Genomic DNA, 57671 nt, shown 5'->3' with positions numbered 1-57671 from the left:
GCTCAAGCTGCGCAACCGCCAGCAGCGCCTGAGCTACCAGGTGTACGAGGACAACGGCTGGCTCGATGATGCGTTTTCCGAAACCCTGATGCTGCTGCTCGAGGCCTGGAGCGAGGGGCCCGGCAATTTCGCCACCCAGTTGCCCACGGCGCACTACTTCGACGAGGTCGCCTTCTTCAACCACGCCATCAGCGACCAGCCACTGAACTACACCCGCCTGGTGCAGTTCTGCGGCTATGCGATGTTCCTGCGCCGCCATGGCAGCAGCCAACCGCAGGCATTTGGCGAGTGGATGCGACTGGTGGTCAACCTGTCGGTCAATGCCAGCTACGACGGGCCGGACGATGTAAAGCGCAGCGTCAGCGGGCTCGGCGAAATGCTGGAGCAGGCGCTGGACATCCTCGCGCACTTTGCCAGCGTCGACAGGCCCGTCGGCGGCTTTCGCGGTACCCAGGTGCGCGAGGAAATCACCAAGGCGAAACTGATCGTCGCCGACAGCCAATGGCGGCCGCTGCTCGAACACGCCGAGCAGCACGGCTACTTCCAGGGCCAGATCGATTTTCTGCTCGACCACAGCAGCGCCGCCTGGGCGCTGCAAAGCCACGCGCACGCCACCTGGCAGGAACACTTTGCCAGCAGCCTTGCGCTGGCCGAGCAGATGTTCGACGACCACGGGCTACGCGCAATCGACGACTTCCTCTGGGAGCGCGCGCTGTTGAGCGAGGGTGATTACCTGCTCAAACGCGGCTACAACCATTCGTTCCTTGGCGACGGTCTCACGGGCCCTGGCACCTGGAAACGCCTGCTGGCCAATGAAGACGGCATGCGCGTGACGCTGTTCTGCCTCTGGAACCGACTGGACGAAACCCGGCCGCTGCCGGCCCAGTTGCAACGCATCATCGACCAGGCCCGGGTGCGGGAGCCGTGGCGCCAGGTGCTGATCCAGACCCCCTCGGCCCTCGGGTACTGCGCGTTGCGCCAACTGCGCTTCGAACGCGACCAGGTGTACCTGCTGGCCAGGGAACGCATGAGTGGCAGCCATGCCGAGCTGTTCAGCTTCGCCCTGCATCAACGGCTGCAAACCCCGCAGCGGCTGGCGCAACTGGCACCGCTGTCGGTCGAAGGCTACGTGCCGGTTTCCGGCAGTGCCGACGAACCCTACTTCTACCTGCTGCACAGGCACAGCCCGCAGGTGCACACCCATCTCTATGTCACCTCCACGCCGCATGGCTTCCTGCTGCAGATCGATGTCGATGAACTGCTCGGGCGCGACGCCCTGGCCCATGCCCTGCAGCAGGACTTCGACTTTGTCGTCGAGGCCGGCTACCTGCAGAGCCACTGCCCCCGCGACACGGTCGAACAGCGGCTGGTCGCGCTGGCCGGCGTGTTGGCGGCCTGAGGCACGCGGACTGCCCGCCGCCCTCCAAGTGGTCGGTTGATGCCCGCGCCCTGCCCCTATGCTTGGGCAGGTCGCGAGGCATGCAGCCTTGCCATCAACGAGGACCATCAGCGATGACCAGCAGTACCGCATCACTCGCCATCCGCCCCATCCAGCCCACCGACTTCGAGGCCTGGCTGCCGCTCTGGCTGGCCTATCAGGACTTCTACCAGGTCGACCTGGGCGAAGCCGTCAACGCCACCACCTTCAAGCGCTTTCTGGACCCCGACGAGCCCGTGTTCGCCGCAGTGGCCGAGTACGACGGCGAGCTGGTCGGCATGGTCACCTGGGTCATCCACCGCTCCACCTGGTCGACCACCCACTACTGCTACCTCGAAGACCTCTACGTCGCCCCGCAGATGCGCGGCCAGGGTACCGGCGAGCACCTGATCGCCTGGGTCAAGGCCGCCGCCGACCAGCAGCAGTGCACACGCCTGTACTGGCACACCCACCAGACCAACCATCGCGCCCAGCAGCTGTACAACCGCGTGGCCGTCAACCCCGGCACGATCCTCTACCAGATCGCGCTGTAACCTTCCCCCGCTCAAGGGCAGGCATGGACAGCCGGGCCCTGGCAGGTCAGCATGCCGGCCTGCCCTTCTTCACTGCACAGACGTCATGGCCCACAGTTTTCAACTCGACACCCTGAAGATCCGCCTGGCCGCCGCCGAGCTGGCCCCGCTGGAGCTGCGCGTGCGGGTACAGCGCGCCCTGCGCGAACTCATTCTTGCCGGCGAACTGCCGCCGGGTTGCCGCCTGCCCGCCACCCGCACCCTGGCCAGTTCCTTGGGACTGTCTCGCGACACCGTGGAGATGGCCTATGTGCAACTGCAGCTGGAGGGCTGCATCTGCCGCCGCCCAGGCTCGGGCAGCTATGTGGCCGAGCACCTGGGGCCGCGTCTGCTGGGTGCACGCCCCCCGCGCACCGGCGCGCCGCAGCACGCGCCTGCCACCGTCGGCCTCAGCGCCCGTGGCGCGGCGATCCTGGCCAGCGGCGGGGTCAGCGACCAGCAGCAGGTCAAGGCCTTCGCCACCGGCCTGCCCGAGACGCGCAACTTCCCCCTCGACACCTGGGACCGCCTGCAACGCCAGGCCCAGAAGGACTACCGCGCCCAGGTGCTGCTGCATGGCGACCCGCTGGGTGCCGCGCCGCTGCGCCAGGCCATCGCCCGCTACCTGAACCTGGAACGCGGCGCCAGGGTGCACGCCGACCAGGTGCTGGTGCTGAGCAGCGCGCGCCAGGCGCTGTACCTGTGCGCGCAGGTGCTGGCCGACCCCGGCGGGCCGATCCTGCTCGAAGACCCGGGTTACTTTGGCGCGCGCAAGGCCTTCGAGATGGCCCAGCTGCAGGTGGTGCCCGTGGCCGTGGATGAGCACGGCCTGCGCACCGACCTGCTGCGTGCCGACCGCAGCGGCGCCAACACCGTCTACGTCACCCCGTCGCACCAGTACCCCACCGGCGTCACCCTGGCCCTGGAACGGCGCCTGGACCTGATTGCCTGGGCCGCCGAGCGCAACGGCTGGATCATCGAGGACGACTACGACAGCCAGTTCCACTACGACGGCCTGCCCACCGCCTGCGTGCAGGGCCTGGACAGCGCGCAGCGCACGATCTACCTGGGCACCTTCGCCAAGTCGCTGTACCCCGGCCTGCGCATGGGTTTCATGGTGCTGCCGCCGGCCCTGGTCGCGCCCATGAGCCACGCGCGCAGCATGCTCGACGGGCACACCCCGCAACTGGCCCAGTTGACCCTGGCGCGGTTTATCGAAGACGGCCATTTCGCCGCGCACATTCGCGCCATGCGCACGCTGTATGCCGTGCGCCGCGAGGCCATGGCCGAGGCCCTGCACCAGCACCTGGGCGGCATCGCCAGCGCGCAGCTGCCACCGGGCGGCCTGCAGATGCTGTGCCGCCTGGAGCACGGCTGGAGCGAGGCCGAGACGATCCGCCAGGCCGCGCGGGCGGGCATCCACCTGCCCGGCCTCAGCCGCCTGTACGCCACGCCGCCGGCACAGGGCGGCTGGCTGCTGGGCTTCGCAGCGCTCACCCCGCACCAGATCGGCAGTGCCGTGGCACGCCTGGCCAAGGCCCTGCGCCCCGGCGTGCGCAGCGGTCTGGCGCAGGCCAGCGAGGTGGACTGATCGGGCCACCCCTGGCGCGGATACGCTCGGCACCCCAGCCCATCCCGCAAGGACCTGCCCATGAACCGAACCGCTTCGCGCCTGCACCCGCGTGACCTCGTCTCACCCACCCTGGCCGCCCTGATCAGCGTCATGGTCAACTATGGCGGCACCTTCGTGCTGGTGTTCCAGGCCGCGCAACTGGGCAACCTGACCGCCGCGCAAACCGCCTCGTGGGTGTGGTCGGTGAGCATCGGCGTGGGCCTGACCGGGGCCTGGCTGAGCTGGCGCTACCGCGCGCCGATCATCACCGCCTGGTCCACCCCGGGCGTGGCGTTCCTGGCCACGGTCATGCCGTTCACACCCTATGGCGAGGTGATCGGCGCCTATGTACTGTGCGCCATCGGCTTCATCCTGCTGGGGCTGTCGGGGGTGTTCGAGCGGCTGGTGCGCTGGATACCGGCCGGCATCGCCGCCGGGCTGCTGGCAGGCATCCTGCTGCAGTTCGGGGTCAACGCCTTCGGCGGGGCCAGCGCCGACCCGCTGCTGGTGATCGTGCTGGTGCTCACCTACGCCGTGCTGCGCCGCTTCACCTCGCGCTTTGCCGTGGTCGGGGTGCTGGTGGCGGGCCTGGCCATGCTGCTGGCCCAGCAGCGCCTGGACCTGCACGGCGTGCACCTGAGCATGGCGCTGCCGGTATTCGAAACCCCGCAGTTCAGCCTTGGCGCGCTGTTCGGCGTGGCGCTGCCGCTGTTCGTCATCACCCTCACCGGGCAGTACATGCCGGGCATGCTGGTGCTGCGCAACGACGGCTACACCACCAGCGCCAACCCGATCATTACGGTCACCGGGCTGGGGTCGCTGCTGATGGCGCCGTTTGGCGCCCATGCGTTCAACGTGGCCGCCATCACCGCGGCCATCTGCACCGGCAAGGACGCGCACCCCGACCCGGCCAGGCGCTACCTCGCCGGCATCGCCTGCGGGGTGTTCTACGTCACCGTGGGGGTTTTCGGCGTGACCCTGGCCAGCCTGTTCATGGTGCTGCCGCGCACCTTCGTCACCACCCTCGCCGGGCTGGCCCTGCTGGGCGCCATCGGTGGCAGCCTGGCCAGCGCGATGGGCGATGCGCGTACTCGCGAGACCGCGCTGATCACCTTTCTGGCCACCGCCGCCAATGTCACCCTGCTGGGTATCGGCGGCGCGTTCTGGGGGTTGCTGACCGGCCTGCTGGTGCATGCGCTGATGCACGCCGGCCGCCCGCTCAGCCCAGCCGTGGCGAGTGCGCCAGCAAGCCCTGGGTGTACGCCGCCTGGGGGTGGTCCAGCACATCCTGCGCCGGCCCCTGCTCGACAATCCGCCCTTCCCTGACCACCACCACGCGGTCGGCGATGGCGCGCACCACGCCCAGGTCGTGGGTGACGAACAGCAGGGTCATGCCCTCGCCCTGCAACTGCTTGAGCAGCGCCAGGATCGCCGCCTGCACCGACACGTCCAGGGCCGAGGTCACCTCGTCGCAGATCAGCACCGAAGGCTCGCACACCAGCGCGCGGGCAATCGCCACGCGCTGGCGCTCGCCACCCGACAGATGATGCGGGTACTTGTGCGCCGCATCCGGGGGCAGCGCGACCCGTGCCAGCGCCGCGTCGATACGCGCCCGGCAGGCCGCACCCTTGAGGCCGAAGAAGTGCTCCAGGGGCGCTTGCAGGCACTGCGCCACGGTCTGGCGCGGGTTCAGGGCGCGGTACGGGTTCTGGAAGATGTACTGGATACGGTGGCGCGTGGCCGCGGGCCGCTGGCGCGCCAGCAGGCTCAGCGGCTGCCCGTCGAAGGTCAGCTCGGCCTGGGCGGTATCGCCCAGCCCCGCCAAGGTGCGCGCCAGGCTGGTCTTGCCCGAGCCCGACTCGCCCACCACCGCCAGGCATTCGCCCTTGTACAGGTCCAGCGACAGGTCGAACAGCACCTGGCGGTCGTAGCTCAGGTTGAGGTCGCGCAGGCTCAGCAGCGGCGTGTCAGCGCAGCTGAGCACCGTTGCCGGCACCACCGCCGGCGCGGCCACGGCGGTCAGTTGCGGGTGCAGGCAGGCGACCTGCTGCGCGCTGTCCAGCGCATTCAGCGACGGCTCCAGCGAGGTGCAGGCAGCGCTGCGGCGCGCGCACCGCGGGGCGAAGGCGCAGCCTTGCGGGCGCTGGCCGGGCGCCGGGGCATGGCCGGCAATCGCCTGCAACGGGCGCTGGCGGGCCACGTCCGGAATCGCCGCCAGCAGGCCCAGGGTGTACGGGTGCGCGGGCCGCGCGAACAGGCGTTCGCGCTGCGCCACCTCGACGATGCGCCCGGCGTACATCACCATCACGCGGTCGACCAGGTCCTTGATCACGGCCAGGTCGTGGGACACGTACACCGCTGCCACCCCCTGCTCCTTGCACAGCCTGCGCAGCGTTTGCAGGATGTGCGCCTGGGTGCCGACGTCGAGGGCGGTGGTGGGTTCGTCGAGCACGATCAGGCGCGGGCGCAGCACGAAGGCCAGGGCCAGCATCACCCGTTGCTGCTGACCGCCGGACAGTTGATGGGGGAAGCGCCTGAGAAACTCGCGATCGCCGGGCAGGCCGACGTCCACCAGGGTCTGCTGCAGGCGGTCGGCCTGGGCCGCGCGGGCAAGCAGGGGCTCGTGGGCCAGCAGGGTTTCGCGCAGCAGGTTGCCGATGCGCAGCGCCGGGTTGAGGGCCATGGCCGGGTCTTGCGCAACATAGCCGATCAGCCCGCCGCGGGCACGGCGCAGGGCATCGCCCTTGAGTTCGAGCAGCGAGGCGCCGGCAATGTCGATGCGCCCGCCGGCAATCTGCGCACCGCGCCGGGCATGGGCCAGCAGCGCGGTGGCCAGGGTGGTCTTGCCCGAGCCGGACTCGCCGACAAGGCCGAGGATTTCACCGGGGGCCAGGCTGAAGTGGATGTGGTCGATGATATCGGCGCCGCTGGCGAGTTCGACCCGCAGGTTCTCGACCCGCAACGCTTCGCCGGCAACGCCGGCTCCTACAGACGGTGCAAAACCTGTAGGCGCCGGCGTTGCCGGCGAAGAGGCCATCAAGGCATGCGCATTCATTTGCGTTCTCCCGCACTGTGCCGGGCAATGCCCTCGGCCAGAATGTTGGTGCCGTAGGCGAACACCCCGATCAGCAGCGCCGGTGCCAGCACCGCCCACGGCTGCACCAGCAGCCCGGCCTGGTTCTCGTTGATCATCAGCCCCCAGTCCGCCGCCGGCGGCGCCACGCCGTAACCCAGAAAGCTCAGGCCCGACAACATGCCCACGCCCCAGGTCAGCATGTTGCCAAAGTGCACCAGCAGCGGCGTGAGCACGTTGGGCAGGATCTCGCGAAGCAGAATCCGCGTGCGCGAAAAGCCCATCATCTGCGCCGCCTCCACGAACTCCTGGCTGGCCACCGCCACCGCACTGCCGCGCGCCAGGCGGATCACGCCGGGGGTAAAGGCAATTGCCACGGTCATCACGATCAGCCACGGCGCGCGGCCCAGCATCGACACGATCAGCAGCACCAGGATCAGGTCCGGAAACGCCAGCCACACATCTGCCAGCCAGGTGATGGCCTGGTCCAGGCGCTGGCGCGACAACCCGGCCAGCAGCCCCAGCGCCGTGCCCAGCACCAGCGCAATGGCAGCGGCCGCCAGCGACATCCACAGGATCGACACACCGCCACCGAGCAGCCGCGACACCACGTCGTGGCCCAGAAAATCATGCCCCAACGGCGCCTCGCCGCTGGGCGGCCCGTACACCCCGCCAACCATGTCGGTGGGCGCATGCGGCGCCAGCCACGGGCCCAGCAGCGCCAGCAGCACGATGGCCAGGGTCACCAGCCCACCCCGACGAATTTGCGGCTCACGCCAGACACTTGCACTGAACATGCTCTCTTCCTCTCAAGGGGCCTTGGCTGCCGGGCGTCGCCACCAACTCTGGATGCCGCGACGGTTGCGCTGGATCAGCGTGGCCCGCCGCGCGGTGCGCAGCCTGGGGGTCAGCAGCACGGTGAGCAGGTCGGCCAGCAGGTTGATCGCCACCACGCCCAGGGTGATCACCAGCACCACGCCCTGGATCAGCGGCAGGTCGCGCATCTGGATCGCGGTGTTGAGCTGGGTGCCGATGCCGGGGTAGCTGAAGATCACCTCGGCCAGCAGCGCGCCGCCGATCAGGGTGCGCAAGGTCAGGGCCACGCCCTGCACTGCCGGCACCAGCGCGTTGGGCAAGGTGTGGCGCCACACGATGCGCCATTCGGGCACCCCGCGCAGGCGCGCCGCACTCACGTAGTCGGATTCCAGCGCCTCGATCATCGAGGCGCGTACCAGCCGCGCCAGGTAAGGCAGCGACGACAGGCTCAGGGCCAGGATCGGCAGCAGCAGAAACTCCAGCTGCTGCCACAGGTGCTTGTCCGGGTCGAGGATCGACACCGCCGGCAGCAGGCTGAACTGCGGCATGGAAAACAGCAGCACCAGCCCGATGGCCAGCAGAAAACCCGGGGTGGCCTTGAGAAAGATCAGCGCCGACAGCGCCCAGCGGTCCAGGCGGCTGTCACGCCGCAGCGCCAGGCTCACGCCGATGCTCAACGCCAGCGGCACCACCACCAGCAGCACGCCGCCCAGCAGCGCCAGGGTATTGCCAAAGCGCGCGAGAATGATGCCGGCCACCGGTTGGTTCGAATCCAGCGAGATGCCCAGGTCACCGTGCAGCACCTGCCCCAGCCAGCTCAGGTACTGCAGCAGGATCGGCCGGTTCAGGCCCAGTTGCTCGCGCAGGGTCTGGATGCTCTCCAGCGGCGCGTCGGGGCCCAGGATCACGCGTGCAGGGTCCGAGGGCAGCGCCTGGGTGGCGATGAACACCACCAGGCTGATGACCCAGGCGGTGAGCAGGCCATAGCCCAGGCGCCCGATGAACCAGGGCAGCCAGGCCGGCAGTCGATGAGAGGTTGCGCACGGTTCAGGCATGGTTCAACCACAGGCTGTCAAAGCGCCAGGAGGCGAAGGTGGTCTGTTCGCCGTGCAGGCCGCCGACCTTGTTCGAGGCGGCGTCCAGCACGTCGGTGAAGCCCCAGATCAGCAGGCCGCCGCGCTGGTGCTGAATGGCCTGCGCCTCGTGTACCAGTTGCTTGCGCTGCGCCAGATCCGGCTGGCCGAGGGCCTGGGTGAACAGCGCACTGAAGCGCTCGTCACGGAAGTTGCTGCGGTTGTAGATCGCCAGCGGTGCATCGTTGTGCAGGCCGGTGGCCAGAAAGCCGCGGGCCGGTGTCGAGCCGGGCGACATCAGCCACTGCTCCTTCTGCGGGCCGTTGAATACCGAGGCGTCCACCGGCGTGACCTTGACCTGGACCCCGGCCTTCTTCGCCTGCTGGGCGAACACCAGGGCAGCGTTGATTTCGTTGGCGGTGGTGGTCAGCTCTATGCGCAGGTCGGTCTGCCCGGCCTGGCGCAGCAGCGAACGGGCCTGGTCCAGATCGAAGGGGCGCTGGGCGATGGCATGGTTGTAGGTGGGGTCGGTTGGCGAATACAGATCGTTGGCGATGCGCCCGAAACCGTTGAGGCCACGGCCCACCAGCTCCTGGCGGTCGGCCAGCAGGCGGAAGGCCTGGCGCACCCGCTCGTCCTGGAACGGCGCCTTGGCGGTGTTGAGGTTGAAGCCACTGAACGAGGTGGTGGGCGACACCACCAGTTGCAGGCGCGGGTCGGCCTTGAGCAAGGCACTGTGCTCGGCCTGCACGCCGCTGGCGATGTCGATCTGCCCGGCACGCAGGGCGGCTACGCGCGATACCTGGTCCTTGAATTCGATGATCTCCAGCTCGTCGGCATATGGCTGGTTGGGCTTGTAGTAGTTTTCGAAACGGCTGAACAGCGCACGCTGGCCCGGCACGAAACGTTTGAGCCGGTACGGGCCGGCGCCCACCGGGTTGCTGACCGGGTCGTAGTCGGTGGGCACGATGCCGCCGAAGGCAATCAGGGTCTCGTCCAGCGGGAAGAAGCTGCGGCCCTGCTTGAAGCGGATCTCGATGGTGCGCTCGTCGAGCTTGCGCAGCGCCTGGCGGTCGATGGCGCCCACCAGCCCGGCAAATGGCGAGGCAAGTTTCGGGTCGGTCAGGCGCAGGATCGAGAACAGCATGTCGTCGGCGCCGATGCTCTTGCCGTGGTGGAACTCCAGCCCCGGCTTGATGCGAATGGTCCAGGCGCTGGCATCGGCATTGGGCTCGGCAAATTCGGCCAGGCCCAGGCGCGTGCTGACGTCGTCGTTCCATTCCCAGAACTTGCTGTACAGCGCCCAGCCGCGAATGATCCCGCCACCGGAAGGCTTGTGTGCATCCAGGTTGCCGGCCTGGTCGCCGTCGATGATGCCGACGCGCAGGCGCCCGCCGTGCACCGGGGTGCCCGGGCGTGCGCTGGCCGCCGCGCTGCTGGCAGGCCCGCCGGCATCGCAGCCGCCCAGCAGGCTGGAGCCCAGCAGCAGGCCGCCGCCGACGGCCAGGCTGTTGCCGAGGAAGATCCGGCGCGAGAATTCATGAGGCATGGGCAGCTCCTTAGGCCGTCTCGGCAGCGGTGCGCGCACCCAGGCGCGGGATCTCGAACCCGTGGTCCAGTTCCAGCAGCGGGAACAGCAGGTCGGCCACCCGGTGCGCTTCATCGATCAGCGGAAAGCCCGAGAGAATGAACGCCGAGGTGCCCTGCTGCTGGTACTCGCGAATGCGCTCGGCCACCTGCTCGGCACTGCCCACCAGGTAGGTGCCGGACGACGGGCCGAGTATGTCGAAGCCGAACAGGCTGGGGCCGGTCCACACGTTGGGGTAGATCTCAAGCTCGCGCACAGTGGGCAGGCGCCCGTCGCGGATGCTCTGCACGTTGCGCTGCACCTGCGGGTTGTCGCTGTGGAAGGTGTCCAGGGTCTGGCCCGGCGGCAGGCGGCGCTCGATGGCGGCGCGGGCGGTGGCCAGGGAGGTCTGTTGCAGCAGATTCTCGGCATGCGCCCAGGCTTGGGCCTCGGTCTCGCGCACGATGACCTGCAGGCGCGTGCCGTAGGTCAGTTCGCGGCCGATCTTCGCCGCTTCGGCGGCCACGCGGCGGAACTTGTCGCCCAGCCTGGGCGGGGTGTCGGCAAAGCTCAGGTACACGTCCAGCAGTTGCACCGAATGCGCCACGCCCACGTCCGAGGTGCCGGCGCCCCACAGGGGTACCGCCAGGCGCTGCGGCGGGTGCCAGCCGCCCAGCGGATGGCGCGCCGCCGCAGCCGGGCGTGGCGCGAGCTGCACGTACTGGCCGTCGAAACCGGCGGTGTCGCCGGCATAGATGCGCTGGAAAGCGCGCCAGTATTCCAGGCTGAACTGGTAGCGCTCATCGTGCGGGTAATGCACACCCAGGGTGGCCAGGCCCGCGTCGCTGCCATTGACCACGTTGAACAGCAGGCGGCCGTTGGAGAACTCGTCGAAGGTCAGCGCCCACTTGGCCAGCACCGCCGGCGACAGCTCGCCCGGGTGCTGCGCCACCAGAAAGCGCAGGCGCTCGGTGGCATCGATCAATGCCGCCGACACCGCCAGGCTCTCGTTGGGGCTTGAACCCAGCAGGGCGCCGTAGAACCCCAGGCGGTCACTGGCCACCGCCAGTTGCCTGAGGTGGGCGAAATCGGTTTTCCAGCGCCCCTGGGGCTCCCACGGGTAGGGGCCGTCGGGGCTGGTGAGGTACCACAGGATCTTGATGGCCATGGCAGGTTCCTCAGGCGCGTGGGCGGTCGATGGCCGGGACCAGGCCCAGCGCGTGGGCGCGGTCGATCAGCTTGCTCATGTTCCATTGCTGGGTGAGCACGCCGGGGCCGTAGGGGCGCGAGCCGCCGATGGACTCGGCCAGCAGTTGCAGTTGCGCGCCCTCCTCCAGCAGCAGGATGAATTCGGCGGTGGCGCGCAGGCCCTGGCGCCCCCACACGGTCGCACCGCCGTTGGCTTCGAGAATCGCCGGGGTGTAGGGGTTCTCGGCCAGGCGCTCGAGAATGAAGTCGACCTCGTCCTGGCGCCGGTCGATGTACACCGGCAGCTCGCGGGCCAGCTGGTAGCGCTGCACCGGCACGTAGTGGAACGGCAGGCTGCGCTGGGTCTGCGCCCAGGCGCCCAGGTACGGGGTGTGCACGTGGGACACCGTGGTGATGCCGGCGTCTTCGCGAAACAGCCGGGTGTAGCGGCCCAGCCCGCCCTTGCCCTGGCCATGCACCAGGTTGCCGGCAAAGTCGCTGACCGTGGCCTGCAGCGGCTTGCGGTAGTCCCACGGGCCTGGGTAGTTGACCGACACCAGCAGCTCGCGGCCCGGTACGCGCTCGATGAAGCCCACGGTGCCGGCGGCGGTGATGGTGTTGGTTTCGCGGAACACGGTGAAGGCCTGTTCGGCCTCGTGCAGCACCTGCTCGATGAAGGCCTTGAGGTCGGCGTCGATCAGGTGCTCGGTGGTCAGTACGGTCATGGCGGACTCCTTGGGTCAGGCGCGGGCGCGCCGGGCCAGCAGTTGATGGGCAGCTTGCAGTGGACGCGGGTCGACCCAGTCGGCGAGGTTGAAATCGGCTTCGAGAAAGCCATGCAGGTTGAGGAAGGTCTTCTGGATGTCCAGGTAGCCCAGGCGCTGGGCCGAGAGGTCCGGGGCCAGGGTGGTGTGGAAGTCGCCACGGTAGGCTTCGTCCACGCCCTGGGCGCCGGCGCGGGTCTCGTCCTGCAGGATGCGCAGCAGTGCCTCGCGGTTGTGGCTGGCCCAGTCGGCGGCGCGCAGGGTCTGCGCGAGGAAGCGCACCACCAGCTCGAAGTGGTTGTCCAGCAGGCTCTGGTGCACGGTGATCGGCCGTGGCGTGCCGTTGTTGATGCGGTAACGCGGGTCGCTGATCTGGTCCAGGTCGATGCCCACCACCAGGCCCAGGCGGCGCGCTGCATCGGCAGCGGCGGCGCCCTTGACGTACACCGCGTCGACCTCGCCACGGGCCAGGTAGTCCAGCCCCGACCACAGGCGCTGCAGGCCCTGCTCGGGGGTGGGGGCGTCGTCCTGGTTGTGCAGCGCCACTTCCACCAGTTCGACATCGTCGAAGCTCAGGCCGGCCAGGCTCAGCGCGCCCTTGTAGCCATGCAGGCTCATGGCGCGGGCGATGCTGCCCGGGCGGTTGTCGCCCCAGGCCGGCAGCGCCAGGCGCTTGCCCTTGAGGTCCCGGGCGCTGCGGATGCCGGAGTCGGGGCGCACCAGGACGGTCTGCCATTCCTCGATCCAGGTCAGGCCGATCAGGCGGCTGGGCGAACCGGCGGCGCGGGCGGCCAGGGCCGGCACGTTGCCGCCCTCGCGAAACAGCCCGGGCAACTGGTGATCGTAGTGGTGATGGCCGAGCTGGCGGGCCTCCTGCAGGGTCTCCACCGGCAGGCCGTCGGCGGCGAATTCCTCCCCCAGCCAGCCCAGGGTGTAGGCAATGCCGGAGGCGGTCGGCACCGGGCAGCGGGTGAACCAGATCTGTTCGAGGGCCGGTGCGGCAGGCAACGGCAAGGTAGCGGCGATTGACATGGGCATGTTCCATCAAGCGAAGGTAGCCATGCCATTGCAGCGCCCGTGCCAACTCACCAACTCATTGTTTTTGTTGGCTTTTTAAAGACCTGTTGAACACCGGGTGCTGGCCTGGCAGCAGTGTTGCAGCTGCCCTGCTGCTGCCAGAGCAACAATCGGCGCCCCGCTGCTGCCCCAGCAGCACCCCGCCGCCCGTACCTGGCCGCAGCCCTTGTGGCACAAGGCTTTGCGGCGTGTGGCACAGAACCTGCTCAAGGGCCTGAAACCTGTTCATTCAAGGAAGCCCCAGCATGAGTACCCCGCCCCGCCGCCTGGAAAGCGCCGCCCAGGCCATCGCCGCCGCCCATGAAATCGCCGGCCAGATCGCCGAGCTGGCCCGCGACCGGCACAACAACCGCCAGTTGCCGCGTCGCCAGGCCCAGCTGCTGTCCGACAGCGGCCTGACCGCCATCGGCGTGCCCGCGCAGTTCGGCGGGCTGGGCGCTTCGGTACAGACCATCGTCGAGACCGTGCGCATCGTGTCCGCCGCCGACGGCGGTGTCGGGCAACTGCTGCAGATTCACAACGTGATGCTGCGCGGTGTGCTCAGCGGCTACCCGGATGAAGTGCGCGAGCGCCTGATCGCCGACCTGCTCGCCGGCAAGCGCCTGGGCAACGCCCTGGCCGAGGTCGGCGGCAAGAACAAGTTCGCCCTCAAGACTCGCATCGAGCGCCGCGAAGACGGCAAGCTGGTGCTCAACGGCAGCAAGTTCTACTCCACCGGCTCGTACCTGGCCGAATGGATCTCGCTGACCGCCGCCAGCGACGACGGCGGCGCCGGGGTGCTGCTGCACCGCGACACGCCGGGCCTGACCCTGCTCGACGACTGGGACGCCTTCGGCCAGAACAACTCGGTGAGCGGCACGGTGCAGTTCGACAACATCGAGCTGGACGAGCGCTATGTGCTGCGCCGCCAGGGCCCGATGAAGCGCACCGGGCTGACCTTCCCGCAGATACTGCACGCGGCCATCGACACCGGCATCGCCGCCGGCGCCCTGCAGGCCGGCATCGACTACCTCAACCAGCACGCGCGCCCGTGGGTGGAGAGCGAGGTGGAGCGCGCCAGCGAAGAGCCGCACATCATCCGCCAGGTCGGTGAATACGCCGTGGCCCTGCGCGCCGCCGAATCGCTGCTGCGCGATGCCGCACGGACCTTCGATGCGCACGAGCTGGCCCCCGACGACAAGGCCCTGCAGGACGAGCTGATTCTCTCGGTAGCCACCGCGCGGGCGCACTCGGATGCCGCCTCGCTGAAGATCTCCAGCGACATCTTCTCGCTGCTGGGGGCCAGCGCTTCGCTGAGCAAATGGAACCTGGACCGCTTCTGGCGCAATGCGCGGGTGCACACCACCCACGACCCGATCCGCTGGCGCCTGCACCACGTGGGCAACTACTACCTCAACGGCATCGACCCGGGCGAATACACCGCCATTCTCGCCGCCAGGCAGAGCGCGGGCGCCAGCCGCTGAACACCGGGCGCGGGGCCTGCCCTGCGCCTGCTTTCCCCTTTGTCTCGAGTTTTCCATGAGCCCTCGACACCCGCTGCTGCGCAGCCTGGCGATCTACCGCGAAATGCCCTGGCGTTTCGCCCTGGTCGCCGGGCTGTTCGTTTTCATCAACCTGGGGCTGGTCTGGCAGCAATGGCTGATCGGCCATGCGCTGAACGACGTGAGTGCCGGCGCCGCCGTGGTGCGCCTGGCCGATGGCAGCCTGGATGCACGCCTGGCCTGGCACTGGTTCTGGCTGATAGGCGCGGTGGCGCTGGGCCGCGCGGTGTTGCAGTACGCCGCGGCCATCGGCTCGCTGGTGCTCGGCCAGGCGCTGCTCACGCGCCTGCGCGAGCGCCTGCTGGCCCAGGTGCAGGCCCTGCACCTGGGCTACCACTGGCAGCACGGCATGGGCGAGATGGTCACCCGCACCACCCGCGATGCGGACAAGGTGCGCGATGCCCTGATCAGCTTCTGGCGCCAACTGGTGGAAACCCCGTTGGTGGTGCTGGCCACCGTCGGCCTGCTGACCTGGTACGACCCGTGGCTGGCCCTGGGGCCGCTGCTGCTGACCGTGCTCGGGCTGGGCATCTTCGTGCACCAGACCGAGCGCCTGGTGGCACTGGACCGTGCCGTGGGCGCCGCCTACGACCGGGTCAACCAGGACCTGGCCGAAGGCATCGGCGCGGTACGGGTGATCAAGTCGTTCGGCCTGCAGGCCCAGCGCATCCAGGGCTTTGCCGCGCAGGTGCAGGTGTTTGCCGGGCATGCACGCCAGGCGCTGGCCTACGCCAGCTCGCGCATACCGCTGCCGCAGGCGGTGGTGGCGCTGGGGCATGTGTGGATCCTGGTGGTCGGTGCGCAGCTGGTGGCCCAGGGGCGCATCGGCATCGGCGAGCTGGTGACCTCGCTGCTGATCGCCACCACCCTGGTGTTTCGCATCGAAGGCATCGGCCGGGTGATGCAGACCTTCGCCGACGCGCGCGCCTCGGCCGAGCGTATCTGGCAGTTGCTCGATGCGCCGGTACACATCGTCAGCGGTCAGCAGTCGCTGCCCCCGGGGCCGCTGGGCCTGAAGCTGGAGGCTGTCGGCGTGGCAGCGCCCGGCGGTGGGCAGGCGGTGCTCAGCCAGTGCTCGTTGCAGATAGAACCCGGCGAGGTGGTCGCGCTGGTGGGCGCCACGGGCACCGGCAAGAGCCTGCTGGCCAGCCTGCTGCCGCGCCTGACCGAGGCCGACCAGGGCCGCGTGCTGCTGGGCAGCGCTGCACGGGGCTGGCACGACGTGCGCACCCTGGCGCTGGATGAACTGCGCCGGCGCGTGCATGTGCTGCCCCAGGAGAGCTTTCTGTTCGCCGACAGCCTGGCTGCCAACCTGCGCCTGGGTGCGCCCACGGCCAGCGACGCGCAACTGCTCGATGCACTGCGCCAGGCCAGCGCCGAGGACGTGCTGGCGCGCCTGCCCCAGGGCCTAGACACGCCGCTGGGCGACCGTGGCGTGACCCTCTCGGGCGGCCAGCGCCAGCGCCTGTGCCTGGCCCGCGCCCTGCTGGCGGCCCCCGACATCCTGTGCCTGGACGACGCCACCAGCGCGCTGGACGCGATCAGTGAACAGCGTGTGCTCGACACCCTGCGCCAGCGCCGCAGCGATGGGCATGCACCGACCCTGCTGCTGATCGCCAGCAAGCTGAGCACCGTGCAACTGGCCGACCGCGTGCTGCTGCTGAGCAGTACCGGCATTGCCGACAGCGGCAGCCATGCGCAGCTGCTGCAACGCAACCCGACCTACCGTGAACTGCTGGGGATCGAGCATGGCTAAGCCGCAAGCGGGCACTGCCCTGAGCGATATCGAGATAGAAGAATTGCTGGCAAGAAAGGCCCTGGACCGCAGCATGTTCCGGCGCCTGCTGCCGCTGCTGCGCCCGGTGCGCCGGCAGATCGGCTGGGTGATCGGCCTGGAGCTGGTGCTGGTGTTCACCGTGTTTCTGCGCCCGTGGTTCGTGCGCGAGCTGCTCGATCACGGGCTGATCCATGACGGCAACGCCTGGCTGCTGGACCCGCCGCTGGTGCTGTGGCTGGGCGCGGGCCTGGCGGCAAGCTGGCTGGGGCGCTTCGTGCTGGCGGGGCTGTCGCAGTACATCGCCGGCAGCGCCGCGATCAGCGTGCTCAACGACCTGCGCGTGCGGGTGTTTGCGCACGTGCAGGCGCTGAGCGTGGGCTACTTCGACCGCACCCGCGCCGGGCGCATCATTTCGCGGGCCGACCGCGACGTGGACGCGCTTGAGCCGCTGCTGATCCAGGGCCCGCCCGAGCTGCTCGGCGCCCTGCTGCGCTGCAGCCTGGCGGCGGTGATGCTGTGGCTGATCGAGCCGCTGTTCTTCTTCAGCCTGATCGGCAGCGTGCCGTTGCTGCTGCTCGCCACCTGGGGCTTCAAGCGTATCGCCCAGCGCAACTGGGCGAAGGTCGCGGAAAACCGCAGCCGCTTCACCGCCCACCTGGTGGAGAGCGTCAGCGGCGTGCGCCTGCTGCAGCAGACCGGCCGGCAGCAGGCCAACCTGCAGCGTTACCAGGGCCTGCTGGACGACTTCAACCGCGCGCTGATTCTGGGCAGCCTGCGCTCGGGCTGGTTCGCGCCGTTCACCGCGCTGCTGGCCGCGATGGGCATGGCGGTGCTGGTGCTGGTGGGTGGCTACGGGCTGGCCGAGGGTTCGGTGACGGTAGGCCAGGTGGGTGAAAGCCTGTTCTACGTGATGCTGTTTCTGGGGCCGTTGCAGGAGCTGACCGACCTGTTCGAGCGCTATGCCACCGGTTCGGCTTCGGCGCAGCGGATCTTTCTGCTGCTGGACACCGCGCCGCAGATTCTCGACCCGCAGGTGCCCGTGGCGTTGCCCAGGGCGCGTGGCGAGGTGCGCTTCGAGCAGGTGCGCTTTGCCTATGAGCGTCAGGCGCCAACGCCGGTGATCGACGGGCTGGACCTGCACATACGGGCCGGCGAGGTGCTGGCATTGGTCGGGCCGTCGGGGCATGGCAAGAGCACGCTGGTGCAGTTGCTCACGCGCTTCTATGACGTGGACGGCGGCGCGGTGAAGCTCGATGGCATCGATGTTCGCCAGTTGAGCCAGCAGCAGTTGCGCCGGCACGTGGGTGTGGTGCTGCAGGACAACGTGCTGTTTGCCGGCAGCATCCTCGACAACCTGCGCCTGGCAGCACCGGGGGCGGACGATGCGACGCTGATCGCGGCGGCCCGCGAGCTGGGCGCCGATGAAGTGCTGGAGCGCCTGCCGCACCAGTACGCGACCCAGGTGGGGGCGCTGGGCGCGCACCTGAGCCATGGGCAGCGTCAGTTGGTGTGCCTGGTGCGGGCGTACCTGGCAGACCCCGCGGTGCTGGTGCTGGACGAAGCCACCTCGGCGGTGGACGTGCATACCGAGCGACGCATCCAGCGGGCGTTGCGTCGGCTGTGCGAGGGGCGCACGGCGATCATCATCGCGCATCGGCTGGCGACCATTCGCGAGGCGGACCGCATCGTGGTGATCGGCCAGGGCCGCCTGGTGGAGCAAGGGCCGCATGCGCAGTTGCTGGCCAGGGGTGGGGCGTATGCGGCGCTGCATCGCAGCTATGCGCGGGCCGGTTAGGGCCAATCGCGGGTCAAGCCCGCTCCCACAGGGGGGCATTGCTCTGGTGCTGCAACCGCCGCACCCACTGCTGCTGCACTGCTGCCCTGGCAGCAGTGCAGCCGCCCACCCCCCGCAAAACCGGGCCCGCACCGCGTGGCATGACGGTTGCACCACCTCTGGCACATTCACCGAGGAACAGCCATGAGCACCGAATTCTTCTGGCGCCTGCCCCTGGGCACCGACGGGCCGCAATTGAGCACCGAGCGGCACAACCGTGGCAGCTTCAGCCACCAGCACGGCCATATCGCACCCGGCCGGCTGGCAGACGGCCGCCCCGACGGCTTCACCTATATCGACTACATCGCCCAGGTGGCCAAGGCCGCCGAACTGGCCGGCTTCGAAGGCGCCCTGCTGCCCACCGGCCCCGAACCCTGGATCGTGGCTGCCGCACTGGCCCGCGAAACCCGCCGCCTGCGCTTTCTGATCGCCTTCCAGGCCGCCTGGACCCTGCCCGCCTACGCCGCACAGCAGGCCGCCATCCTGCAGCACCTGAGCCACGACCGCCTGGACTGGAACATCATCACCGGCGGCAACCCCGCCAGCCAGCGCGCCCAGGGCGACTTTCTCGACCACGACCAGCGCTACCGGCGCACCGGCGAATTTCTCGACATCATCGACGGCCTGTGGCGCAACGAGCACTTCAGCTACCAGGGCGAGGTCTATCAACTGGACAACGGCGCCCTGCCCGAGCACCTGGCCCATGTGCGCAAGCCGGGGGTGTACTTCTCCGGCTTCTCCGACCCGGCCCTGGACGTGGCTGCACGCCACGCCGACGTGTACCTGAACTGGGCCGAGCCGATCGAGCAGCTCAGGCCGCACATCGAGCGCGTGCGCGAGCTGGCCGACAGGCAGGGCCGCACGGTGCGCTTCGGCCTGCGCGTGGACCTGTTCGCCCGCGAAACCGAAGAGGCCGCCTGGCGCGACCTGCGCCGCCAGTTCGACAAGCTCGACGGCAGGCCCAGCGCCCTCTCCAGCACCTTCAGCACTGCCAGCGACTCGGTCGGCGGCGCCCGCCAGAGCGCCTATCACCAGAACATCCAGCGCTTCGACGACCTGATTCTGGGGCCAAACCTGTGGGCCGGTTTCGCCAAGGCCAAGCCCGGCCCCACCGTGGGCCTGGTGGGCAGCCACCAGAACATCGCCGAACGCCTGGCCGAGTACCGCGACGCCGGCTTCTCGACCTTCATCCTGGCCGGCAACCCGCACCTGGAAGAAGCCCTGCGCATCGGCCAGGAAGTGCTGCCGCTGGTGCAACAACAACCCATCAAGGACCCGATGCCCCTATGACCACCCCTCTCGATACCCTCTGGTACACCCACAGCCCGGTGCCGACCGGCCTTGGCATCGCCGTGCAGACCGGGCGCCTGGCCGAGGCGTTCCAGCCGCTGGGCACCTCGATCCAGTCGCTGCGCGAGTCCAGCGAGCGCGAAGTGCGCGAAGCCCACTACGACCATCACCTGCCCAACTCGGTGCGCCACGGCGGCAACATTCCGGCGATCTGGGCCTACGCCAGCGGCGTGCAGACCCGCGTGCTGGGGCTGAGCTGGGCCGATGAGGTGCAGTTGATCCTGACCACCGAGGACAGCGGCGTGAAAAGCGTGCGCGACCTCAAGAACCGCCGCTTCGGCCTGCCCAAGTGGGCCAACGTGCAGATCGACTTCACCCGCGCCCAGGCCCTGCGCGGGCTGGAAAACGCGCTCAGGCTCGAAGGCCTGGACGTGGCCGATGTGGAGCTGGTGGACTACCCCTACGGCGGCACCCACAGCGACGAGCAGGTCACCCATGTGCATGGCGCCACGGTGACCCTGGGCATGAACCGGGTGAGCCGGCGCAACAACGAACTGATCGGGCTGCTGCGCGGCGACATCGACGCGATTTTCCTCAAGGGGGCCTCGGCCTTGCAACTGGCCCACGAGTTCGGCCTGCGGGTGGTGATCGACACCGGCTCGCACCCCGACCCGCTGATCCGTTCCAACAACGGCACGCCGCGCACCCTGACTGTTGACCTGAACCTGCTGCAACAGCATTTCGGCGCGTGCACGCGCATCGTCGACGTGGTGCTGCGTACCGAGCAGTGGGCCTGGGCCAACCCCGATGAAACCCGGCGCTACCTGGCGCGCGAGCTCAACACCAGCGAGTACTGGGTGGCGGCGGCGTATGGCGAGGACGCGCACCGGCGCCTGCGCACCACGCTGGACAGTCGCTCGATCGAGGCGCTGCAGGATTTCACCGATTTTCTGCATCGGTGGCATTTCATTGCGCGGCGCTTCGATGTGCGCGACTGGATCGATTTCAGTGTGCTGGAGGCGGTGATCGGGTCGACGTCGCGGGTGGCCACCTGATTGCTGGGGCTGCTTTGCAGCCCATCGCGGGTCAAGCCCGCTCCCACAGGACTCGCACGGTCCGTGTGGGAGCGGGCTTGACCCGCGATGCAAGGCGCCGCCTTGCCAACCGGTTGCTGCTGCAGCAGCAGGCATTCCACAGCCCCCTGCTGCACCACTAGCAACCCACCCCGAAACACCCGATAAACCCCATGTAAATCAACAGCTTGCAAACATGGCACAAACCCTGCTCTAGCCCCGTATCAGCCACACTCGGGGAGCCACACCATGCATCAGCTTCATCCACTGGCCAGGGGCATCGGCCTGGGCCTGCTGCTCGCAGGCACCAGCACCGCCCACGCCGACGACAGCACCACGCCGGCACTCAAGACCGTCACCGTCACCGCACAACACCGCGAAGAAACCCTGCAGGAAGTGCCGGTGGCGGTCAGCGCGGTCCAGGGCACCAGTATCACCGCCGACGGCGTGCGCGCCATGGGCGACATCACCACCTTCATCCCCAACGCCTCGGCCAAGAACCCCGATGGCGATGGCCGCCCGCGCTGGTACATCCGCGGCCTGGGCACCGGCGACACCGGCGCCGCCACGGTCTACCCGGTGGGCATCTATGCCGACGACGTCTACCTCAACGCCCCCGTCGCCGGCGGCGGCCCGCTGTTCGACCTGGAGCGCATCGAGGTGCTGCGCGGCCCTCAGGGCACCCTGTACGGCAAGAACACCACGGCGGGGGCAGTCAACGTGATCTCGAAAAAGCCCACCTTCGACACCGACGGCTTCGGCACCATCGGCTTTGGCAGCAAGAACGAACGCATCCTCAACGGCGCCCTGGGCGGCACCCTGGTGGACGAACGCCTGGCCGGCCGGGTGTCGCTGTATTCCGAGGAGCGCGACGGCTTCACCCACAACCTGACCAACGACCAGACCTATGGCGACGTCAACAAGAAGGCCGTACGCGTACAGTTTCTGGCCAGGCTCAACCCGGACCTGGAGGCGCTGTGGAAGCTCCACGGGCGCCAGTTCAAGGGCGATGGCAGCAGCGGTTCGCTGCCGCTGGGCACCTATTACAACGTCGGCTACCAGCGCCCCCAGGGGCGGCGCATCGAGCTGAACGTGGACGAGCACTCCAAACTCGACCACGACGGCACCTCGCTGACCCTGAACTGGGACATCGGCGACTACCGGCTGACCTCCATCACCGCCTACGACTCTATCCGCCAGCAGTCGCTGACCGACGCCGACTACACCCCCTACGAGGTCAACGGCGCGAGCGACACCGACAACCGCTACGACCAGTACTCGCAGGAATTTCGCCTGGCCTCCCCGCAGCAGGAAACCCTGCGCTGGATGCTCGGCACCCATTACTTTCACGAAACCCTCGACAGCACCGACCGGCGTTTCGTGACCCCGGGCCCGACGCCCAACGGCAGCGGCTCCAACCAGATCGGCGGGGTCGACCTGAGCAGCCTCGACTACACCCACAAGACCGACAGCTACGCGCTGTTCGGCAACCTGGCCTATGACCTGAGCGACAACTTCACCGTGACCGGCGGGCTGCGCTGGACCACCGAGAAAAAGAGCATCGACCTGGACCTGGCCCAGCTCACCCGCACCAGCGCCAACGGCCCGCTGGTGCCGCTGGGCGCTGCGGGCGCCAACGGCAACCGCGACGAGAGCAAGCGCTGGGACGCCTGGACCTACGATGTGACGCCCGAGTACCGCATCAACGACAACCTGCGGGTGTTCTTTCGCTATGCCCACGGCTTTCGCTCCGGCGGCTTCAACACCGGCCTGTCGAGCAACCTGGCGCAGCTGACCACGGTCGACCCGGAACAGCTCGATGCCTACGAGCTGGGCCTGAAATCGGAGTGGTTCGACCACCGCCTGACGGTCAACGCCAACCTGTTCTACTACGACTACCAGGACATCCAGGTCAACCTGCTGACGGTCAACAGCGGCGTGCTCACCACCGCGCTCACCAACGGTGCCAAGGGCAAGGTCAAGGGCGCGGAGCTGGAGATCGAGGGCCAGCCCACCGACTACCTGCACCTGCGCGCGGCGGTGTCGTTCCTGGACACCGAGTACACCGACTTCAAGAACGTCAACCCCACCACCGGCGAAGTGACCGCCGACTACAGCGGCAACAGCTTCGTGCGCTCGCCGCGCAACGTGGTGTCGCTGGGCGCCGACTACACCATCCCGCTGGCGATCGGCGGCAAGCTGGTGGCCGGCGCCGACGTGAGTTTTCGCGACAAGGAGTACTTTCTGGCCAACCGCCAGAGCAGCGCCGAGCCGACCCTCAGCCAGCCCCACTACACCCTGGCCAACAGCCGCCTGACCTGGTTCAGCGCGGATGAAAAGCTCAGCGTGACCGGCTTCGTCAACAACCTCACCGACCGCCGCTACCAGGTGCACGGCCGGCCCAACGGCCCCCAGGGCCAGTACGTGCTGACCTACGGCGACCCGCGCACGGTCGGCGTCAGCGTCACCAGCCGATTCTGATCGAACGCGCCGGCGGCAGGCTGCCGGCGCACTTCAACTGCCTTGCAAGGAGTACACCCCATGTTGCGTCCCACCCCCTTGGCCGGCGCCATCGCGCTGGTCATCGGCAGCGTTGCCGTGCCCGAATGCTCTGCCCAGGCCGCACCCGGCGCGGATGACAAGCTCGATACCGTGGTCGTGGTCGGCACCCGCCGCAGCGACGTCACCGCGCTGCAAAGCGCAGCCCCGGTGGATGTGCTGAGCGCCGAAAAGCTGCAGGACACCGGCGCCAGCGACCTGTCCGGCGCACTGACCGCCCTGTCGCCCTCGTTCAGCTTCCCGCAGTCGCCCCAGGGCGCGTTCGCCGGCTCCATCGCCCAGGGCGCCTCGCTGCGCGGCCTGGCGTCGGACCAGGTGCTGGTGCTGGTCAACGGCAAGCGCCGCCATACCAGCGCCAACGTGACCCGCCAGGGCCTGGCCAACGGGCGTGGCGCAGCGGCCGTGGACCTGAGCCTGATCCCGCTCAGCGCGGTGTCGCGGGTGGAGATCCTGCGCGACGGCGCCGCCGCCCAGTACGGCTCGGACGCCATCGCCGGGGTGATCAACATCGTGCTCAAGGAGAACGACGACGGCGGCAACGTGGGCTATCGCTTCGGCGGCTACGACAAGGGCGACGGCCTGCAGCGCAAGCTCAGCGGCTGGAAGGGCCTGGCCCTGCCCAACGATGGCTTCCTGACCCTGAGCTTCGATGCCGGCAGCCAGGACCCGGCCAGCGACACCAACCCCGACAACCGGATCTTCTACCCCGGCAGCACCAGCACCGATACCCCGCGCGAGCAGAACAACCGCTACCGCACCTGGCGCTGGGGCTCGGGCAATGTCTCGGACCAGTACAACCTGGTGGCCAACAGCGAAATCGGCCTGGGCGAAGGGCTGACCGCCTATGGCTTTGCCACCTATGCGCACAAGAACACCGACGCCGACGGCTTCTTCGACCCGCCCACCACCCTGGCCCGCAACTACGGCAGCGATGCGCTGCGCCGCTACCCGGACGGGCGCCTGCCGGTCACCCGCTACAACCTCCAAGACTATGCCATGACCGGCGGCCTGCGCTGGGAGGACGAAACCCTGGGCACGTTCGACCTGGCTGCCAACTACGGCAACGACACGTTGAAGTCCACCGACCGCAACGCCATCAACCCCAGCTGGGGCACGGCCAGCCCGTCGAGCATCTACACCGGCGAGCGCGAGAACCAACAGACCAACCTGACCCTGGACTGGGTGCGCGACTTCCCCACCGACCTGCTGGCCAGGCCGCTGACCCTGTCGGCGGGCCTGGCCTGGCGCAAGGAGAACTACCACCTGGGCGCCGGCGAGGCGGCCGGCTGGCAGAACGGGCCGCTGTTCGGCAGCCTGGACCCGGTCAGCGGGCGGCCGATCCCCGGTTACTACTCGGGCATCACCAACGTCGATGCCGCGTCGCTGGAGCGCAAGGTGTTCGGCGCCTATGTCGACCTCGAAGGGCAGCTCACCGACAAGTTCCAGGCCGGCGTGGCGCTGCGCTCGGAGCATTACTCGGACTTTGGCGACACCACCAACGGCAAGCTGTCGCTGCGCTACGACTTCACCCCGCAGATCGCCGCACGCGGCAGCCTCAGCACCGGCTACCGCGCCCCTTCGCTGGTGCAGAGCGGGCTGTCCTCGTTCAGCGTGCAGGTGGTGGAGCAGCCACCTGGCAGCGGCAACTGGGTCGAGGTGCAGCAGCGCACCCTGCGTGCCGACAGCCCCGAGGCCGCGCTGCTGGGCGGGCGCGCGCTCAAGCCCGAAGAGTCGACCAACTACTCCCTGGGCCTGGTGTGGCGCCCGCTGGCCAACGCCTCGGTGACCGTGGACGCCTACCGCATCGACATCGACAACCGCATCACCCTGTCCGACCAGTTGCCGGCCAACGTGGTGGGGCCGATCTTCGCCGGTACGCCGTATGCCAACATCCAGAGTGCGGCGTTCTATACCAACATTGCCGACACCCGCACCGACGGCATCGAGCTGGCCGGCCAGTACCAGTGGGACCTGGCGCAGTACGGCCGGCTGGACCTGAACGCCGGCTTCGCCAAGACGCGCACGCGCATCACCGAACTGCGCGATGCCGGCGGCATTGCCGGCAACCAGATCGTCGGGCGCGCCACCCAGGGCCTGATCGAGCACGGCACCCCCGACACCAAGCTGACCCTCAGCGCCAACTGGCTGTACCAGAACTGGGGCGTGACCCTGACCCAGCGCCGCTACGGTGAATGGCAGAGCCTCAATGCCAGCAACCCCGACCTGGACCAGACCTTCAGCGCGCAGTGGATCACCGACCTGGACCTGAGCTACCGCTTCGACCAGGGGCTGAAGGTCTCGGTGGGTGCGATCAACCTGTTCGACAGCCACCCCGACAAACTCGAAGGCCAGACCCTGTACGGGGTGCAGAAGTACTCGATCACCTCGCCCGAGGGCGCCCAGGGCGCGTTCTACTACACCAGCCTGAGTTACGACTTCTGAGTTTTGTCCGACAATAAAATTGAGCTGGATCAACGTTTGGCGTGATGTATGGCACTTAGCCTTCATCCACTGCGACAGCGCTTCTATAGTGTGGCGGGAACCACGTTCCCCCCACTCTAAGGAGCGTTCATGCTGCGCGTACTTTCACTGGAAAACCTCACCGTCACCCGCAAACTGGCACTGGGCTTCGGGCTGATGCTGGCCCTGGCGGTGTGGTTGGCCGCCACCGGCCTCAAGGGGTTGCACAACGACAAGACTTCGTTCGAGCGGATCAACCGACTGAGCACCCTGTTCGACGAAACGGTGTTTGCCCGCGAGGCCAACTACCAGTACGCGCTGGCGCCCCAGGCCGCCCACCTGGACACCCACCAGACCCACCAGCAGGCCTTGCACAGCGCACTGAACGCGGTGCTCGAGGACGTGCAGCGCGGCGCCTGGCCCGCCGAAGACCTGCAGACCGTGCAGCAACTGGCCGACGGCCTGCAGGGCTACATCACCACCCACCAGGCCGCCCTGGCCCTGGACCCGCCCGACAGCGCCCGGGTGGTGCAGGCCAACGCCCTGCTGGCCGACCTGCAGGGCAGCATCAACGTGCTGTACAAGAAGGAAGAGGAGCGCGCTGCCGCCAGCGTGGCCACGGTGGTCTCGATTCTGCTGGGCGTGACCGTCGCGACCCTGGTGCTGGGCACCCTGATCGCCTGGCTGATCGGCCGGCAGATCGTGCGCCCGCTGCGCCAGAGCCTGGAGGCGGCCGAGCGCATCGCCCACGGCGACCTCACCGTGCAGCTGGACAGCCATCGGCGTGACGAACTGGGCCAGCTGCTGCGCGCCATCGGCGACATGAGCCAGCGTCTGCGCGAGGTGATCACGCGCATTGGTCACGGCTCCTCGCAACTGGCGGTATCGGCCAGCCAGCTGGCCACCATCACCACCCAGACCCAGGCCGGCACCGACAGCCAGCGCAGCGACACCGACCGGGTCGCCACCGCCATGAACCAGATGACCTCGATGGTGCAGGCCGTGGCGCGCAACTCCGAAGACGCGGCCCAGGCGGCCCGCCAGGCCGACGAGGAAGCCAGCGGCGCCTCGGGCATCTCGCGCAATGCCATCGTGCAGATCGAGGCGCTGGCCGGCGAGGTCGGGGTGTCGGCCGAGTCGATGAGCCGCCTGCACCAGGAAATCGACCGTATCGCCAGCGTGCTCGGGGTGATCAAGGCCGTGGCCGGGCAGACCAACCTGCTGGCGCTCAATGCCGCCATCGAGGCGGCGCGTGCCGGCGAGGCCGGGCGCGGCTTCGCAGTGGTGGCCGACGAGGTGCGCAGCCTGGCCCAGCGTACCCAGCAGTCTTCCGAGGAGATCGAGCACCTGATCGGCGAGTTGCAGCGCATTGCCAACGAGAGTACGCAGATCATGCAGTCCAGCGTGGAGCAGACCCAGTCGACCGTGACCGGGGTGCGCAACACCGGCGATGCGCTGGCGGCGATCACCCGGCAGGTCTCGGACATCCAGCAGATGAGCCTGCGCATCGCCAGCGCCGCCGAAGAACAGACCACGGTGGTCGAGGAAATCACCCGCAACGTGCTGCATGTGCGCGAAACCGCCGACCAGTCGGCACTGGCCAGCAGCGAGATCGCCAGCTCCAGCGTCGAACTGGCGCGCCTGGGCAGCGACCTGCAGAGCCTGGTGGTGCATTTTCGCACCTGACGGCTCGCGGCACGGGCTGCGGCGCAGGGCGCGGGCAGGTGAAGGGGGAAAACGGATTGACTCCGTTTCCTGGCTGACCCAAGCTTGCCCCACCCCGCCTGCCCGGATGCCGCATGTCAAAACCGCGCCTCTATACACTGCTCAGCCTACTCGTGCTGCTCGTCATCGGGCTGGGCTACGGCTGGCTGGGTGACGCCCCGGCCCCCGCGCCGGCCCCCAGCCATGGCTACACCAAGGCGCTGACCATGGCCCATGAAGGGCAGCCGGGGGCGGCGCGGGTGCTGTACCAGCAACTGGCGCGCGCCGACCTGTCGGGCATTCGCCGCGCCAGCCTGCATGCCGAGCTGCCCAACTACCCTTCGCCGCTGGCGCTGAAGCTGGCCGACCAGGACCTGAGCCACGACGACCCGCTGGTGCGCCGCGCGGCGATCGCCAGCATCAGCGCGCTGGTGCCGGCGCCGCAGCGCAGCGTGCTGCTGGGGCCGATGCTCGAAGACCCCGAGCAGAGCGTGCGCTTTGCCGCGGTCGATGCGCTGCTGGGGCTGGGCCCGGACGATGTCGGCCTGTACTACGGCCCGCTGCAGCAGGCACTGGAGCAGTACCAGCAGGCCTTGCTCAAGCAGCTCGACGATGCCGCAGCCCAGGTGCACCTGGCCCGGCTGTACGTGCACGAGGGCCATGACGACGAGGCGGCGCAGGCACTGGAGCGAGCGCTGGCGCTGGCCCCCGACGACCTCGAGGCACTGGCGGCCAAGGTGCGCCTGCTCGACAGCCAGGGCCACGCCGATGCCTCCCGCGAGCTGCTGGCCCAGGCGCTCAAGCGCCACCCAGACTCGGCCTTCCTGCAACACGAGCTGGGCCTGTGGCTGATGCGCCACGACCAGCACGAATACGCGCTGCTGGCGTTCGACCGGGCCCTGGCGCTGGACCCGGACAACGCCGAGTATCGCTATACCCTGGCGTTGACCCTGCACAGCCTGGAGCAGGTCGAGGTGGCGCAGAAGCAGCTCGAAACCCTGCTCGCCCGCCAGCCGGCCAACCGCAAGGCGCGGGTGCTGCTGATCGGCTACTGGAAAGAGACCGGCCAGCTGCAGAACGTGCAGGTGCTGCTGGCCCAGCTGGAGCAGCAGAACCCGGACGATCCGCTGGTGCAGCAAGGCCTCTGAGGCCCCTCGTCCGGGCTCCCGCAAGCGTTTTGAACCCCGCCGAAAGTGGCGTGTCCAGTGATAGTGCATGGATAAAAAGGCAATCGCCTGGCTGTGCGTTATCAAAGGAGATCGCCCGTGAACAATTCGGTGCCAAACGGCGAACGCGCACTGATACTTGCCCCGCCCACCCTCAGCCGCCTGGCGCTGAACCTGTTCGACGAAGCCGGCATACAGGCGCTGGCCACCCGCGACCTGGACGAGATGGCCGATGCCCTGGGCCAGGGCGCGGGGCTGGCCATCATCGCCGACGAGTCCCTGGGCGGCTTCGTGCAGTCGCCCGTGCACAACTACCTGCGTACCCAGCCCGCCTGGTCGGACCTGCCGGTGGTGCTGCTGACCAGCCCGGCCCGGGCGCCGGACGCCGACCTGCACACGGCGCTGGGCAACCTGTTCCTGCTGGCATGCCCGTTCCAGCCCAGCGGCCTGCTGGCCCTGACCCACGCTTCGCTGCGCGCCCGCCGTCGCCAGTACCAGGCCCAGTACAGCGCGGCCCGCCTGCAGGACCTGGAGCAACGGGTGGAAGAGCAACTGCGCCACCTGCGCGAAGACGAACAACAGCTGCGCCACACGCAGAAGATGGAAGCCATCGGCCAGTTGGCCGGCGGTGTGGCCCACGACTTCAACAACCTGCTTACCGGCATCGGCGGCAGCGTGGAGCTGATCCGCCGGCGCCTTGCCCAGGGCCGCCAGGAAGACCTGCCCAAGCTTATCGACATGAGCCTGGGGGCGGTGCAGCGCGCCGCCAGCATGACCCACCGGCTGCTGGCATTCTCCAGCCGTCAGCCGCTGGATGCGGGCCCGGTCAGCCTGGCCAGCCTGCTGGACGGCGACCAGCTGCGCGCCCTGCTGACCCCACAGATCGACCTGCAGGTCAGCCTCGACGCCGACCTGTGGCACATCGAGGTGGACGCGCAGCAGTTGCGCGAAGCCATCGACAACCTGCTGAGCAACGCCCGTGATGCCATGCCCAACGGCGGTGAGCTGCGCATCCACGCCGGCAACCGTCGCCAGGGCAAGCCGTTGCCTGGCGGGCATCCGCTGGCCAGCGGCGACTATGTGCTGCTGAGCGTGCACGACAACGGCTGCGGCATGCCGCAAAGCAGCGTGGACCGCGCCTTCGACCCCTTCTTCACCACCAAGCCCATCGGCCAGGGCACCGGGCTGGGGCTGTCGATGGTGTATGGCTTCAGTCGCCAGTCCCAGGGGCACGTGGCGCTGTACAGCAGCATCGGCCATGGCACCCAGGTCGAGCTCTACCTGCCGCGGCATGTGGGGGATGTACAGGGCGCGCCAGCGCCCGCCCCCGGGCCGCCGCCGGAGGCCAATGGCAGCAACCGCGTGCTGATCGTGGAAGACGACCACACGGTGCGCCAGCTGGTCCACGAGACCCTCGCCGAGCAGGGCTACCAGTGCTGCGAGGTGGCCGACGCCAGCCTGGCACTGTCGGTTCTGCGCTCCGACCGGCCGATCGACCTGCTGATCAGCGATGTGGGGCTGCCGGGGATGAACGGGCGCCAGCTGGCGGAGATCGCGCGCAAGCTGCGCCCGGGGCTGAAGGTGCTGTTCATCACCGGCTACGCCGAAAACGCCACCTCGTGCCGGGGCTTTCTCGACCCGGGCATGCAGATGATCAACAAGCCTTTCAAGTTCACCCAGCTGACGCGCAAGGTGGCGCAGATGCTCGGCCCGGGCAACGCCCCATGAGCCTGCCCCAGCCCCCGCCGGTGGCCGGCCGGCAGATCACCGAGCACGCCGTGCGGGTGCTTACGGTGAATGTGCACAAGGGCTTCAGCGCGTTCAACCGGCGTTATGTGCTGCCCGAGCTGCGCGAGGCCGTGCGCAGCCAGGACGCCGACCTGGTGTTTCTGCAGGAGGTGCTGGGCAGCCACCGTGGCCATGCCAGCCGCCACCCGGACTGGTCCCACGTGCCGCAGTACGAGTTCCTGGCCGACAGCCTGTGGCCGCAGTACGCCTACGGGCGCAACGCGGTGTACCCGGACGGCGAGCACGGCAATGCGCTGCTGTCCAAGTTCGCCATCCGGCATTACGAAAACCTCGATGTGAGCGTGACCGGCAGCGAGCGCCGCGGCCTGCTCCACGCCGTGCTCGATGTACCCGGCCAGCGCCCGCTGCATACCGTGTGCGCGCACCTGGGGCTGGATGAGCGCCAGCGCGTCAAGCAGTTGCGCCTGCTGTGCCGGCTGCTGGAAAGCCTGCCCGCCGAAGCGCCGGTGATCGTGGCGGGCGACTTCAATGACTGGCGCCAGCGCGCCGACCAGCACCTGGCCGGCTGCGGCCTGGTGGAGGTGTTCACCCAGGCCCACGGGCGCCCCGCACGCAGCTTTCCGGCGCGCTGGCCACTGCTGTGCCTGGACCGTATCTATGTGCGCAACGCCCAGGCCCGGCAACCCCGGGTGATGGGGCGCAAACCCTGGTCGCACCTGTCAGACCACTTGCCGCTGTTCGTGGAGGTACTGCTATGAAGGCCGACTGGCGCGAGGATAACGAGGTGCAATTGCTGATCAATGGCGAGGCGTACTTCCCGGCCGCCTTCGAGGCGATTGCCAATGCCAGGGAGCAGGTGCTGCTGGAGACCTTCATCATTTTCGAAGACAAGGTCGGCAAGCAGCTGCAACAGGTATTGATCGAGGCAGCGCAACGCGGCGTGCAGGTGGAGGTGCTGGTGGACGGTTATGGCACCGCCGACCTGAGCAACGCCTTTCTGCTGGCGCTGAGCCAGGCCGGTGTGCACCTGCAGGCGTTCGACCCGAGCCCGCGGCGGCTGGGGCTGCGCACCAACCTGTTCCGCCGCCTGCACCGCAAGATCCTGGTGATCGACGGGCACACTGCCTTTGTCGGCGGAATCAACTACAGCGCCGACCACCTGGCCGACTTCGGGCCGATGGCCAAGCAGGACTACGCCGTGCGGGTACGGGGGCCGATCGTGGCCGACCTGCAGCAGGCCACCCTGACCCTGCTCGACGCCCAGCGCGCCCGCCCTGTGCGGCCCCGGGGCTGGTGGCGCCGGGCGCCGCCGATCAGTGCCGACAGCGTGCAGACGCGCATGTGCCTGTGCATCCGCGACAACGCCGAGCACCCCACCGACATCGAGCAGCACTACATGCGCGCCATCGTCACCGCGCGCGAACGGATCATCATCGCCAACGCCTATTTCTTCCCCGGCTACCGGATGCTGCGGGCCCTGCGCAATGCGGCCCGGCGTGGCGTGGACGTCACCCTGATCCTGCAGGGCATGCCCGACATGCCGCTGGTGCGGCTGTGCTCGCGCATGCTCTACAACTACCTGCTGCGCGACGGCGTGCGCATTCACGAGTACTGCGAGCGCCCGCTGCACGGCAAGGTCGCGGTGGTGGACCGCGAGTGGTCCACGGTTGGGTCGAGCAACCTCGACCCGCTGAGCCTGTCGCTGAACCTCGAGGCCAACCTGGTGATCCGCGACCAGGCCTTCAACCAGCTGCTGGGCGAGCACCTGCAGGCGCTGGCCCACAGCCAATGCAAGCCGGTGACCCTGCAACGGGTGCTGCGCGGCTACTGGTGGCGCGCGCCGCTGATCTTCATGGCGTTCCACTTCACCCGGCTGTTCCCGGCCATCGTCGGCTGGCTGCCTGCGCACCAGCCCCGGCTCAAGCCGCTGCAGCCGCCAGCGGCGCTGCAGGAGCCGCTGTCATGAAGCTTTCCGGCACACACTGGCAATGGGCGCGCCGGGCCCTGACCCTGGCGTTCTTCATCCTGATACCGACATTGCTGTTCATGTTGCTGCGCAACCAGGACTGGGGCGAGGTGCGTCACGCCCTGGTGTCCTACCCGCCCGGGGTGTTGCTGCTGGGCGGGGCGATTGCGGCGTGCAGCTTCGTGCTGTTCAGCTGCTATGACCTGCTGGGGCGGCGCTACACCGGCCACCAGCTGCCGGCGCGCCAGGTCGTGCCGCTGGCCTTCGTGTGCTACGCGTTCAACCTGAACCTGAGTGCCTGGGTGGGCGGGGTTGCCCTGCGCTATCGCCTGTATTCGCGCCTGGGCCTGGATGTACCGACCATCAGCCGCCTGCTCGGGCTGGGCCTGGTGACCAACTGGCTGGGCTACCTGCTGGTGGCCGGCAGCCTGTTCGCCTGTGGCCTGCCGCGCCTGCCGGCGGGGATGGAGATCGGCACCGGCGGGCTGCGCGTGATCGGTGTGCTGATGCTGCTGGCCGCTGCGGCCTACCTGGGCGCCTGCGCGTTCGCCAGGCGCCGCAGCTGGCAGGTGCGCGGGCAGATGCTCACGCTGCCGGGCATCCGCCTGGCACTGCTGCAGGCCGTCATGGGGGCATGCAACTGGCTGCTGATGGGGCTGGTGATCTACACCCTGCTGCCGGACAAGGTGGGCTACCCGAGCATCGTCGGGGTGCTGATGATCAGCAGCATTGCCGGGGTGATCACGCATATTCCGGCAGGCCTGGGGGTGCTGGAGACGGTGTTCATCACCCTGCTGCAGGGCCAGTACGCCAAAGGCACCCTGCTGGCGGCGCTGATTGCCTACCGCGTACTGTACTTTCTGCTGCCGCTGCTGGTGGCCTGCGTCGTCTACCTGCTGCTGGAGCGCGTGGCCAGTCAGGGCGCCGGCGTGCCGGCCCCCGGCCCGCGCGACTCGGCGCGCTGAAGCATGGCCTTGACCTTGCGCTGCAGGCGGTCCAGCGGGAAGGGCTTGGTCAGCAGTTCCACCCCCGCCTCGAGGGTGTCGCGCTGGGCGATGGCTTCGTCGGTGTAGCCGGTGATGAACAGTATGTTCTGCTGCGGGTTGTGCCGGCGCACCTCGCTGGCCACCTGGCGCCCACTGAAACCGCCGGGCAGGCCGATGTCGGTGATCAGCAGGTCGACCGGCGGGCCGGCCAGGCACGCCGCCAGGCCTGACCGGCCATCCACGGCCTCGATCACGTCGTAGCCTTCCTGTTGCAGCACCTCCTTGATCAGCATGCGCAGGGTCGGTTCGTCATCGATCAGCAGGATCCGCCCCTTGCCCCGCACGCTGACCTTGGCCGGCACCGGTACGCTGGCCGCAGACTGGCTGTCGGCGCCACAGTAGCGTGGCAGCACCAGCCTGATGCGGGTGCCGCCGGTATCGGACGCCTCGATCCACACCCGCCCGCCCGACTGACGCACGAAACCGTACACCATCGACAGGCCCAGGCCGGTGCCCTGGCCCACGGGCTTGGTGGTGAAGAAGGGTTCGAAGGCGCGCTCCATCACCTGTGGGCTCATGCCCTGGCCGTCGTCCTCGACCGTCAGCGAGCAGTAGTCGCCAGGGGGCAGGCCGTCCCTGCCTGCGACCCGGGCATCGTAGCGTTCGTTGCCGGTACTGATGGTCAGGCGCCCGCCGGCGCGCATCGCATCGCGTGCGTTGATGCACAGGTTGAGCAAGGCGTTTTCCAGCTGGTTGGCGTCCACCAGGGTGCGCCACAGCTGCGGCTCGACCTTCAGCTGCAGGGCGATGTCCGGGCCCAGGGTCTGGCGGATCAGGGCGTCCATGCCGTGCACCAGGGCATTGAGGTCTGCCGGGCGCGGGTCGAGGGGCTGGCGCCGGGCGAACGCCAGCAGGCGGTGGGTGAGCACCGCCGCGCGCTGGGACGCCTCCTTGGCGGCGGCGATGTAGCGATCCAGGCCGTCCAGCTGACCACTGCCGATACGCCGCTCGATCATTTCCAGGCTGCCGCTGATGCCGGTCAGCAGGTTGTTGAAGTCGTGTGCCATGCCGGCGGTCAACTGGCCCACGGCATCCATCTTCTGGCTCTGGCGCAGCAGTTCCTCGGCTTGCACCAGGGCCGCGGCGCGCTCCTGGTCCAGGGTGATGTCGTGGCCGATGGCGGTATAGATGCCGGTGCTGGGCACGATCGACCAGTTGAACCAGCGGTAGTGGCCGTCGCGGTGACGGTAGCGGCACTTGAAGCCCTGCACGGTCTGCCCGGCCCGCAGTTGCTGGTGCACCGCTTCGATGCCCGGCCGGTCGTCGACATGGCACAGCTCCAGCACCGGCCTGCCGATGAACGAATCGTCCCAGCCCAGCAGCTCGCGACCGCAGGCATTGATGGCGTAGATCTGCAGGTCTTCGCGCACCAGCATCATGATGTCGCTGGACAGCTCCCAGATGCGCTCGTGGTCTGCGGTCTGCTCCATGATCTTCTGTTCGAAGGCATCGGCGCGTTCGCGCCACACCTGCTCGTTTCTGACCGTCTCGGTGGTTTCGAACACGGTGTTCAGAAAGCCCGCCACCTGGCCGGACTCGTCGCGCACCGGGCTGTAGCAGAAGGTGAAGTACGCCCGCTCCACGTCCCCGTTGCGGTCGGTATCGAGCGCGAAGTTTTCCATGAACACCGCTTCGCCGGCGTAGGCCCGCTTCGCCAGGGCGCTGATATCGTCCCACACGTCGCTCCAGATCACGCTCAGCGGCTTGCCCAGCGGCGCCGGCTTGGCGCCGAGCAAGGGCACGAACGCGTCGTTGTGGATGCTGATCAGCTCGGGGCCCCACACCAGGCAACCCGGAAACTTGGAAGCCAGCAGCATGTCCACGGCGATGCGCAGCGAAGCCTGCCATTGCGGCGCCGGCCCCAGGGCGGTGCGGCTCCAGTCGAACTGGCGTACCGCATCGCTCATGCCGCCCGACAGGTTCGGGGCCGCTTCAGAGTGGGGGGTGTGCATGATCGGGTGCGCTTCCTTGGGGCTCAAGGCTCGGACTGCTCGCCGATATCTTCGTTCCAGAGCTGGGGGTGGTCCTCGATGAATCTGCGCATCAGGCCGGTGCAGGTGGCGTCATGCAGCACCTGCAGGTTCACGCCACGGCTCTGCAGCAGGGCCTCCTCGCCCAGGAAGGTGTGGTGCTCGCCGATCACCACCTGCTTGATGCCGTACAGCAGGATGGCGCCGCTGCACATGGCGCAGGGTGACAGGGTGGTATAGAGGGTGGCGTCGGCGTACACGCTGGCCGGCTGGCGCCCGGCATCTTCGAGCGCGCTCATTTCACCGTGCAGTATCGCGCTGCCCTGTTGCACCCGGCGGTTGTGGCCGCGTCCGATGATCCTGCCCTGGTGCACGATCACCGAGCCGATGGGAATGCCACCTTCTGCCAGGCTCTTCTGCGCTTCGTCGATGGCGGCCTGCATGAACGGATCGGTGTGTGTGGACATGATGACGGTGACTCCTGTGACAGCGGCTGTATGGGTGGAAACTAGCACAACGCCCTGGGCGATGGCGGGTTTTGCGGCCGCGACTATGCTCTATAGGTTTGCTTCGCCCCACCCCTCCCCGCGCCCGATCACCAGAGGAACGCTGCAATGAGCAAGAAAGTACTGGTAGTGCTGACCAATACCGCCAGGTATCCGAGCCTCAAGCGCGCCACCGGGCTGTGGCTGGGCGAAGCCGTGCACTTCGTTGCGGTGATCGAGAAGGCCGGCTACAAGGTGGACTATGTGAGCCCCGCCGGCGGCTACGTGCCGATCGACCCGCACAGCCTGAGCATGGCCCCGGACCTGGATTGGCAGTGGTACGACGACAAGGCGTTCATGAACCGCCTGGGCGCCACCCTGGCCCCTGACCAGGTCAAGGCGCAGGACTACCACGCGATCTATTTCACCGGCGGCCACGGGGTGATCTGGGACTTCCCCGACAACACGGCGTTGCAGGGCCTGGCGCGCCAGATCTTCGAGGCCGGCGGCGTGGTGGCCTCGGTGTGCCATGGCGCGGTCGGCCTGCTCAACATCAAGCTCAGTGACAACACCCTGCTGCTCAAGGACCGCGAGGTTACCGGGTTCTCCAACGTCGAGGAACAACTGGTCGAACTGGACAAGGTGGTGCCGTTTCTGACCGAGAACGAACTGGCCGCGCGCGGTGGCCTGTACAGCAAGGCCGAGGACCCCTGGCAGGAATACGTGGTGCGCGACCAGCGCGAGGGGCGCCTGATCACCGGGCAGAACCCCGCCTCCTCGGCCGCTGTCGCACGCCAGGTGCTGGCAGTACTGGCCGCATCGAAGGCAGGCTAGCCCCCCGGAGTGTCGACGAATAGCACGGCCAATGTCGTCGCGTCTTACAAGGGCAAACTACGCCCCTCACTTATGCTGAACGGCATCCGCTCAAGATGCCCGCGCGCCCCTGCGGCCCGCTCTGTCAACATAGGTGAATCATGCCCCGTCACAAATTTCGCGCTGGCCGTGTGCTGCTGGAACTGCTGGTCATCCTGTTGATCGGCCTGACCCCTGTGGGGTGCGGCCTGTTGATCATGAGCTGGCAGGTGGAAAAGATGCTGGCCGAGTCGACCCTGGTCTCGATCCAGCACACCCAGCAGGACATCGATCGAATCCTCGACTCGCTGCACAATGCCAGCAACAAGGTGCTCAACCTGGCGGACTTCCCCTGCCCGCGGGCCCTGCCCAGCCTGCGTACCGAAGTGGTGATGCGCCCCGAGCTGCGCTCGCTGGTGCTGGTGCGCGAGAACCGTGCCTACTGCAGCACGGTGCACGGCGAATACCAGCTGCTGGTCGACCCGGGCAGCTTCTTCAACCAGCGCCTGCGCCTGGAGCCGGGCAACGATGTGACCCCGGACTCGGCCATCCTGTATTACCGCCTGCAGGAGTACCCGCTCGGCGTGCTGGCCCTGGTCGACGCCAAGACCCTGCAAGCCACGATGCAGCGGGTAAAGGCCAGCGCCAATCTGGTGCTGCAGTTCGGTGACGATTACCTGTGGAGCGAGGGCAGCACCTTCGACGACGTGCTGCCCGATCACTCCGAACAGCATGTCCGCGTGCTGTCCGCCAGTTACGGGTACACGATCCATGGCGGCTACCCGGACGGCCATATCTGGCAGGCGATGCTGTCCAACGCCCAGGCCATCATCCCGTCGTTGCTGCTGGTCGGCGTCATGACCTCGGCAGCGGTGTACTGGACGCTGTTTCGCAACCGCCGCGCGCCATCGGTGCGTCGTTACGGTTGAGGCCGGCGCAGGCACAAAAAAAGGCCATCGAGGCATGCTCGATGGCCTTTTTGCATACGCGCCGCGTTTATTCGGCGGTCAGTACACCGCGGCGAACCTGGTCGCGCTCGATGGATTCGAACAGGGCCTTGAAGTTGCCCTCGCCGAAGCCGTCGTCACCCTTGCGCTGGATGAACTCGAAGAACACCGGGCCCATCAGGGTTTCGGAGAAGATCTGCAGCAGCAGGCGCTTGTCGCCCGCCTCGGACGAGCCGTCCAGCAGAATGCCCCGCGACTGCAGCTCGCCCACCGGCTCGCCGTGGTTCGGCAGACGGCCTTCGAGCATTTCGTAGTAGGTGTCCGGCGGTGCGGTCATGAAACGCATGCCGAGCTTTTTCAGCGCGTCCCAGCTCTTGATCAGGTCGTCGGTGAGGAAGGCGACGTGCTGGATGCCCTCGCCGTTGAACTGCATCAGGAACTCTTCGATCTGACCGGCGCCCTTGGAGGACTCCTCGTTCAGCGGGATACGGATCATCGCATCGGGGGCGGTCATGGCCTTGGAGGTCAGGCCGGTGTACTCACCCTTGATGTCGAAGTAGCGGATCTCGCGGAAGTTGAACAGCTTCTCGTAGAAGCCGGCCCAGTAGGCCATGCGCCCGCGATACACGTTGTGGGTCAGGTGGTCGATGATCTTGAGGCCGGCGCCGACCGGGTTGCGGTCCACGCCTTCGATCCACTTGAAGTCGATGTCGTAGATCGAGCTGCCTTCCTCGAAACGGTCGATCAGGTACAGCGGCGCGCCGCCGATACCCTTGATCGCCGGCAGGCGCAGTTCCATCGGCCCGGTCTCGATCTCGACCGGCTGGGCACCCAGCTCCAGGGCACGGGCATAGGCTTCATGGGCATTGCGCACACGGAAGGCCATGCCGCACACCGACGGACCATGCTCGGCGGCAAAATAGGACGCCACGCTCTTGGGTTCGTTGTTCAGGATCAGGTTGATGCCGCCCTGACGGTACAGGTGCACGTCCTTGGAGCGGTGGCTGGCAACCTTGGTGAAGCCCATGATCTGGAAGATCGGCTCCAGGGTACCCGGGACAGGTGCGGCCAGTTCAATGAACTCGAAGCCCATCAGGCCCATCGGGTTTTCGAAGATATCTGCCATGTTCGTTTCCTCATCATCAAAGCGTTCAAATCACAGGGGTAGCTTGCTGTCGATGTGGAGCGAACGTGGCGGCGCGCAGGAGATGCCCCTCACACTGCGGGCGAGGTAGTCACCATAAATCAGTTTGAACCCATGACACTTCATATGGGACCTATTCTCGGCCGTCTGATCCTCCAGTGGCGAAGGACCTTATTATTGTATGCGTAACGCGATTCTACAGGGCGTAAGAAAAATTGTAAGTACTTTAGTGCCCGGGCCTGCCGACAGCGGCAGCCTCCCCTGCAGTACATCAGGCTGACGCCTCAGCTGTATACGGGCCGATGAACGGCTATGCTGTGCGCTCAGGGGTACCAGGGAAACCCTGCCCTTGAAATCATCCGCGCTCATCCCGCACAGGTAGACACCATGCCCCTCACGAAAAAACGCCCCGGTCGCTGGACCCTGCGAGCCCTGCTGCCATGGCTGGTGGGGGCGATACCGGTGGTGTCCGGCGTGCTGATCATGCACTGGCAGGCCCAGCGTGAGCTCGAGGCCAGGGCCGTGAACACGGCCGCCCTGGTCACCGGGCACTTCGAACGCATCCTCGACAACATCGCCGGCGCCGCCCAGGCCCTGCTGCCCCTGACCCGCCAACCCTGCGCAGAGGCCACGCTGGCCCTGCGCGAACAGGTGACACGCGGCTCGTTCGTGCGCTCCAGCAACCTGTTTCGTGACAATGACCTGTACTGCAGTTCGCTTTTTGGCAACTTCAGCGAGCCGGTGGATGCCAAGGACTATGTCGATGGCAGCCTGTGGCTGATGAACGGCAACTCGGTGACGCCCGGCCATGCACTGCTGGCCTACCGGCTCAGCAAGGGCAACGACGGCGCCATCACCACCGTCGATGGCGACCACCTGAGCAGCGCCCTGGAGCTGCTCGACCAGGGCACCACCCTGGTGCTGCAGGTAGGCCCCAACTGGATGGGCGAAGACGGCGTGGTGCACCAGGGCCCGCCCCCGGTGTTTGCCGTGGCGCCGACGCAGCAGGCCTCGCAGCGCTATCGTTTTTCGGTGCACAGCGGTTATGCCGCTGGCGAGCCCTGGCGCCTGATGCGCGCCGAGTACCCGGGGCTGTTCGGCCTGGTGACCCTGCTGGGCGTGATGGCCGGCGCGGCCTGCCGCTGGCAGCTGCGCAGGGCCAGTTCGCCACGGGTGGAGCTGCAACGGGCACTGGAGGCCGACGAGTTCATCCCGTACTTCCAACCGGTGGTGCGCGAGGGTGACTACCGCTGGGCCGGCGCCGAGGTGCTGATGCGCTGGCAGCACCCGCGCGAAGGCATGGTGCGCCCAGACCTGTTCATTCCCTATGCCGAGCACAGCGGCCAGATCGTGCCCATGACCCGGCGCCTGATGCAGCGCGTGGCCGAAGGCCTGGCGCCCCACGCCCAGACCTTTGGCGACGGCTTTCATGTGGGCATCAACATCACTGCCGATCACTGCCAGGACATGGCCCTGTATGACGACTGCCGCGATTTTCTCGCCGCCTTCCCGCCTGGCCGGGTGATCCTGACCCTGGAGCTGACCGAGCGCAAGCTGGTGGTACCCAGCGACACCACCGAGCAACTGTTCGCAAGGCTGCAGGCCCTGGGGGTGATGATCGCCATCGATGACTTCGGCACCGGCCAGTCGAGCCTGGGCTACCTGCGCCAGTTCAAGGTCGACTACCTGAAGATCGACCAGAGCTTCGTGGCCATGATCGGCGTCGATGCCCTGTCGCTGCATATCCTCGACAGCATCATCGAGCTGTCGGGCAAGCTGGGCCTGGGCATCGTCGCCGAGGGTGTGGAGACCATCGCCCAGCGCGACTACCTGGCCCGGCACCGGGTGGACTTCCAGCAGGGCTACCTGTTCGCCCGGCCGATGCCGTTGGCCGAGTTCGTGGCTGCATTGGGCACACAGCCGGTTGCCCAGGTGACGCGCCCCTGAGATCATGCGCGCTCACCACTTCCCTACCCCTTCGTGCTCCCGAGGCCCCCTTGTCCAGAGGCATCGTTTCATCGGTCATGGCGTCGTGTCTGTTCGCCCTGATGTACTACTACACCTCCCTGCTCACCCCCCTCGACGGCGAGGAGATCTTCGGTTGGCGCATGCTGCTGACCCTGCCGTGCATCACGCTGTTCATGCTGCTGTCCAAGGACTGGCCACTGGCAATCGGCGTACTGCAGCGCATCCGGCGCAACCCGCTGCTGTTGCTGGGGCTGGTGGGTACCTCGACATTGATGGGGCTGCAGCTGTGGGTGTTCCTGTGGGCACCGCTGCACGGGCGCAGCATGGAGGTGTCGCTGGGGTACTTCCTGCTGCCGCTGACCATGGTGCTGACCGGGCGGGTGGTGTACGGCGAGCGCCTGTCACGCCTGCAGAAGGTCGCCGTGGCCTGCGCCGTGGTGGGGGTGGGGCATGAACTGATACGCCATGGCTCGTTCGCCTGGGAAACCCTGCTGGTGGCCGGCGGCTACCCGTTCTACTTCATCTTGCGGCGCAAGTTGCGCACCGATCACCTGGGCGGGCTGTGGGCCGACATGTGCCTGATGATGCCGCCCTCGGTGTACTTCATCGTGCAGGGCCCGCTGAGCGCAGCCGACCTGCTGGCCCACCCGCAGCTCTACGTGCTGATCCCGATCCTGGGCGTGATCAGCGCCCTGGCGCTGGTCACCTACGTGATGGCCAGCCGTCTGCTGGCGTTCAGCCTGTTCGGCCTGCTCAGCTATGTGGAACCGGTGCTGCTGGTGGCGGTGGCCCTGATCCTGGGCGAGAGCATCGCCCCGGATCAGTGGCTGACCTACCTGCCGATCTGGCTGGCAGTGGTGGTGCTGGTGCTCGAGGGGGTCAGGCACCTGCTGCGTCAGCGGCGGCGTTCGGTGTAAGCCGTACCTGCCGCACCCGGCGCTCCTGCACGGCCTCGACGGTCATCAGCCAGTCGCCCCAGGTCAGTTGATCGCCCACCCGCGGCAGGCGGTCGAGCAGGCTCATGACCAGGCCGGCGAGGGTCTGGTAGTCCTCGGTGGGCTTGGCCGCAAAGCCGATCTGCGCCTGGATCTGGCGCAGGTTCAGCGCGCCGTTGACCAGGTAGCCGTCCGGCGCCTGCACGATGCCCGGCCCTTCGACTTCACTGGCATCGGGCAGCTCGCCGGCGATGGACTCGAGGATGTCGGTCATGGTCAGCACGCCGGTGAAGTCGCCGAATTCGTTGACCACGAAGGCGATGTGGGTCGACTGGCTGCGCATCTGCTCCAACGCGTTGAGGATGCTGAAACTCTCCAGCAGGTTCAGCGGCGTGCGCGCCAGGCGCTCCAGGTCCGGCTCGTGACCGGCCAGCAGCTCCCTGAGCAGCTCCTTCTTGTGCACGAAGCCCAGCGGCTCCTCCACCCGCCCCTGGCGAATCAGCGGCAGGCGCGAGTAGGACGAATGCATCAGCGCGGTACGGATCGCCTCCGGCGGTTGCGCCAGGTCGATGAAGTCGACTTTGGCGCGCACCGTCATCAGCGTTCTGATGGGGCGTTCGGCCAGGTTCAGCACGCCGCTGATCATCACCCGTTCGCGGCGGTCGAACAGCACCTGTTCATCGCCATCCTCGACCAGGTCGGCGATGTCCTCACCCACCTCGTCGGCCTGCAACCGGCGCCCGCCCAGCATGCGCATCACCGCGTGGGCGGTGCGCTCGCGCAATGGCCGGTGCTGTTGCAGGCTGCGTTTGCGCCGGGCGCGGGCCAGCTGGTTGAACAGCTCGATCAGGATCGAGAAGCCGATTGCCGCATACAGGTACCCCTTGGGTATATGAAAGCCCAGGCCCTCGGCGGTGAGGCTGAAGCCGATCATCATCAGAAAGCCCAGGCACAGCATGATCACCGTGGGGTGGGCGTTGACGAAGCGGGTCAGCGGCTTGCTCGCGACGATCATGATGCCGATGGAGAAGATCACCGCGATCATCATGATCGACAGGTGCTCGACCATGCCCACGGCGGTAATCACCGCGTCCAGCGAGAACACTGCATCGAGTACCACGATCTGCGCCACGATCGGCCAGAACGCCGAATGGCGCGCCGGGCCCTGATGGTGGGCGACATGCCCTTCGAGACGCTCGTGCAACTCCATGGTGGCCTTGAACAGCAGGAACACACCGCCGAACAGCATGATCAGGTCACGGCCCGAGAAGCTCTTGTCGAACACCTCGAACAGCGGCGCGGTCAGCGTCACCATCCACGAGATGCTGGCCAGCAGGCCCAGGCGCATGATCAGCGCCAGCGACAGGCCGATCACCCGCGCGCGGTCGCGCTGATGGGGCGGCAGCTTGTCGGCGAGAATCGCGATGAACACCAGGTTGTCGATACCCAGTACCAGCTCGAGCACGATCAGCGTGGCAAGGCCCAGCCAGGCCGTGGGGTCGGCTAGCCATTCCATGGGCAGGTACTCAGGCGGGAAACGTCACGGGGACGGGAAAGGGAGGATGGCCAGGACGGCCGGGTACTGGGAGGCTCCGAGAACGAAGTCATATCAACCTTGGGTCAATTAGGGACGGTGATCCTACAATTTCAGCTGACTTTTCTCACAGCGTGAAATTATTTCAATCTGTGGCAAAACACCCGCTGCGGCACAGGGCAATTTCCTTCAATACCCCACCGACCTTCCCGCCTACCCTCGCTGCACCCTCCCCCTCAAGGATCTGCCGCATGAGCCTCAGCCTTTCCATGGCCGCCTTCGCCCTGGCCGCCTCCATTTCCCCTGGCCCGGTCAACATCGTTGCCCTGGGCGCCGGCGCACGGCATGGCTTGCGCCCGGCCATGCGCCACGTTACCGGTGCCACCCTGGGGTTCATCCTGCTACTGGTACTGATCGGCCTGGGCCTGCATGAGGTGCTGCGCCACTGGCCAGGCCTTGCCGTTGCCCTGCACTGGGCCGGGGTGCTGTTTCTGCTGTACATGGCGTGGAAGCTGGCCCGCGACGACGGCGCGCTCGGTGAAGGGCGTGATACCCACGCACCCAGCCTGCTGCGCGGCGCTGCCATGCAATGGCTCAACCCCAAGGCCTGGCTGGCCTGCGTGGCGGGCATCGGCGCCTTCGTGGGCCAGGGCGAAACCGCCCTGCTGGGCCAGTTCAGCCTGATCTACCTGGTGATCTGCTACCTCTCGCTGGGCTGCTGGGCGCTGGCCGGCAGCCTGATCCGCAGCTACCTCGACAACCCGCGGCGCCTGCGCCTGTTCAATCGCAGCCTGGCCGCCCTGCTGGTGCTGAGTGCGCTGTACCTGATGCAGGGGTCTGTATGAAAAAGACGAAGGTCAGGCTGTTTTCAACCCAGCATCACCGAGTATCAAGGCTTTTCGTACAGCGCCTAGGCTGAGCGGTAATGCCCGGGCGTCGCAGCCAGGTGCTGCTTGAATGCCCGTTGCAGATGCGCCTGGTCGGCAAACCCGGCCTCCAGCGCCACCTCGGCGATCAGCCGGCCCTGGCGCAACTGGGCGCGGGCGTACTGCACGCGGCAGTCCAGCACAAAGCCGTGCGGGGTCAGGCCGTAATGCTGCTTGAAGGTGCGGATCAGATACGAGGTGGACAAGCCGGCCGCCTGGCTGATGTCTTCGAGCTTGAGCGGTTCGGTGCAATGTGCGCGAATGAATGCCGCCGCCCGCTCCAGCCGCGCATCCGGCCTGGCCAGCGGCGGTGGCGCTGCCTCCAGCTGCTGGCGCAGGTCGCCGAAGAACGCTTCGGCAGCCGCCGCCTTGCACGCCGTGCCACGCTGGTTGTCGATGAGCATGTCGTACAGCTGCAACAGGGCCTCGAACAGGGCCGGGGCGGTACTCAGGGTGGCAGCGACCGGTGCGAAGCCAAGCCGGGTCAGCCACGGCATGTCCACGTACAGCATCAGGTACGACCACGGCTGGTCGGCGATCGGGTTGCAGGCGTGCACCACACCGGGGTTCATCATCACCACCGTGCCGGTCTCGACCTCGCGCCAGGTGTGCCCGCTGAGGTAGGAGCTGCGCCCGGCAGTGATCGCACCGATGGAAAACCCGGCATGGGAATGGCGCGCATAGCAGACCTTGCGACCGTCTGCGACCCCGCGCGCCTCGATGAAGGGCAACGCCGGGTCACGCCAGAAATACGAGGTGGTGGTCATCGCGTGCGGGCCTGTGGGCAGTGGAACAACGCGCACTCTATCAGGCTTCAAGGCGTGCCACTGCCCCTTGCGCACCGCTCGTCGTCACTCGCGCGCCCTGATAAGCTGCCGCGCAGACCGTTCAAGGAAGACCCGCATGAGCAGCAAGCACTTCACCGAAACCAGCAAATTTCTCAGCTACGTGCTGCGTCACGCCCCCGAATCCATCGATCTGCAACTGGACAGCGAAGGCTGGGGCGATGTCGATGCACTGATTGCCGGCGCCGCTCGCCAGGGCCGCGCGCTGGACCTGGCGCACCTGCAGGCGGTGGTGGCCAGCAGCGACAAGAAACGCTTCGGCCTGTCGGACGATGGCCGCAGGATTCGCGCCGTACAGGGGCACTCGACAGCGACGGTCGAGCTCCAGTACGCGCCCAAGGCGCCGCCTGCCGAGCTGTACCACGGTACGGCAACGCGCTTTCTCGACTCGATTGCCCAACAGGGCCTGATCGCCGGCAACCGTCACCACGTGCACCTGTCCCACGACCCCGAAACGGCCATTGCGGTCGGCCAGCGTTACGGTTCACCGGTACTGCTGCACATCGATGCAGCGGCAATGCACGCCCAGGGCCTGGCGTTCTTCCAGGCCGACAATGGCGTATGGCTGACGGCCCACGTGCCGGTGGCGTTCATTCGACAGCCCGGTTAAACCGGCGAGTCGGCGTCGTGCACCACCACCAGCAACTGCGCCTGCACCGCCCCGACCGAGCGTAGCCGGTGCGGTGTCTGGGCATTGAAGTGCAGCGCATCGCCGCGCTCGAGCAACACCCGCTCGTGCATGAAGTCCACCTCCACCTGCCCTTCGTGCACGAACAGGAACTCTTCGCCCAGGTGCTCCTTGAACGTCGAGTCGCTGAAGTCCGCCGGCGGGCAGATGATGAACGGCAGCAGGCTGCGCTGGCCGATATGCTGGGCCAGCACCGCGTAGCCCGGCCCTTCGGCGCTGCCGGACAACGCCTGGCGCTCACCCCGGCGTACCAGGCTGTAGCGCGCCTGCGCAGGCTGGTCTTCGGCGAACAGTTCTTCCACGTTCACGTTCAACGCCCGCGCCAGTTTCAGCGCCGCCGCAATCGAAGGGGTGTTCAGACCCCGCTCCACCTTGGACAGGTAGCTCTTGGTCATGGCCGTTTTCTCGGCCAGCGTCTCAAGCGTCAGCCCAAGTTTTTTTCTTAATACTTTCAATCGGATAGACATTTAACGCCGCTATTCCCGGTGCAATGGGCAACCTTTCCCTTGCCAATGACACTTTGTGTCATATAGCCTTGTTTGTGTCATTAGGTTGACTACCCCGCTCACCTTCCAAGCAACCGGGGCGGGCCAGCCCTGACGTCCGATCCGCCACCGAGGAAACCCCAATGGCCAAGACATTAGCACTCCCCAAGGACCAACTGGTCAAGCAGGCCCTGGAACAGATGCAGGGCTCGCTTGCCGATAATACGTGGACTGTGCGTGAAAAGCTGGCGCTGACCTGCCGAATCCTGTTCGACAACGGCCACGACTCCGGCCTGGCCGGGCAGATCAGTGCCCGCGGCCCGCAACCGGGCACCTTCTACACCCAGCAACTGGGGCTGGGCTTCGATGAAATCACCGCCAGCAACCTGCTATTGGTCAACGAGGACCTGGAGGTGCTCGAAGGCAGCGGCATGCCCAACCCGGCCAACCGCTTTCACAGCTGGGTGTACCGCGCACGCCCGGATGTGAACTGCATCATCCACACCCACCCGACCCACATCGCCGCGCTGTCGATGCTCGAGGTACCGTTGCAGGTGTCGCACATGGATCTCTGCCCGCTGTACGAGGACTGCGCGTTTCTCGAAGGCTGGCCCGGGGTGCCGGTGGGCAACGAGGAAGGCGAGCTGATCAGCGCGGCGCTGGGCGACAAGCGCGCCATCCTGCTCTCGCACCACGGCCAGCTGTCGACCGGCGCCAGCATCGAGGAAGCCTGTGTGATCGCGCAGTTGATCGAGCGCGCGGCGCGCCTGCAGTTGCTGGCGATGTCAGCCGGCCAGATCAAGCCCATCGAGCCGGTGCTGGGGCGCGAAGCGCACGACTGGATCGCCCGCCCCAAGCGCCACGGTGCGGCGTTCGCCTACTATGCCCGGCAGTGCCTGCGTCAGCATGCCGATTGCCTGAACTGAACCTGTTTTCTGCGGAGTGTTTTTCATGTCCACGACTTTTCACGGCATCATCGGCTACACCATCACCCCGTTCAGCGCCGACGGCACCCAGCTCGACCTGGCGGCCCTGGGCCGCTCCATCGATCGGCTGATCGAAGGTGGGGTACAGGCCATCGCGCCCCTGGGCAGCACGGGCGAAGGCGCCTACCTGAGCGACCGCGAGTGGGACCAGGTGGCCGAGTTCAGCCTGGCGCACATTGGCGGGCGGGTACCGACCATTGTCAGCGTCTCGGACCTGACCACCGCCAGCGCCATGCGCCGCGCGCGCTTTGCCGAGGCCCATGGGGCAGATGCGGTGATGGTATTGCCGGCGGCCTACTGGAAGCTGAGCGAGGCCGAGATCCTGCAGCACTACCAGAGCATCGGCGACTGCATCGGCGTGCCGATCATGCTCTACAACAACCCGGCCACCAGCGGCACCGACCTGTCGGTGGAGCTGATCATGCGCATCGTGCGCCAGGTCGAGAACGTGACCATGGTCAAGGAGAGTACCGGCGACATCCAGCGCATGCACAAACTGCAGCAGTTGGGCGAAGGCCAGGTGCCGTTCTACAACGGCTGCAACCCGTTGGCCCTGGAAGCGTTCGTGGCCGGTGCCACGGGCTGGTGCACGGCGGCAGCCAACCTGATTCCGGCGCTCAACCAGCAGCTGTACCAGGCCGTGCTGGGTAACGACCTTGAGGCGGCGCGGGCGCTGTTCTACCGGCAGTTGCCATTGCTGGAGTTCATCCTCAAGGGCGGCTTGCCGGCGACGGTGAAGGCAGGGTTGGCGTTGACCGGGCTGGAGGTGGGCGAGCCGCGCAGGCCGGTGTTCGGGCTGGATGACGCCGGGCGTGAGCGGTTGCGCGGGTTGCTCGAACAGATGGGGTAAGGCCTTATCACGGCCTCGGCGCACGGTATCGCCGGCCAACAGGGCATGCATCGCCAGCCCTGTTGGCTCGGCTTCAGGGCGCTACAACCGCCAATCCAGGCTCACCGTCAGCGTGCGCGGATCACCCCAGTACACCCCGTTGTAGAACCCCACGTTGTTGTAGTACCTGGTATCCAGCAGGTTCTTCACGTTCAAGGACGCCGACAGGTGTTCGTCGAACTCGTAACGGGACATCAACCCCACCACCGTGTAGGACCGCTGGCGAATGTCAGCCGGCGCCGTGATGATCCGGCCATCGCTGCCTCGCCCCACCGGACGATTGCCGCTGCGGTAGATGTCGCTCTGCCAATCCACCGACCCACCCACGGTCAACCTGTCCATCACCCTGTAGGTGCTGTTCCAGCGCACCATGTTCAACGGCTGGGTGGTGTTGCGCCGCTTGTGCTCGGCATCCAGCGAGTGGGTGTAGCTGTAGCCCAGGGTCATGTTCCACCCCGCCATCACCTCGCCAGCGACCTCCGCCTCGAAGCCCTCCACGGTATTGCCCTTGCCGCCGGACTTGTAATACTGCTCGCCGTTGGGCCCTACCGGAATGGAATCGTCCACCTCGGCCACGTTGTCCTGCTTGCTGCGAAACACCGCCGTCGACAGGTTCAGGCGCTCATCCAGCAGGCTGCCCTTCAGGCCCACCTCGTAGTTGCTGCCCACCACCGGTTCCAGGTACTTGTCGTCGACATCCTTGTAGTTCTGCGGCTTGAAGATGTCGGTGTAGCTGGCGTACACGGTGTAGTGGTCGGTGATGTCGTACAGAACGCCCGCATAGGGTGTCCACACGTCATTGTGGGTGCGGCTGGAGCGCGGGTTCTCCACCACCTGCCCCGCCGCATCGAATGCCCATGAGCGCCCCGTGACCTTCCAACTGCCGTAGCGGCTGCCCAGCACCAGGTGCAGTGCATCGGTCACGTTCAGCCGGGTGGCGACATAGCCGGCCTTCTGCTGCGTGGTATCGCGCGAACCATCCAGGTTGGTCACGGTATCGGCGAACTTGTCTACCCCGCCCAGGTACTTCCAGTCGGGGATGGTCGTGTAGCCGGGCGGCAGGTCCAGGGGCCGCTTGAGCGGCGCGCTGTTGCGCCGCTGCGACTCGCCATAGCCGATCATGAATTCGTGCTCGCGCCCCAGCAGCGCAAAGGGCCCGCCCAGGTTGAGGTCGGCGGCGCTCATTTTCTCGTCGCCGATGAAGTGGCTGACCCAGGCATTCATGCCGCTGCGGTCGGCCTCGGGGAAGCCCTGGCCACCGAAGTACACCTTGCCGTCGGTTTCGCTCTGGCGGTAGGTGTAGGCCGCCTTGAGGTGCCAGTCGCCGCCCAGGCGCTGGTCGAGGGTGGCGAACACGGTCTCGTCCTTGAGCGGCCACGAACTCCACGGCGCCGAGATGTTGTTCGAACGCGGCAGCTTGGCCTTGCCACCGGAGGCGTTCCAGTACGGCACGGTGCCCCACGAGGCACCCTGTACATGCTTGTTCTGGTAGTCGTACCCCACCGCCAGCACGGTGTCGTCGCTCAGGTCGCCCTCGAGAATGCCGTAGGCCACCTCGCGCTGGGTCTGGTAGCGGTCGCGAAACGAATGGGCATCGCGGTAGGCCAGCACGCTGCGCCCGCGCAGACGGCCGTCGAAGGCCAGCGGCCCGCCCACGTCGACATAGCTGTAGTAGTTGTCGTAGCTGCCGCCACGCAGGCCGGTTTTCACCGCCAGTTCATGGGTGGGGCGCTTGCGCATCATGTTGATGGTGCCCGACGGGTCGCCGGCGCCGGTGGTCAGCCCGGTGGCGCCACGCACCACTTCGATGCGGTCGTAGATGATGGTGTCCGAGTCGGACTTGAGCCCCGCGAAGGTGTTGAGCATACCGTCGATCTGGAAGTTGTCGATGGCATAGCCGCGCGAGTTGTAGGTGGGGCGCTCGGAGTCGTTGCGCTGGACCACCACGCCCGTCACCTGGCCCATGGCTTCGGAGAGGTTGTCGAGCTGGAAGTCGTCCAGCTGCTGGCGGGTCAGCACCGACATCGACTGCGGGGTGTCCTTGATCGACAGGTTCAGGCGGGTGGCGGTGCTCATGCTGCCGGTGGTGTAGGCCCCGGTGTTTTCGGTGGTGCTGCCCAGGCCCTGGGCACTCACGTTGGTCGAACCCAGCTCCAGCGCCTGGGGGGCGGCGTCGGGCAGGGGTTCGTTGTCAGCCAGTGCGACGGCGCTGCAGGCGGTGCCGTACAGGCCCAGTGTCAACGTCATGGAACGGGTAATCGGCGCGAACATCGCGGCCTTCTCCTTGTTTTACGACGGGAAATTCCGTTTAGAAATACACAGCGGGACATCATCGGATCACCCTTAATACGAATGCTTATCGATTTAATTTAGGCATGAAAAAGGCGATCCGAAGATCGCCTTTTTCACCCGCCGGATGCGCTAAGGCATCACAGGTGGCGTGTACTGCAACGTGGTGCCCAGCGCCCAGAGCAGGAACAGCACCAGCGGCACGTGCACCAGCAACTGCACGAACGAGAAGCCGATCAGGTCGCGCGCCTTGAGCCCCAGCACGCCCAGCAGCGGCAGCATGTAGAACGGGTTGATCAGGTTGGGCAGCGCCTCGGCGGCGTTGTAGATCTGCACCGCCCAGCCCAGGTGGTACTGCAGGTCGTTGGCCACCAGCATCACGTAGGGTGCCTCGATGATCCACTTGCCGCCACCGGAGGGAATGAAGAAGCCCAGCACCGCGGAGTACACGCCCATCAGCAAGGCGTAGGTGTCATGCGAGGCGATCTGCACGAAGAAGGTGGAGATATGGTGCGCCAGGGTTTGCGCGTCCACGCCCTTGACCTGGGTGAGGATGGCCGCGATCGAGCCGTACAGCGGGAACTGGATCAGTACCCCGGTGGTGGTCGGCACCGCACGGCCCACCGCATCCAGGAAGCTGCGCGGGCGCCAGTGCAGCAAGGCGCCGAGCATGATGAACAGAAAGTTGTAGGTATTGAGCCCCGAGATCGCGGTGATGGCCGGCTTGGTCGAGAACTCGTGGTACAGCCAGCCAGCCGCCAGGGCCACCAGCAGCAGGGTCAGCACCGGGCTGTATTCCAGCCATTCACCCGGGCGCGTGCGCTGCGCCGGTGGTGGTGCGCTGAAGCTGGGGTCGATGCCACAGGCCTGGGCATCGCGGGCACTCTGCGGGCCGGGTGCAGTGGCGTAGGCCACGATCAGCGACACGATGACCAGCGCCGCCAGCATCACGCCCGACTGCCAGAGGAAGATGGTTTCGGTGAACGGGATCACCCCGGTGATCGCCAGGATCGACGGCGGCAGGCTGGCCGGGTTGGCTTGCAGCTGCGCGGCCGACGAGGACAGGCCCAGCGCCCATACGGCGCCCAGGCCCAGGTAGGCGGCGGCACCGGCGGCGCGGTAGTCCATCTTCAGGTCGGTACGGCGCGCCAGGGCGCGTACCAGCAGGCCGCCGAACACCAGCGACAGGCCCCAGTTGAGCAGCGAGGCGACCATCGATATCAGCGCCACCCAGCACACGGCCGAACGGCCGTTCTTCGGAATGCGCGCCAGGCGGTCGATGAGTTTCACCGCCGGCGGCGAGCTGGCCACCACATAGCCGCCGATGACCACGAAGGCCATCTGCATGGTGAAGGGGATCAGGCTCCAGAACCCGTCACCGAAGGCGGTGGCGGTATCGAGGGGTTTGGCGCCCATGGCCAGGGCGGCCAGTGACACCAGCACCACGGCCAGGGCGGCGAACACCCAGGAGTCGGGGAACCAGCGTTCGGCCCAGTTGGAGCAACGCAGGGCAAAGCGGGCGGAGCGGCTGTCTTGGAGTTCGGCGGCCACGGGATTTTCCTTCTTATTGATTTTTTTGAACGGCTGAAGGCCCCTTCGCCGGCAAGGCCGGCTCCTGCACAGGAATGCGTGGTTCCCTGCAGGAGCCGGCCTTGCCGGCGAAGAGGCCAGCACAGGCAAGGCGGTTATCAGCCTAGAACGTCATCTCTTTCACATCATCGGCCACGATCAGCTTGCCGGCGGTCTTGGCGACGATCTCTTCCACGCTCACCCCCGGCGCTGTCTCGCGCAGGATGAACGCGCCATTCTCGATCTCAAGATAGGCCAGGTCGGTCAGCACCTTGCGGATGCAGCCGGCACCGGTCAGCGGCAGGCTGCAGCGCGACAGCAGCTTGGACTCGCCGTCCTTGGAGGCATGGGTCATGGTGACGATGATGTTCTCGGCACCAGCCACCAGGTCCATCGCCCCGCCCATGCCCTTGACCAGTTTGCCCGGGATCATCCAGGAGGCGATGTTGCCCTCCACGTCCACCTCGAACGCCCCCAGCACAGTGAGGTCGACGTGACCGCCACGGATCATCGCGAAGGACTCGGCCGAGTTGAAGATCGACGCGCCGGTGCGGGCGGTCACGGTCTGCTTGCCGGCGTTGATCATGTCGGCGTCCAGCTGCGCTTCGGTGGGGAATTCCCCCATGCCCAGCAGGCCGTTCTCCGATTGCAGCATCACGTCCATATCCGCCGGGACGTAGTTGGCCACAAGGGTCGGGATGCCGATGCCAAGGTTGACGTAGTAGCCGTCCTTGAGTTCACGGGCTACACGTTGTGCCATTTGTTCGCGGGTAAGTGCCATGCTCAGGTTCTCTTTGTTGTTCTGCGCGGGGTCGGGTCAGGCTTTGACGGTGCGTTTTTCGATACGCTTCTCGAACGTGCCGACGATGACCCGGTCGACGTAGATGCCCGGGGTATGGATCTCGGTAGGCAGCAGCACGCCTGGCTCGACGATCTCCTCGACCTCCACCACGGTGATCTTGCCGGCGGTGGCGGCCAGCGGGTTGAAGTTCTGCGCGGTGTTGCGGTACACCACGTTGCCGTAGTGGTCGGCCTTCCAGCCCTTGACGATGGCGAAGTCACCGGTGATGGCTTCTTCGAGGATGTACTTGCGCCCGTTGAATTCGCGCACTTCCTTGCCTTCGGCCACCGGGGTGCCGTAGCCGGTGGCGGTGAAGAAGGCCGGGATGCCGGCGCCGCCGGCGCGCATCTTCTCGGCCAGGGTGCCTTGCGGGGTAAGTTCCACTTCCAGCTCGCCGCTGAGCAGCTGACGCTCGAACTCGGCGTTTTCGCCCACATACGAGGCGACCATCTTGCGGATCTGGTGGTCTTCGAGCAGCACGCCCAGGCCGAAGCCGTCGACGCCGCAGTTGTTGGACACCACGGTCAGGCCGCGCACGCCACGGCGCTTGATCTCGGCAATGAGGTTTTCAGGGATGCCGCACAGGCCGAAGCCGCCTGCCAGTACGGTCATGTTGTCGGCAAGGCCTTCGAGGGCCTCTTCATAGGTCGCTACGCGCTTGTCCAGTCCGGCCATGCTGATTCGCCTTTTGTAGTTGTAGAACCGACGAGGGTCGTCGGAGAGCGTCTGGGGCCATCTTCACCCTTGGCCACTCATTTGTTAATTTTGTTTTTTTGATGGATTGATTGGTTATTCAAATCAATGTCGACGCGGGTAGGCTTGACCCTCCACAAAACCCTAAAGGACAGTAGACCACCCTCCCCACTTTGCAGGAGCCTTCCATGCGTACGCTCGAACTCGGCGACTCCACCGTACCCGTCATCGGCCAGGGCACCTGGTACATGGGCGAAGACCCCGGCCAGCAGAAAGCCGAGGTCGCCGCCCTGCAGCACGGCATCGACCTGGGCCTGACGTTGATCGACACCGCCGAAATGTATGCCGAGGGCGGCGCCGAGCGGGTGGTGGGCCAGGCCATCCAGGGGCGTCGCGAGCAGGTCTGCGTGGTCAGCAAGGTGTACCCGCACAACGCCAGCCGCAGCGGCATCCCCGCCGCCTGCGAGCGCAGCCTGCAGCGCCTGGGCACCGACCATATCGACCTGTACCTGCTGCACTGGCGCGGCCAGTACCCGCTGGAGGAAACCGTCGAAGCCTTCGAGCGCCTGCGCGAGGCCGGCAAGATCCGGCGCTGGGGCGTGTCCAACTTCGATACCGATGACCTGCGCGAGCTGGACAACCCGGCCTGCGCCACCAACCAGGTGCTGTACAACCCCGAGCAGCGCGGCATCGAGTTCGACCTGCTGCCCTACAGCCACAAGCGCCACTTGCCAACCATGGCCTACTGCCCGCTGGCCCAGGCCGGACGCCTGCTCAAAAACGCGACCCTCAACCAGATCGCCGAACGCCATGGCGCCACCGCGGCCCAGGTGGCGTTGGCCTGGGTAACCCGTGAAGACGGCGTGATCGCGATCCCCAAGGCGGTGGACAAGCGCCATGTGCAGCTCAATGCCGCCGCGGCCAGCCTGACCTTGAGCAGCGAAGACCTGCGCGCCATCGACCGCGCCTTCCCGCCGCCCACCCGCAAGCAGCGCCTGGCGATGGTGTGATCAGCGAAAGTCGCGGCTGCGCACATCCAGCCCGTGCAACAGCGGGCTGAGGTCTTCCAGGCGCTTCGCGATCAGGTGGCGCACGCCGTCGGCGCATTCGAGCGTACCCATCACCCGCAGCAGCTGCGAGCCCACCAGCACCCGGCGCTGACGCTCGGCCAGCTCGCGCCACACCACCACGTTGACCATGCCGAACTCATCCTCCAGGGTCACGAAGGTCACGCCGCTGGCAGTGCCTGGCCGCTGGCGCCCGGTGACCAGCCCCGCCACGCTCACCGCATCGCCGTGTTCGGCCCCCTCCAGGGCCTGCGAACTGCGACAGCCCAGGCCATTCAGGCGTCGGCGCAGCAGGCTCAGCGGGTGCGGGCCCAATGTGGTGCCGACGCTGGCATAGTCGGCAAACAGGTCCTCGCCCACGCTGGGCACCGGCAGGTTCACCGGCGCTTCACGGGGCGGCTCCACCCCGGCGAACAGCGGCAGTTGCGCCTGCACCGCCGCCACTTCCCAGCGTGCCTGATAACGGTGCCCGACCAGGGCGCCCAGGGCCCCGGCATCGGCCAGCAGCGCCCGCGCACGCGCATCCAGGCCGGCACGCAGGCACAGGTCGGCCACATCGCCGAACGCCCGCTGCGCCCTGGCCTGTGCCAGGCGCAGGGCATCGTCCTGGCGAAAGCCGCGCACCTGGCGCAGGCCAAGGCGCAGCGCCAGTTCATCGCCGCCCACCGGCTCCAGGCTGCAGTCCCACTGGCTGTGCTGCACATCCACCGGGCGAATCTGGATGCGGTGGCGGCGCGCGTCCTGCAGGATCTGGTCCGGGCTGTAGAAGCCCATCGGCCAGCTGTTGATCAGCGCACAGGCGAAGATCGCCGGCTCGTGGCACTTGAGCCAGCAACTGGCGTAGGTCAGCAAGGCAAAGCTGGCCGCGTGGGACTCGGGGAACCCGTAGCTGCCAAAGCCCTTGATCTGCTCGAAGATGCGCTCGGCGAACTCGACGCTGTAGCCGTTGTTCAGCATGCCCCGGGTCAGCCGCTCGCGGTGTGGCTCCAGCCCGCCGTGACGTTTCCAGGCGGCCATCGAACGGCGCAACTGATCGGCCTCGCCTGCCGTATAGTCGGCAGCCACCATGGCCAGCTCCATCACCTGCTCCTGAAACAGCGGCACGCCCAGGGTGCGCTCGAAGACCTTCTTCAGCGCATCCGACGGGTAGGTCACCTGCTCCTGCTTGTTACGCCGGCGCAGGTACGGGTGCACCATGTCGCCCTGGATCGGCCCGGGGCGCACGATGGCCACCTCGATCACCAGGTCGTAGAACTCGCGTGGCTTGAGCCGCGGCAGCATGGCCATCTGCGCCCGTGACTCGATCTGGAACACCCCCACGGTATCGGCACGGCCGATCATGTCGTAGGTGGGGACATCGTCCGGCGGCAGGGTCGCGATGGTCAGCTCGCGCCCGCGGTGGTAGCGCACCAGGTCGAAGCAGCGGCGCAAGGCGCTGAGCATGCCCAGGGCCAGGATATCGACCTTGAGCAGGCCGACCATGTCCAGGTCGTCCTTGTCCCACTGGATCACCGTGCGTTCGTCCATGGCGGCGTTTTCCACCGGCACCAGGGTGTCCAGTGGCTGCTCGGAAATCACGAAGCCACCAGGGTGCTGCGACAGGTGCCGGGGGAAGCCGATCAGCTCGCCGGTCAAGGTCAGCACCCGGTGCAGCAGCGGGCTGTCGGGGTCGAAACCGGCTTCGCGCAACCGCTCCGGCGGCGGGATGCGGTCGGTCCAGCGCCCGCAGCAATCGGCCAGGGCGTTGATCTGGTCGGGCGGCAGCCCCAGCACCCGGGCAATGTCGCGCACCGCCCCGGCGGCATGGTAGGTGCTGGCCACGGCCGTCAGGGCGGCGCGGTGGCGGCCATAGCGGTTGAACACGTATTGCAGCACCTCTTCGCGCCGTTCGTGCTCGAAGTCCACGTCGATGTCCGGCGGCTCGTCGCGCTCACGCGATAAAAAGCGCTCGAACAGCAGGTGCGTGCGGGTCGGGTCCAGCTCGGTGATGCCCAGCACGAAGCACACCACCGAGTTGGCTGCCGAGCCCCGGCCCTGGCACAGGATGCCCTGGCCACGGGCAAAATGAACGATGTCGTAGACGGTCAGGAAGTAGCTCTCGTAGCCCAGCTCGGCGATCAGCGCCAGTTCGTGTTCGAGGGTCTGGCGCACGGCCGGCTCGATTCCTCCCGGCCAGCGCCACGGCACCTGGCGTTCGCACAGCGTGCGCAGCCAGCCGGTCGGCGTGTACCCCTCGGGCACCACTTCGCGCGGGTACTGGTAGCGCAACTGGCCGAGGTCGAAGGTGCAGCGCCGGGCAATCTCCAGGGTGGCCTCAAGCAGGTGGGCCGGGTACAGCTCGGCCAGTTGCGCCAGGGGCCGCAGGTGCCGCTCGCCATTGGCGAACAGGTGCTGCCCGGCACCGGCCACGGTGCTGTGATGGCGCAGCGCGCTCATGCAGTCCTGCAGCGCGCGCCGCCCACGCGCATGCATGTGCACGTCGCCACAGGCCACGGTGCGCAGGTTCAGGCTCGCGGCCAACCCCTGCAGTTGTTGCAGGCGCTGTTGATCGTCGGCACCGCGATGCAGTTGCACCGCCAGCCACAGGCGCTCGCCGAATACCTCGCGCAGCCACAGGCCGGGGCCGGCCTGCAACGGCTCGTCCGGCACCCACAGCGCCAGCAGGCCGTGCAGCGGGCCGGCGAAGTCTTCGCGCAGCAGCTGGTATTCGCCCTTTTTCGCCCGGCGCCGCGCCAGGGTAATGAGCCGGCACAGGTGCTGGTAGCCGCTCAGGTTTTCGACCAGCAGCACCAGCCTGGGGCCGTCGTGCACCCGCACCTCGCTGCCGACGATCAGCTTGAGGCCCGTCTCCCTGGCTGCCTGCCAGGCGCGCACGATACCGGCCAGGGTGCATTCGTCGGTGATCGCCAGGGCCTGGTAGCCCTGCTGGTGCGCCCGCTCGAACAGCTCGCGGGCACTCGAGGCCCCGCGCTGGAAGGTGAAGTTCGACAGGCAGTGCAGCTCGGCATAGCCCACGCTCATGCGAACCAGCCCTGCAGCCACAACGGCCCGCCTTCGCCCAGTGGCCGGTAGGCCCAGCCGCGCTGGCCGGCCGGGGTTTCGACCAGGTAGTAGTCACGCCGTACATCGCCGCCATCCCACCAGCCGGATTCGATCCGCTCGGGCCCGGCCAGCAGGCGCAGGCCCTCGGGCGCCAAGGCCTGCGGCTCGGCCAGCAGCCAGCCCGGGCGCGGC

The 57671-nt window shown here is 67.4% G+C and carries 43 protein-coding genes and 2 pseudogenes (1 of these 45 running past the window's edge); 26 read left to right on the top strand and 19 right to left on the bottom strand.

The window, feature by feature from the left end; translation table 11 throughout:
• From DN388_RS23760 to DN388_RS23745, 4 genes are all read left to right on the top strand, one after another.
• Window positions 1-1399, top strand: the 3' portion of a protein-coding gene (locus DN388_RS23760; protein WP_255002418.1) for a DUF262 domain-containing protein. Its footprint begins 965 nt before the window's first position; only the last 1399 of its 2364 coding nucleotides appear in the window; the start codon falls outside the window, past its left edge; its stop codon occupies window positions 1397-1399.
• Between the two features lie 113 nt (window positions 1400-1512).
• A complete protein-coding gene (locus tag DN388_RS23755) occupies window positions 1513-1971 on the top strand; it encodes a GNAT family N-acetyltransferase (protein ID WP_054915360.1) in 459 nt (152 codons plus the stop codon).
• Between the two features lie 85 nt (window positions 1972-2056).
• Entirely contained in the window at window positions 2057-3580 is a 1524-nt protein-coding gene (locus tag DN388_RS23750; RefSeq protein WP_210015223.1) for a PLP-dependent aminotransferase family protein, read from the top strand.
• Between the two features lie 60 nt (window positions 3581-3640).
• Window positions 3641-4927 carry a benzoate/H(+) symporter BenE family transporter gene (locus tag DN388_RS23745; protein ID WP_104573100.1) on the top strand — a complete coding sequence of 429 codons (1287 nt, stop codon included), beginning with the start codon at window positions 3641-3643 and terminating at the stop codon, window positions 4925-4927.
• Here DN388_RS23745 and DN388_RS23740 read toward each other — a convergent pair.
• From DN388_RS23740 to DN388_RS23710, 7 genes are read right to left on the bottom strand one after another with little or no spacing between them, the layout of a single operon-like run.
• Window positions 4821-6656 carry an ABC transporter ATP-binding protein gene (locus tag DN388_RS23740; RefSeq protein ID WP_255002417.1) on the bottom strand — a complete coding sequence of 612 codons (1836 nt, stop codon included), beginning with the start codon at window positions 6654-6656 and terminating at the stop codon, window positions 4821-4823. The genes DN388_RS23745 and DN388_RS23740 overlap by 107 nt on opposite strands.
• Window positions 6653-7471, bottom strand: coding sequence for an ABC transporter permease (locus tag DN388_RS23735; protein ID WP_043860485.1), 819 nt, complete (start codon window positions 7469-7471; stop codon window positions 6653-6655). Before DN388_RS23735 ends, DN388_RS23740 begins: the two co-directional genes overlap by 4 nt.
• A gap of 12 nt (window positions 7472-7483) precedes the next feature.
• Complete coding sequence (locus DN388_RS23730) at window positions 7484-8545, bottom strand: ABC transporter permease (protein ID WP_043860484.1); 1062 nt, start codon at window positions 8543-8545, stop codon at window positions 7484-7486.
• On the bottom strand, window positions 8538-10112 hold the full coding sequence (locus DN388_RS23725) for an ABC transporter substrate-binding protein (protein WP_078480145.1): 1575 nt from the start codon (window positions 10110-10112) through the stop codon (window positions 8538-8540). Before DN388_RS23725 ends, DN388_RS23730 begins: the two co-directional genes overlap by 8 nt.
• Window positions 10113-10122: 10 nt before the next feature.
• On the bottom strand, window positions 10123-11298 hold the full coding sequence (locus DN388_RS23720) for an LLM class flavin-dependent oxidoreductase (protein WP_255002415.1): 1176 nt from the start codon (window positions 11296-11298) through the stop codon (window positions 10123-10125).
• Between the two features lie 10 nt (window positions 11299-11308).
• Entirely contained in the window at window positions 11309-12043 is a 735-nt protein-coding gene (locus DN388_RS23715) for a class II aldolase/adducin family protein (protein WP_043860481.1), read from the bottom strand.
• 15 nt (window positions 12044-12058) lie between these two features.
• Complete coding sequence (locus tag DN388_RS23710; protein ID WP_054915367.1) at window positions 12059-13114, bottom strand: ABC transporter substrate-binding protein; 1056 nt, start codon at window positions 13112-13114, stop codon at window positions 12059-12061.
• A 290-nt stretch (window positions 13115-13404) separates the two neighbouring features.
• Between DN388_RS23710 and DN388_RS23705 the strand changes: the two genes are divergently transcribed.
• From DN388_RS23705 to DN388_RS23645, 13 genes are all read left to right on the top strand, one after another.
• A complete protein-coding gene (locus tag DN388_RS23705) occupies window positions 13405-14622 on the top strand; it encodes an acyl-CoA dehydrogenase family protein (protein ID WP_058540681.1) in 1218 nt (405 codons plus the stop codon).
• 55 nt (window positions 14623-14677) lie between these two features.
• Window positions 14678-16456 (top strand): ABC transporter ATP-binding protein, encoded by a 1779-nt coding sequence (locus tag DN388_RS23700; RefSeq protein WP_255002405.1) that lies wholly within the window; start codon window positions 14678-14680, stop codon window positions 16454-16456.
• Window positions 16449-18272, top strand: coding sequence for an ABC transporter ATP-binding protein (locus DN388_RS23695; RefSeq protein ID WP_255002403.1), 1824 nt, complete (start codon window positions 16449-16451; stop codon window positions 18270-18272). Before DN388_RS23700 ends, DN388_RS23695 begins: the two co-directional genes overlap by 8 nt.
• A 183-nt stretch (window positions 18273-18455) precedes the next feature.
• Window positions 18456-19601 (top strand): LLM class flavin-dependent oxidoreductase, encoded by a 1146-nt coding sequence (locus DN388_RS23690; protein ID WP_255002401.1) that lies wholly within the window; start codon window positions 18456-18458, stop codon window positions 19599-19601.
• Window positions 19598-20656, top strand: coding sequence for an ABC transporter substrate-binding protein (locus tag DN388_RS23685; protein WP_043862916.1), 1059 nt, complete (start codon window positions 19598-19600; stop codon window positions 20654-20656). The genes DN388_RS23690 and DN388_RS23685 overlap by 4 nt, the downstream gene beginning before the upstream one ends.
• Window positions 20657-20923: 267 nt before the next feature.
• The gene (locus DN388_RS23680) at window positions 20924-23155 is read left to right on the top strand and encodes a TonB-dependent receptor (protein ID WP_255002400.1); all 2232 of its coding nucleotides are present in this window, start codon (window positions 20924-20926) and stop codon (window positions 23153-23155) included.
• Between the two features lie 60 nt (window positions 23156-23215).
• Window positions 23216-25675, top strand: a complete 2460-nt coding sequence (locus tag DN388_RS23675) for a TonB-dependent siderophore receptor (RefSeq protein ID WP_255002397.1) — start codon at window positions 23216-23218, stop codon at window positions 25673-25675.
• 129 nt (window positions 25676-25804) lie between these two features.
• Complete coding sequence (locus DN388_RS23670) at window positions 25805-27379, top strand: methyl-accepting chemotaxis protein (RefSeq protein ID WP_043862919.1); 1575 nt, start codon at window positions 25805-25807, stop codon at window positions 27377-27379.
• A gap of 113 nt (window positions 27380-27492) precedes the next feature.
• Window positions 27493-28545, top strand: coding sequence for a lipopolysaccharide assembly protein LapB (locus DN388_RS23665; protein WP_054915374.1), 1053 nt, complete (start codon window positions 27493-27495; stop codon window positions 28543-28545).
• A 117-nt stretch (window positions 28546-28662) separates the two neighbouring features.
• Entirely contained in the window at window positions 28663-30291 is a 1629-nt protein-coding gene (locus DN388_RS23660; protein ID WP_088515376.1) for a response regulator, read from the top strand.
• The gene (locus DN388_RS23655; protein ID WP_255002393.1) at window positions 30288-31070 is read left to right on the top strand and encodes an endonuclease/exonuclease/phosphatase family protein; all 783 of its coding nucleotides are present in this window, start codon (window positions 30288-30290) and stop codon (window positions 31068-31070) included. Before DN388_RS23660 ends, DN388_RS23655 begins: the two co-directional genes overlap by 4 nt.
• On the top strand, window positions 31067-32278 hold the full coding sequence (gene clsB, locus DN388_RS23650; protein ID WP_255002391.1) for a cardiolipin synthase ClsB: 1212 nt from the start codon (window positions 31067-31069) through the stop codon (window positions 32276-32278). The genes DN388_RS23655 and clsB overlap by 4 nt, the downstream gene beginning before the upstream one ends.
• Entirely contained in the window at window positions 32275-33243 is a 969-nt protein-coding gene (locus DN388_RS23645; protein ID WP_255002389.1) for a lysylphosphatidylglycerol synthase domain-containing protein, read from the top strand. The genes clsB and DN388_RS23645 overlap by 4 nt, the downstream gene beginning before the upstream one ends.
• Here DN388_RS23645 and DN388_RS23640 read toward each other — a convergent pair.
• Together DN388_RS23640 and DN388_RS23635 are read right to left on the bottom strand one after the other, a co-directional pair.
• Entirely contained in the window at window positions 33195-35276 is a 2082-nt protein-coding gene (locus DN388_RS23640; RefSeq protein ID WP_255002387.1) for an ATP-binding protein, read from the bottom strand. The two genes, DN388_RS23645 and DN388_RS23640, sit on opposite strands and share 49 nt — an antisense overlap.
• Before the next feature lie 23 nt (window positions 35277-35299).
• Window positions 35300-35761, bottom strand: a complete 462-nt coding sequence (locus tag DN388_RS23635) for a nucleoside deaminase (protein WP_253086994.1) — start codon at window positions 35759-35761, stop codon at window positions 35300-35302.
• A 147-nt stretch (window positions 35762-35908) separates the two neighbouring features.
• Here DN388_RS23635 and DN388_RS23630 point away from each other — a divergent pair, with 147 nt between their 5' ends.
• The gene (locus DN388_RS23630) at window positions 35909-36613 is read left to right on the top strand and encodes a type 1 glutamine amidotransferase domain-containing protein (RefSeq protein ID WP_043862926.1); all 705 of its coding nucleotides are present in this window, start codon (window positions 35909-35911) and stop codon (window positions 36611-36613) included.
• 140 nt (window positions 36614-36753) lie between these two features.
• Window positions 36754-37560, top strand: a complete 807-nt coding sequence (locus tag DN388_RS23625; RefSeq protein WP_043862927.1) for a CSS-motif domain-containing protein — start codon at window positions 36754-36756, stop codon at window positions 37558-37560.
• 67 nt (window positions 37561-37627) lie between these two features.
• Here DN388_RS23625 and hppD read toward each other — a convergent pair whose 3' ends face one another.
• Window positions 37628-38704 carry a 4-hydroxyphenylpyruvate dioxygenase gene (gene hppD / locus DN388_RS23620; protein ID WP_054915379.1) on the bottom strand — a complete coding sequence of 359 codons (1077 nt, stop codon included), beginning with the start codon at window positions 38702-38704 and terminating at the stop codon, window positions 37628-37630.
• A 405-nt stretch (window positions 38705-39109) separates the two neighbouring features.
• On the opposite strand from hppD, the pseudogene DN388_RS23615 reads away from it, so the two are divergent.
• Window positions 39110-40658, top strand: a pseudogene (locus DN388_RS23615) (EAL domain-containing protein).
• A gap of 61 nt (window positions 40659-40719) precedes the next feature.
• Window positions 40720-41607 (top strand): EamA family transporter RarD, encoded by an 888-nt coding sequence (gene rarD, locus DN388_RS23610; RefSeq protein WP_043862930.1) that lies wholly within the window; start codon window positions 40720-40722, stop codon window positions 41605-41607.
• On the opposite strand, the gene DN388_RS23605 is transcribed toward rarD, so the two are convergent.
• Window positions 41570-43141: a TerC family protein gene (locus tag DN388_RS23605; protein ID WP_043862931.1), complete on the bottom strand. Its 1572-nt coding sequence runs from the start codon at window positions 43139-43141 to the stop codon at window positions 41570-41572. The two genes, rarD and DN388_RS23605, sit on opposite strands and share 38 nt — an antisense overlap.
• A gap of 269 nt (window positions 43142-43410) precedes the next feature.
• Here DN388_RS23605 and DN388_RS23600 point away from each other — a divergent pair, with 269 nt between their 5' ends.
• Window positions 43411-44004, top strand: coding sequence for a LysE family translocator (locus tag DN388_RS23600; RefSeq protein WP_058540672.1), 594 nt, complete (start codon window positions 43411-43413; stop codon window positions 44002-44004).
• A gap of 65 nt (window positions 44005-44069) precedes the next feature.
• On the opposite strand, the gene DN388_RS23595 is transcribed toward DN388_RS23600, so the two are convergent.
• Window positions 44070-44852: an AraC family transcriptional regulator gene (locus tag DN388_RS23595; RefSeq protein WP_104573088.1), complete on the bottom strand. Its 783-nt coding sequence runs from the start codon at window positions 44850-44852 to the stop codon at window positions 44070-44072.
• Window positions 44853-44988: 136 nt separating this feature from the next.
• Between DN388_RS23595 and DN388_RS23590 the strand changes: the two genes are divergently transcribed.
• Window positions 44989-45540 (top strand): RNA 2'-phosphotransferase, encoded by a 552-nt coding sequence (locus DN388_RS23590; protein ID WP_088515383.1) that lies wholly within the window; start codon window positions 44989-44991, stop codon window positions 45538-45540.
• On the opposite strand, the gene DN388_RS23585 is transcribed toward DN388_RS23590, so the two are convergent.
• Window positions 45537-46085, bottom strand: a complete 549-nt coding sequence (locus tag DN388_RS23585) for a helix-turn-helix domain-containing protein (protein ID WP_043862935.1) — start codon at window positions 46083-46085, stop codon at window positions 45537-45539. The genes DN388_RS23590 and DN388_RS23585 overlap by 4 nt on opposite strands.
• Window positions 46086-46246: 161 nt before the next feature.
• Between DN388_RS23585 and DN388_RS23580 the strand changes: the two genes are divergently transcribed.
• Window positions 46247-47029 carry an aldolase gene (locus DN388_RS23580; protein WP_043862936.1) on the top strand — a complete coding sequence of 261 codons (783 nt, stop codon included), beginning with the start codon at window positions 46247-46249 and terminating at the stop codon, window positions 47027-47029.
• A gap of 25 nt (window positions 47030-47054) precedes the next feature.
• Complete coding sequence (locus DN388_RS23575) at window positions 47055-47939, top strand: dihydrodipicolinate synthase family protein (RefSeq protein ID WP_100633914.1); 885 nt, start codon at window positions 47055-47057, stop codon at window positions 47937-47939.
• An 81-nt stretch (window positions 47940-48020) separates the two neighbouring features.
• Here DN388_RS23575 and DN388_RS23570 read toward each other — a convergent pair whose 3' ends face one another.
• The 4 genes from DN388_RS23570 to DN388_RS23555 form a co-directional block, all read right to left on the bottom strand.
• A complete protein-coding gene (locus DN388_RS23570; protein ID WP_078480162.1) occupies window positions 48021-50249 on the bottom strand; it encodes a TonB-dependent siderophore receptor in 2229 nt (742 codons plus the stop codon).
• A 150-nt stretch (window positions 50250-50399) separates the two neighbouring features.
• Window positions 50400-51818, bottom strand: a complete 1419-nt coding sequence (locus tag DN388_RS23565; protein ID WP_043862939.1) for a short-chain fatty acid transporter — start codon at window positions 51816-51818, stop codon at window positions 50400-50402.
• Window positions 51819-51960: 142 nt separating this feature from the next.
• Window positions 51961-52617 (bottom strand): CoA transferase subunit B, encoded by a 657-nt coding sequence (locus tag DN388_RS23560; protein WP_054915387.1) that lies wholly within the window; start codon window positions 52615-52617, stop codon window positions 51961-51963.
• Window positions 52618-52653: 36 nt separating this feature from the next.
• Window positions 52654-53352: a CoA transferase subunit A gene (locus DN388_RS23555; RefSeq protein ID WP_043862941.1), complete on the bottom strand. Its 699-nt coding sequence runs from the start codon at window positions 53350-53352 to the stop codon at window positions 52654-52656.
• A 206-nt stretch (window positions 53353-53558) separates the two neighbouring features.
• Here DN388_RS23555 and DN388_RS23550 point away from each other — a divergent pair, with 206 nt between their 5' ends.
• Complete coding sequence (locus DN388_RS23550; RefSeq protein WP_043862942.1) at window positions 53559-54380, top strand: aldo/keto reductase; 822 nt, start codon at window positions 53559-53561, stop codon at window positions 54378-54380.
• Here the strand turns inward: DN388_RS23550 and DN388_RS23545 are convergent, their stop codons facing one another.
• Both DN388_RS23545 and DN388_RS23540 read right to left on the bottom strand, forming a co-directional pair.
• Window positions 54381-57479: an error-prone DNA polymerase gene (locus DN388_RS23545; RefSeq protein ID WP_255002368.1), complete on the bottom strand. Its 3099-nt coding sequence runs from the start codon at window positions 57477-57479 to the stop codon at window positions 54381-54383.
• Window positions 57455-57671: pseudogene (locus tag DN388_RS23540) on the bottom strand (DNA polymerase Y family protein); the annotation flags it as partial. The gene DN388_RS23545 and the pseudogene DN388_RS23540, both read right to left, overlap by 25 nt.

Source organism: Pseudomonas sp. S12(2018), assembly GCF_024355235.1.
Lineage (GTDB): Bacteria > Pseudomonadota > Gammaproteobacteria > Pseudomonadales > Pseudomonadaceae > Aquipseudomonas > Aquipseudomonas palmensis.
The sequence above is the reverse complement of the archived record's forward strand: the minus strand, read 5'-3'. Positions and strand labels throughout refer to the sequence as shown.

What these genes read in the sequence shown, in the direction of transcription:
- DN388_RS23745 (WP_104573100.1), top strand. Translation starts at nt 3,641, where the DNA reads ATGAACCGAACCGCTTCGCGCCTGCACCCGCGTGACCTCGTCTCACCC.
- DN388_RS23570 (WP_078480162.1), bottom strand. Translation starts at nt 50,249, where the DNA reads ATGTTCGCGCCGATTACCCGTTCCATGACGTTGACACTGGGCCTGTAC.
- DN388_RS23575 (WP_100633914.1), top strand. Translation starts at nt 47,055, where the DNA reads ATGTCCACGACTTTTCACGGCATCATCGGCTACACCATCACCCCGTTC.
- DN388_RS23550 (WP_043862942.1), top strand. Translation starts at nt 53,559, where the DNA reads ATGCGTACGCTCGAACTCGGCGACTCCACCGTACCCGTCATCGGCCAG.
- DN388_RS23680 (WP_255002400.1), top strand. Translation starts at nt 20,924, where the DNA reads ATGCATCAGCTTCATCCACTGGCCAGGGGCATCGGCCTGGGCCTGCTG.
- DN388_RS23695 (WP_255002403.1), top strand. Translation starts at nt 16,449, where the DNA reads ATGGCTAAGCCGCAAGCGGGCACTGCCCTGAGCGATATCGAGATAGAA.
- DN388_RS23725 (WP_078480145.1), bottom strand. Translation starts at nt 10,112, where the DNA reads ATGCCTCATGAATTCTCGCGCCGGATCTTCCTCGGCAACAGCCTGGCC.
- DN388_RS23665 (WP_054915374.1), top strand. Translation starts at nt 27,493, where the DNA reads ATGTCAAAACCGCGCCTCTATACACTGCTCAGCCTACTCGTGCTGCTC.
- DN388_RS23730 (WP_043860484.1), bottom strand. Translation starts at nt 8,545, where the DNA reads ATGCCTGAACCGTGCGCAACCTCTCATCGACTGCCGGCCTGGCTGCCC.
- DN388_RS23600 (WP_058540672.1), top strand. Translation starts at nt 43,411, where the DNA reads ATGAGCCTCAGCCTTTCCATGGCCGCCTTCGCCCTGGCCGCCTCCATT.
- hppD (WP_054915379.1), bottom strand. Translation starts at nt 38,704, where the DNA reads ATGGCAGATATCTTCGAAAACCCGATGGGCCTGATGGGCTTCGAGTTC.
- DN388_RS23675 (WP_255002397.1), top strand. Translation starts at nt 23,216, where the DNA reads ATGTTGCGTCCCACCCCCTTGGCCGGCGCCATCGCGCTGGTCATCGGC.
- DN388_RS23555 (WP_043862941.1), bottom strand. Translation starts at nt 53,352, where the DNA reads ATGGCCGGACTGGACAAGCGCGTAGCGACCTATGAAGAGGCCCTCGAA.
- DN388_RS23655 (WP_255002393.1), top strand. Translation starts at nt 30,288, where the DNA reads ATGAGCCTGCCCCAGCCCCCGCCGGTGGCCGGCCGGCAGATCACCGAG.
- DN388_RS23645 (WP_255002389.1), top strand. Translation starts at nt 32,275, where the DNA reads ATGAAGCTTTCCGGCACACACTGGCAATGGGCGCGCCGGGCCCTGACC.
- DN388_RS23625 (WP_043862927.1), top strand. Translation starts at nt 36,754, where the DNA reads ATGCCCCGTCACAAATTTCGCGCTGGCCGTGTGCTGCTGGAACTGCTG.
- DN388_RS23700 (WP_255002405.1), top strand. Translation starts at nt 14,678, where the DNA reads ATGAGCCCTCGACACCCGCTGCTGCGCAGCCTGGCGATCTACCGCGAA.
- DN388_RS23720 (WP_255002415.1), bottom strand. Translation starts at nt 11,298, where the DNA reads ATGGCCATCAAGATCCTGTGGTACCTCACCAGCCCCGACGGCCCCTAC.
- DN388_RS23685 (WP_043862916.1), top strand. Translation starts at nt 19,598, where the DNA reads ATGACCACCCCTCTCGATACCCTCTGGTACACCCACAGCCCGGTGCCG.
- DN388_RS23640 (WP_255002387.1), bottom strand. Translation starts at nt 35,276, where the DNA reads ATGCACACCCCCCACTCTGAAGCGGCCCCGAACCTGTCGGGCGGCATG.
- DN388_RS23755 (WP_054915360.1), top strand. Translation starts at nt 1,513, where the DNA reads ATGACCAGCAGTACCGCATCACTCGCCATCCGCCCCATCCAGCCCACC.
- DN388_RS23705 (WP_058540681.1), top strand. Translation starts at nt 13,405, where the DNA reads ATGAGTACCCCGCCCCGCCGCCTGGAAAGCGCCGCCCAGGCCATCGCC.
- DN388_RS23590 (WP_088515383.1), top strand. Translation starts at nt 44,989, where the DNA reads ATGAGCAGCAAGCACTTCACCGAAACCAGCAAATTTCTCAGCTACGTG.
- clsB (WP_255002391.1), top strand. Translation starts at nt 31,067, where the DNA reads ATGAAGGCCGACTGGCGCGAGGATAACGAGGTGCAATTGCTGATCAAT.
- DN388_RS23750 (WP_210015223.1), top strand. Translation starts at nt 2,057, where the DNA reads ATGGCCCACAGTTTTCAACTCGACACCCTGAAGATCCGCCTGGCCGCC.
- DN388_RS23595 (WP_104573088.1), bottom strand. Translation starts at nt 44,852, where the DNA reads ATGACCACCACCTCGTATTTCTGGCGTGACCCGGCGTTGCCCTTCATC.
- DN388_RS23585 (WP_043862935.1), bottom strand. Translation starts at nt 46,085, where the DNA reads ATGTCTATCCGATTGAAAGTATTAAGAAAAAAACTTGGGCTGACGCTT.
- DN388_RS23580 (WP_043862936.1), top strand. Translation starts at nt 46,247, where the DNA reads ATGGCCAAGACATTAGCACTCCCCAAGGACCAACTGGTCAAGCAGGCC.
- DN388_RS23605 (WP_043862931.1), bottom strand. Translation starts at nt 43,141, where the DNA reads ATGGAATGGCTAGCCGACCCCACGGCCTGGCTGGGCCTTGCCACGCTG.
- DN388_RS23740 (WP_255002417.1), bottom strand. Translation starts at nt 6,656, where the DNA reads ATGAATGCGCATGCCTTGATGGCCTCTTCGCCGGCAACGCCGGCGCCT.
- DN388_RS23560 (WP_054915387.1), bottom strand. Translation starts at nt 52,617, where the DNA reads ATGGCACTTACCCGCGAACAAATGGCACAACGTGTAGCCCGTGAACTC.
- DN388_RS23690 (WP_255002401.1), top strand. Translation starts at nt 18,456, where the DNA reads ATGAGCACCGAATTCTTCTGGCGCCTGCCCCTGGGCACCGACGGGCCG.
- DN388_RS23635 (WP_253086994.1), bottom strand. Translation starts at nt 35,761, where the DNA reads ATGTCCACACACACCGATCCGTTCATGCAGGCCGCCATCGACGAAGCG.
- DN388_RS23710 (WP_054915367.1), bottom strand. Translation starts at nt 13,114, where the DNA reads ATGTCAATCGCCGCTACCTTGCCGTTGCCTGCCGCACCGGCCCTCGAA.
- DN388_RS23735 (WP_043860485.1), bottom strand. Translation starts at nt 7,471, where the DNA reads ATGTTCAGTGCAAGTGTCTGGCGTGAGCCGCAAATTCGTCGGGGTGGG.
- DN388_RS23630 (WP_043862926.1), top strand. Translation starts at nt 35,909, where the DNA reads ATGAGCAAGAAAGTACTGGTAGTGCTGACCAATACCGCCAGGTATCCG.
- DN388_RS23715 (WP_043860481.1), bottom strand. Translation starts at nt 12,043, where the DNA reads ATGACCGTACTGACCACCGAGCACCTGATCGACGCCGACCTCAAGGCC.
- DN388_RS23670 (WP_043862919.1), top strand. Translation starts at nt 25,805, where the DNA reads ATGCTGCGCGTACTTTCACTGGAAAACCTCACCGTCACCCGCAAACTG.